51 protein-coding genes (1 of these 51 only partly in view) are annotated in these 57369 nt (G+C 71.8%); 18 read left to right on the top strand and 33 right to left on the bottom strand.

Annotated elements, in window-relative coordinates; all coding sequences use genetic code 11:
* The 5 genes from ACZ6WH_RS29660 to ACZ6WH_RS29640 form a co-directional block, all read right to left on the bottom strand.
* A protein-coding gene (locus tag ACZ6WH_RS29660; protein ID WP_469732063.1) for an ABC transporter permease crosses the window boundary here: on the bottom strand, positions 1-242 show its 5' end (the start). The gene continues 829 nt to the left of window position 1, outside the view; 242 of the gene's 1071 nt are visible here — the first part of the coding sequence; it begins with the start codon at positions 240-242; its stop codon lies off the left edge, out of view.
* A complete protein-coding gene (locus ACZ6WH_RS29655) occupies positions 239-1252 on the bottom strand; it encodes a sugar ABC transporter substrate-binding protein (RefSeq protein WP_432859979.1) in 1014 nt (337 codons plus the stop codon). The genes ACZ6WH_RS29660 and ACZ6WH_RS29655 overlap by 4 nt, the downstream gene beginning before the upstream one ends.
* Before the next feature lie 122 nt (positions 1253-1374).
* On the bottom strand, positions 1375-2391 hold the full coding sequence (locus ACZ6WH_RS29650; RefSeq protein ID WP_469732060.1) for a sugar ABC transporter substrate-binding protein: 1017 nt from the start codon (positions 2389-2391) through the stop codon (positions 1375-1377).
* Between the two features lie 114 nt (positions 2392-2505).
* A complete protein-coding gene (locus tag ACZ6WH_RS29645; RefSeq protein WP_469732058.1) occupies positions 2506-3279 on the bottom strand; it encodes a GntR family transcriptional regulator in 774 nt (257 codons plus the stop codon).
* Between the two features lie 61 nt (positions 3280-3340).
* Positions 3341-3802: a PaaI family thioesterase gene (locus ACZ6WH_RS29640; protein ID WP_469732056.1), complete on the bottom strand. Its 462-nt coding sequence runs from the start codon at positions 3800-3802 to the stop codon at positions 3341-3343.
* Between the two features lie 245 nt (positions 3803-4047).
* Between ACZ6WH_RS29640 and ACZ6WH_RS29635 the strand changes: the two genes are divergently transcribed.
* The 4 genes from ACZ6WH_RS29635 to ACZ6WH_RS29620 all read left to right on the top strand — a co-directional run bounded on the left by ACZ6WH_RS29635 (position 4048) and on the right by ACZ6WH_RS29620 (position 11708).
* Positions 4048-4440 (top strand): CU044_2847 family protein, encoded by a 393-nt coding sequence (locus tag ACZ6WH_RS29635; RefSeq protein WP_469732054.1) that lies wholly within the window; start codon positions 4048-4050, stop codon positions 4438-4440.
* Positions 4441-4442: 2 nt separating this feature from the next.
* Positions 4443-6809: a VMAP-C domain-containing protein gene (locus ACZ6WH_RS29630; RefSeq protein ID WP_469732052.1), complete on the top strand. Its 2367-nt coding sequence runs from the start codon at positions 4443-4445 to the stop codon at positions 6807-6809.
* Positions 6810-6955: 146 nt separating this feature from the next.
* Positions 6956-7858 carry an AAA family ATPase gene (locus ACZ6WH_RS29625; RefSeq protein WP_469732683.1) on the top strand — a complete coding sequence of 301 codons (903 nt, stop codon included), beginning with the start codon at positions 6956-6958 and terminating at the stop codon, positions 7856-7858.
* Positions 7859-7862: 4 nt separating this feature from the next.
* Positions 7863-11708 (top strand): SAV_2336 N-terminal domain-related protein, encoded by a 3846-nt coding sequence (locus ACZ6WH_RS29620; RefSeq protein WP_469732050.1) that lies wholly within the window; start codon positions 7863-7865, stop codon positions 11706-11708.
* 31 nt (positions 11709-11739) lie between these two features.
* Here ACZ6WH_RS29620 and ACZ6WH_RS29615 read toward each other — a convergent pair whose 3' ends face one another.
* Positions 11740-12612: a transporter substrate-binding domain-containing protein gene (locus tag ACZ6WH_RS29615; protein WP_469732048.1), complete on the bottom strand. Its 873-nt coding sequence runs from the start codon at positions 12610-12612 to the stop codon at positions 11740-11742.
* A gap of 195 nt (positions 12613-12807) precedes the next feature.
* Positions 12808-14004, bottom strand: coding sequence for a cytochrome P450 family protein (locus ACZ6WH_RS29610; RefSeq protein ID WP_469732046.1), 1197 nt, complete (start codon positions 14002-14004; stop codon positions 12808-12810).
* Positions 14005-14218: 214 nt separating this feature from the next.
* Here ACZ6WH_RS29610 and ACZ6WH_RS29605 point away from each other — a divergent pair, with 214 nt between their 5' ends.
* Entirely contained in the window at positions 14219-15415 is a 1197-nt protein-coding gene (locus ACZ6WH_RS29605; RefSeq protein WP_469732044.1) for a macrolide family glycosyltransferase, read from the top strand.
* A gap of 46 nt (positions 15416-15461) precedes the next feature.
* Here ACZ6WH_RS29605 and dmpG read toward each other — a convergent pair whose 3' ends face one another.
* From dmpG to ACZ6WH_RS29590, 3 genes are read right to left on the bottom strand one after another with little or no spacing between them, the layout of a single operon-like run.
* Positions 15462-16493, bottom strand: a complete 1032-nt coding sequence (dmpG, locus tag ACZ6WH_RS29600; protein WP_469732042.1) for a 4-hydroxy-2-oxovalerate aldolase — start codon at positions 16491-16493, stop codon at positions 15462-15464.
* Positions 16490-17467, bottom strand: coding sequence for an acetaldehyde dehydrogenase (acetylating) (locus ACZ6WH_RS29595; protein ID WP_469732040.1), 978 nt, complete (start codon positions 17465-17467; stop codon positions 16490-16492). Before ACZ6WH_RS29595 ends, dmpG begins: the two co-directional genes overlap by 4 nt.
* Positions 17464-18312 (bottom strand): 2-keto-4-pentenoate hydratase, encoded by an 849-nt coding sequence (locus tag ACZ6WH_RS29590; RefSeq protein ID WP_469732038.1) that lies wholly within the window; start codon positions 18310-18312, stop codon positions 17464-17466. Before ACZ6WH_RS29590 ends, ACZ6WH_RS29595 begins: the two co-directional genes overlap by 4 nt.
* Positions 18313-18449: 137 nt before the next feature.
* Between ACZ6WH_RS29590 and ACZ6WH_RS29585 the strand changes: the two genes are divergently transcribed.
* Positions 18450-19175: an IclR family transcriptional regulator gene (locus ACZ6WH_RS29585; protein ID WP_469732681.1), complete on the top strand. Its 726-nt coding sequence runs from the start codon at positions 18450-18452 to the stop codon at positions 19173-19175.
* Positions 19176-19257: 82 nt separating this feature from the next.
* Here the strand turns inward: ACZ6WH_RS29585 and ACZ6WH_RS29580 are convergent, their stop codons facing one another.
* Together ACZ6WH_RS29580 and ACZ6WH_RS29575 are read right to left on the bottom strand one after the other, a co-directional pair.
* Positions 19258-19929, bottom strand: coding sequence for a bifunctional 4-hydroxy-2-oxoglutarate aldolase/2-dehydro-3-deoxy-phosphogluconate aldolase (locus ACZ6WH_RS29580; protein ID WP_469732036.1), 672 nt, complete (start codon positions 19927-19929; stop codon positions 19258-19260).
* Positions 19930-20260: 331 nt separating this feature from the next.
* Positions 20261-20692, bottom strand: coding sequence for a guanyl-specific ribonuclease (locus ACZ6WH_RS29575; protein WP_432859947.1), 432 nt, complete (start codon positions 20690-20692; stop codon positions 20261-20263).
* A gap of 171 nt (positions 20693-20863) precedes the next feature.
* Between ACZ6WH_RS29575 and ACZ6WH_RS29570 the strand changes: the two genes are divergently transcribed.
* The gene (locus ACZ6WH_RS29570; RefSeq protein ID WP_469732034.1) at positions 20864-21493 is read left to right on the top strand and encodes a helix-turn-helix domain-containing protein; all 630 of its coding nucleotides are present in this window, start codon (positions 20864-20866) and stop codon (positions 21491-21493) included.
* 41 nt (positions 21494-21534) lie between these two features.
* A complete protein-coding gene (locus ACZ6WH_RS29565) occupies positions 21535-21705 on the top strand; it encodes a DUF6126 family protein (protein ID WP_469732032.1) in 171 nt (56 codons plus the stop codon).
* A gap of 9 nt (positions 21706-21714) precedes the next feature.
* On the opposite strand, the gene ACZ6WH_RS29560 is transcribed toward ACZ6WH_RS29565, so the two are convergent.
* The 7 genes from ACZ6WH_RS29560 to ACZ6WH_RS29530 form a co-directional block, all read right to left on the bottom strand.
* Positions 21715-22926, bottom strand: a complete 1212-nt coding sequence (locus ACZ6WH_RS29560; RefSeq protein WP_469732030.1) for an acyltransferase family protein — start codon at positions 22924-22926, stop codon at positions 21715-21717.
* A complete protein-coding gene (locus ACZ6WH_RS29555; RefSeq protein ID WP_469732028.1) occupies positions 22923-25301 on the bottom strand; it encodes a glycosyltransferase in 2379 nt (792 codons plus the stop codon). The genes ACZ6WH_RS29560 and ACZ6WH_RS29555 overlap by 4 nt, the downstream gene beginning before the upstream one ends.
* A 358-nt stretch (positions 25302-25659) precedes the next feature.
* Positions 25660-26742 carry an aminotransferase class I/II-fold pyridoxal phosphate-dependent enzyme gene (locus ACZ6WH_RS29550; RefSeq protein WP_469732026.1) on the bottom strand — a complete coding sequence of 361 codons (1083 nt, stop codon included), beginning with the start codon at positions 26740-26742 and terminating at the stop codon, positions 25660-25662.
* A gap of 84 nt (positions 26743-26826) precedes the next feature.
* Positions 26827-27567 (bottom strand): alanyl-tRNA editing protein, encoded by a 741-nt coding sequence (locus ACZ6WH_RS29545; protein ID WP_469732024.1) that lies wholly within the window; start codon positions 27565-27567, stop codon positions 26827-26829.
* A complete protein-coding gene (locus ACZ6WH_RS29540; RefSeq protein WP_469732023.1) occupies positions 27564-28532 on the bottom strand; it encodes a pyridoxal-phosphate dependent enzyme in 969 nt (322 codons plus the stop codon). Before ACZ6WH_RS29540 ends, ACZ6WH_RS29545 begins: the two co-directional genes overlap by 4 nt.
* Entirely contained in the window at positions 28529-29539 is a 1011-nt protein-coding gene (locus tag ACZ6WH_RS29535; RefSeq protein ID WP_469732021.1) for a DMT family transporter, read from the bottom strand. Before ACZ6WH_RS29535 ends, ACZ6WH_RS29540 begins: the two co-directional genes overlap by 4 nt.
* Positions 29536-30333 carry a GHMP family kinase ATP-binding protein gene (locus ACZ6WH_RS29530; RefSeq protein WP_469732019.1) on the bottom strand — a complete coding sequence of 266 codons (798 nt, stop codon included), beginning with the start codon at positions 30331-30333 and terminating at the stop codon, positions 29536-29538. The genes ACZ6WH_RS29535 and ACZ6WH_RS29530 overlap by 4 nt, the downstream gene beginning before the upstream one ends.
* Before the next feature lie 339 nt (positions 30334-30672).
* Here ACZ6WH_RS29530 and ACZ6WH_RS29525 point away from each other — a divergent pair, with 339 nt between their 5' ends.
* On the top strand, positions 30673-31653 hold the full coding sequence (locus ACZ6WH_RS29525) for a LysR family transcriptional regulator (RefSeq protein WP_469732017.1): 981 nt from the start codon (positions 30673-30675) through the stop codon (positions 31651-31653).
* A gap of 123 nt (positions 31654-31776) precedes the next feature.
* Positions 31777-32436 carry a thiaminase II/PqqC family protein gene (locus ACZ6WH_RS29520; protein ID WP_469732015.1) on the top strand — a complete coding sequence of 220 codons (660 nt, stop codon included), beginning with the start codon at positions 31777-31779 and terminating at the stop codon, positions 32434-32436.
* Positions 32437-32458: 22 nt separating this feature from the next.
* On the opposite strand, the gene ACZ6WH_RS29515 is transcribed toward ACZ6WH_RS29520, so the two are convergent.
* The 4 genes from ACZ6WH_RS29515 to ACZ6WH_RS29500 form a co-directional block, all read right to left on the bottom strand.
* Entirely contained in the window at positions 32459-33385 is a 927-nt protein-coding gene (locus tag ACZ6WH_RS29515) for a hypothetical protein (protein ID WP_469732013.1), read from the bottom strand.
* A gap of 148 nt (positions 33386-33533) precedes the next feature.
* Complete coding sequence (gene allB, locus ACZ6WH_RS29510; RefSeq protein ID WP_469732011.1) at positions 33534-34868, bottom strand: allantoinase AllB; 1335 nt, start codon at positions 34866-34868, stop codon at positions 33534-33536.
* Between the two features lie 118 nt (positions 34869-34986).
* Positions 34987-36594: an NCS1 family nucleobase:cation symporter-1 gene (locus ACZ6WH_RS29505; RefSeq protein ID WP_469732009.1), complete on the bottom strand. Its 1608-nt coding sequence runs from the start codon at positions 36592-36594 to the stop codon at positions 34987-34989.
* A gap of 34 nt (positions 36595-36628) precedes the next feature.
* Positions 36629-37441, bottom strand: a complete 813-nt coding sequence (locus tag ACZ6WH_RS29500; protein ID WP_469732007.1) for an aspartate/glutamate racemase family protein — start codon at positions 37439-37441, stop codon at positions 36629-36631.
* A gap of 362 nt (positions 37442-37803) precedes the next feature.
* Between ACZ6WH_RS29500 and ACZ6WH_RS29495 the strand changes: the two genes are divergently transcribed.
* On the top strand, positions 37804-38604 hold the full coding sequence (locus ACZ6WH_RS29495; RefSeq protein ID WP_432859913.1) for an IclR family transcriptional regulator: 801 nt from the start codon (positions 37804-37806) through the stop codon (positions 38602-38604).
* A 159-nt stretch (positions 38605-38763) separates the two neighbouring features.
* On the opposite strand, the gene ACZ6WH_RS29490 is transcribed toward ACZ6WH_RS29495, so the two are convergent.
* Entirely contained in the window at positions 38764-39084 is a 321-nt protein-coding gene (locus ACZ6WH_RS29490; protein WP_432859911.1) for a DUF5955 family protein, read from the bottom strand.
* 396 nt (positions 39085-39480) lie between these two features.
* Between ACZ6WH_RS29490 and ACZ6WH_RS29485 the strand changes: the two genes are divergently transcribed.
* The 6 genes from ACZ6WH_RS29485 to ACZ6WH_RS29460 all read left to right on the top strand — a co-directional run bounded on the left by ACZ6WH_RS29485 (position 39481) and on the right by ACZ6WH_RS29460 (position 47596).
* On the top strand, positions 39481-40167 hold the full coding sequence (locus ACZ6WH_RS29485) for a nucleotidyltransferase family protein (RefSeq protein WP_469732004.1): 687 nt from the start codon (positions 39481-39483) through the stop codon (positions 40165-40167).
* Positions 40168-40393: 226 nt separating this feature from the next.
* Positions 40394-42013 (top strand): malate synthase A, encoded by a 1620-nt coding sequence (gene aceB, locus ACZ6WH_RS29480; RefSeq protein ID WP_469732002.1) that lies wholly within the window; start codon positions 40394-40396, stop codon positions 42011-42013.
* A gap of 268 nt (positions 42014-42281) precedes the next feature.
* Entirely contained in the window at positions 42282-42410 is a 129-nt protein-coding gene (locus ACZ6WH_RS29475; protein ID WP_469732000.1) for a DUF6408 family protein, read from the top strand.
* A 309-nt stretch (positions 42411-42719) separates the two neighbouring features.
* Positions 42720-44621, top strand: a complete 1902-nt coding sequence (locus ACZ6WH_RS29470; RefSeq protein ID WP_469731998.1) for a DNA/RNA helicase domain-containing protein — start codon at positions 42720-42722, stop codon at positions 44619-44621.
* A 100-nt stretch (positions 44622-44721) separates the two neighbouring features.
* Complete coding sequence (locus tag ACZ6WH_RS29465) at positions 44722-46593, top strand: DNA/RNA helicase domain-containing protein (protein ID WP_469731996.1); 1872 nt, start codon at positions 44722-44724, stop codon at positions 46591-46593.
* 145 nt (positions 46594-46738) lie between these two features.
* Complete coding sequence (locus ACZ6WH_RS29460) at positions 46739-47596, top strand: chitosanase (RefSeq protein WP_432859905.1); 858 nt, start codon at positions 46739-46741, stop codon at positions 47594-47596.
* A gap of 107 nt (positions 47597-47703) precedes the next feature.
* Here the strand turns inward: ACZ6WH_RS29460 and ACZ6WH_RS29455 are convergent, their stop codons facing one another.
* The 9 genes from ACZ6WH_RS29455 to ACZ6WH_RS29415 form a co-directional block, all read right to left on the bottom strand.
* Positions 47704-49098 carry a nucleobase:cation symporter-2 family protein gene (locus tag ACZ6WH_RS29455; RefSeq protein WP_469731993.1) on the bottom strand — a complete coding sequence of 465 codons (1395 nt, stop codon included), beginning with the start codon at positions 49096-49098 and terminating at the stop codon, positions 47704-47706.
* Between the two features lie 148 nt (positions 49099-49246).
* A complete protein-coding gene (locus tag ACZ6WH_RS29450; RefSeq protein WP_469731991.1) occupies positions 49247-50677 on the bottom strand; it encodes a nucleobase:cation symporter-2 family protein in 1431 nt (476 codons plus the stop codon).
* A 352-nt stretch (positions 50678-51029) separates the two neighbouring features.
* Entirely contained in the window at positions 51030-52430 is a 1401-nt protein-coding gene (locus tag ACZ6WH_RS29445) for an 8-oxoguanine deaminase (RefSeq protein WP_469731989.1), read from the bottom strand.
* A 43-nt stretch (positions 52431-52473) separates the two neighbouring features.
* Positions 52474-53883 (bottom strand): nucleobase:cation symporter-2 family protein, encoded by a 1410-nt coding sequence (locus tag ACZ6WH_RS29440; RefSeq protein WP_469731987.1) that lies wholly within the window; start codon positions 53881-53883, stop codon positions 52474-52476.
* 89 nt (positions 53884-53972) lie between these two features.
* The gene (gene pucL, locus ACZ6WH_RS29435) at positions 53973-54905 is read right to left on the bottom strand and encodes a factor-independent urate hydroxylase (RefSeq protein WP_469731985.1); all 933 of its coding nucleotides are present in this window, start codon (positions 54903-54905) and stop codon (positions 53973-53975) included.
* Between the two features lie 7 nt (positions 54906-54912).
* Complete coding sequence (uraH, locus tag ACZ6WH_RS29430; RefSeq protein ID WP_432859893.1) at positions 54913-55326, bottom strand: hydroxyisourate hydrolase; 414 nt, start codon at positions 55324-55326, stop codon at positions 54913-54915.
* Positions 55323-55835: a 2-oxo-4-hydroxy-4-carboxy-5-ureidoimidazoline decarboxylase gene (gene uraD, locus ACZ6WH_RS29425; RefSeq protein ID WP_361568202.1), complete on the bottom strand. Its 513-nt coding sequence runs from the start codon at positions 55833-55835 to the stop codon at positions 55323-55325. The genes uraH and uraD overlap by 4 nt, the downstream gene beginning before the upstream one ends.
* A 177-nt stretch (positions 55836-56012) precedes the next feature.
* Positions 56013-56393 carry a helix-turn-helix domain-containing protein gene (locus tag ACZ6WH_RS29420; RefSeq protein ID WP_432859891.1) on the bottom strand — a complete coding sequence of 127 codons (381 nt, stop codon included), beginning with the start codon at positions 56391-56393 and terminating at the stop codon, positions 56013-56015.
* The gene (locus tag ACZ6WH_RS29415) at positions 56390-56659 is read right to left on the bottom strand and encodes a YkoF family thiamine-binding protein (RefSeq protein WP_432859889.1); all 270 of its coding nucleotides are present in this window, start codon (positions 56657-56659) and stop codon (positions 56390-56392) included. The genes ACZ6WH_RS29420 and ACZ6WH_RS29415 overlap by 4 nt, the downstream gene beginning before the upstream one ends.
* 135 nt (positions 56660-56794) lie before the next feature.
* On the opposite strand from ACZ6WH_RS29415, the gene ACZ6WH_RS29410 reads away from it, so the two are divergent.
* Positions 56795-57369 (top strand): TIM barrel protein (locus ACZ6WH_RS29410; RefSeq protein ID WP_469731982.1); only part of this gene is annotated, 575 nt, incomplete at its 3' end.

Below are 57369 nucleotides of genomic sequence, written 5' to 3'. Positions count from 1 at the left end.
ACCGGCACGGCCATGATGCCGATCGTCGAGGACGCGTACAGCACCGTCGAGAGGCTGTCGGCCTGCAGGAAGGTGTTCGCCGCGAAGGAGAAGAACACGAAGACGGCGATCGCGCCGACCACCGCGCCCAGCTCGGGGCGGCCCATCAGACGGCGGGCGAGCGACCGGTGCACGAGGCGCTCGTCCGGGCCGCCGGCCGGCTTCGTGTCGTGCGGTTCAGCGGGTGGCGCTGCGGTGCTCATCGGGTCCCCCGCTTCGTGTATTCGGCCAGCGCGGCGGCGTCCTTCTTGGTGACCACCTGGGGTCCGGTGAGGACGGGACGGCCGCCGCCGAGGACGTCGGAGTTGTACTTGTACAGCCAGAGCAGGTCCACCGCCTGATAGCCCTGGAGGTAGGGCTGCTGGTCGACGGCGAAGCCCAGGGAGCCGTCCTTCAGACCGTCGGCGACCTGCGCGTTCAGGTCGAAGGTGTCGATCTCGGCCTTGCTGTTCGCCTGTTCCTTGGCCTTCACGGCGGTGGGCGCGAAGGGCGCGCCCAGCGTGACCACGGAGTCGATCTTCGGGTCGGCCTGGAGCTGGGACTCGATGGAGGACTGCACGTCGGGCATGTTGGTGCCCTCGACGTACAGCCGCTTCAGCTTGCCGTCGAAGGTCTTCTCGGCGCCGTCGCAGCGCTGCTCGTGGCCGACGTTGCCCTGCTCGTGCAGGACGCACAGCGCCTTCTTCCGGTGGCGCTTGTTCAGCTCCTCGCCGACCGCCTCGCCGGCGATCGACTCGTCCTGGCCGATGTGGGACAGCGCGCCGTACTTCTCGGAGACCTCGGAGCCGGAGTTCACAGTGATCACCGGGATGCCGGCCTTCTCGGCCTTGGCGAGCGCGCCCTTCATGGCGTCCGGCTTGGCGAGCGTGACGATCAGCCCGTCGACCTTCTGGTCGATGTAGGACTGCACGAGCTGCGCCTGACGGCTGCCCTCCTCGTCGTGCCCGTAGACGAACTTGATGTTGTCCTTGGCGGCCGCCTGCTTGGCGCCGTTCTGCACGATGTCCCAGAAGGTGTCGCCGTCGCCCGAGTGGCTGACCATCGCGAAGGTCCACTTCGGGGTGTTCACGGCCGCCCGGCCGCCGGCCACCTGCGCCTCGCGCGCCTCCTCGGCCCGCTTGCCGCCGGTGGCGCTGCAGCCCGCCAGGGCCAGGCCGAGCACCCCTGCCAGCACCGCGCCGAGCGCGCGTGCCCCTGTCCGAACCCTTGCCACGAGGTCGTGCCCTTCTCGTTGGATCGCTGGATCCCTGTGGATCTCACTGTCCGTAGTCATTTCCCGGGTCCGACGGGTCGGACCCAACCGCCAAGTATCCGTTATGCCTGTTCGTCCCGGGGTCAGCGGGTCCCGCGAGCGGTGTACTTCTCCAGCGCCGGTACGTCCGTGCCGGTGACGACGGCGGGACCGGTCAGCACCGGACGGCCGCCGCCCAGTACGTTCGCATTGGTCCGGTTCAGCCAGAGCAGATCGACCGCTTCGTACCCCTGGAGGTAGGGCTGCTGGTCGACGGCGAAGGCGATGTCCTTCGCCTTGAGGCTCTTCACCACGGCGGCGTTCAGGTCGAAGGTCGCGATCCGCGCGGCGCTGCCGGCCTGCTCCCCGGCCTTGACCGAGATCGCGGCCATGGGGGCGCCGAGCGTGACGATCGCGTCGATGCCCTTGTCCGACTGGAGCTTGGCCTCGATCGACGACTGGGAGGACGGTGCGTTCGTCCCGTCGACGTTCAGATTCTCGACCGTACCGCGGAATGCTTTCTTCACCCCGGCGCAACGGTCCTCCAGGGAGACGTTCCCCTGCTCGTGGATCACGCACAGGGCCTTCTTCCGGTGCCGCTCGTTCAGCTCGTCACCGACCGCCCGGCCCGCGACGGACTCGTCCTGGCCGATGTGCGTGAGCGCGCCGTACGCCTTCGAGAACTCGCCGCCGGAGTTGATGGTGATCACCGGAATGCCGGCCCGGACGGCGGACCGCACCGCCGCCTTCAGGGCCTGCGGCTTGGCGAGCGTCACGATCAGCCCGTCGACCTTCTGGTCGGTCATGCTGCGGACCAGCTCGGCCTGGCGCGACCCTTCCTTGTCGTTGGCGTAGAGAAATTTCACATTGTCCTTCTTCGCCGCCTGCTCGGCGCCGGTCTGGACGATGTCCCAGAAGGTGTCGCCCTCCCCCGAGTGGCTGACCATCCCGATGGTCATGCGGGGCGTGCCGGCGGCCTTCCCGGAGACACCGGAAGCGGCGCCCTCGGACCGCTTGCCACCGGAGTCGCTGCAGCCGGCGGCGAACAGGAGCGCCGCGAGCGCGCCCGCCGCGGCGCGTGCCCCGGCATGGGCCGTACGGGTCCTGCGCACGGTACGCATCGTGAACCGCCTCCGTTCCCCCGCCGCCCGAGTGCGGCAGGAGGAGTTCTAGCGGCGCACGACACACCACGTCAATGGTTTGTCAGAACATCCTTACCCGACGAAGCGTCACGCTCAGGGGCGGACGAGGAGCTGGAACTCGAAGGCGTACCGCGAGGCCCGGTAGACGTGGGAGCCGAATTCGACGGGCCGGCCGGTGTCGTCGAAGGTCGTGCGCTGCATGGTGAGCAGCGGAGCGCCCTCCTCCTCGGCCAGCCGCGCGGCCTCGGCCGCGTCGGCGACCCGGGCGCCGACCGCCTGACGGGCGCTGTGCAGGGTGATCCCGGCGTTGCGCATCAGGCGGTACAGGCCGGTGCTCTCCAGCTGCTCGGTCTCCAGGTCGATCAGCCCGAGGGGGAGGTGGTTGCGCAGGTGGGCCATGGGCTCGCCGTGGGTGAGCCGGAGCCGTTCGACGAGCGCGACCTCCGCGCCCTCGGCGACGCCGAGGGCGGCGGCGACCTCGGCGGTGGCCTCGGTGGTGGTGTTCAGCAGCACCTTCGTGGCGGGCTTCTGGCCGGCCGCCTCCAGGTCGTCGTAGAGGCTGCTCAGCTCCAGCGGACGCTTGACCTGGCTGTGCACGACCTGGGTGCCGATGCCACGGCGGCGGACGAGCAGCCCCTTGTCCACCAGCGACTGGATGGCCTGCCGGACGGTCGGCCGGGACAGGCCCAGCCGGCCCGCCAGCTCGATCTCGTTGCCGAGCAGACTGCCCGGGGCCAGCTTGCCGGTCTCGACCGCGGCCTCCAGCTGCTGGGACAGCTGGAAGTACAGCGGGACCGGGCTGCTCCGGTCGACGCTGAACTGGACAGGGCCCTCGGCGCCCTCGGTGACTGCTTCTTGTTTCCCCACGCTGGTGAGGGTATCCGCCCGCGCCCATGACGGGAAGTCCAGAGGTCACATTGTCAGGACATTAGGTGGTGAGCTCGCCCCGGCCTCGCTCGTTCAGGGACATCACCGTTCCCTGCGCCACCGCACACAGCGTCTCCGTGCCGTCCTCGCCGGTCACCGTGAGGTCGCAGCGGCAGACGGCCTGCCGACGCCCCGCGTGCACCACCTCGGCCCGCGCCCGGAGCACCCGCCCGCGCGCCGGGCGCAGGTACTGGATCGAGAAGCCACCGGTCACGATCGCCGGGCCGAGCACCGCGCCGGCCGCGAAGGTGAGCGCGTTGTCGGCCGCGTACGAGAGCACCCCGCCGTGCACGAAGCCGTGCTGCTGCTCCAGCTCGGCGCGGATGTCCAGCTCCAGCGTCGCGCCACCGGCCCCGAACTCCGTGATCCGCGCGCCCAGCAGGCCGCTGAACGGCTGTGCCGCGAGCGCCTGCCGGGCGGCGTCCAAAGAGAGCCCGCCCGCGGTGGTGCCGTCCTCGGTCATGGTGTGCGCCTCCCGTTCCCTGCCCCCGGCGGCCCGTCGCCGCCGGTCCGGTGCCCGGCTCGCCGGCGGCCCAACAGTACGTTCCCGTAAGTCCGTTCGGCAGCGACGGTCGGGCCCGGTAACAGGGCGTCGCAGGTGCCGCCCGCGTCCGGCCCTCGCCCGACACCTGGTCATGTACGCGTCCGGACGCGCCCGGATCGTGAGAAACGGGTGGCCACAGGGGTGGCTGACGGCACAATGGACGGATGCCGGAGTACGCCGAACTGCAATTGTCCGACCGCACGTTGGTCCGCCTCGCCCTCTCCCCCGTCGGGGCACCGGCGCCCACCGTGCCCGCCGCACGCCCGGATCTGCCCGACGGTGCCGGCACCGTCGAGCCGGTGGGCCGGGGCCGGGAGCGGGTCGCCGCGCTCGCCGGGGACGGGCTGCGCGCGGTGCTCAGTCCGCTCGGCCCGCTCCTCCAGGAAGTGCACGACTCCGTCGCCCACTCGGAGAATCCCCCGCAGGAACTCTCCGTGGAGTTCGGCGTGCAGATCGGGCAGGACCTCAAGCTCGGCATCGCCGGGGGCAGCGCACAGGCCGCCATGAAGATCACCGCCAGCTGGCAGCTGCCGGGCGCGGCCCCCCGGGACGGCTGAGAGTGCGGTGGTTCGGCGCGGGCCCGGACGGGACCGGGGACGACGCGGCGCCGGACGAGCGGGCCGGGCTGGTGACGGTGTACGGCACGGACGACGGCCCGGCCGCCGGCGCGCAGGGGCCCGCGCGGCCCCCGTCAGCGGCCACGGCGTACGCGTCGGCCCCGCTCGGCGGCGCCGCGCTCGGCACCCACCCCGCCGCCTCCCGTACGGCGCCCCGCAGCGCCCCCCGCACGGTCGGCGCCGGCGTCTGCCTCACCCCGCGGCACGTCCTCACCTGCGCGCACGTCATCAACCTCGCGGTCGGCCGGGACAAGCTGGAGTACGCCCACCCGGGCGCCGTGGAGCTGGCGGTCGGCTTCCCCGGCGCCGACCGGGACACCCGCGGCACCGCCCGGCTCACGCACTGGATACCGCCGCGTGACGAGCAGTCGCCCGAGCGGCACCTCGCCGTGCCGCCCGGCGCCCGGCGCTGGCGCGGCGACCTCGCCGTACTGGAACTGACCTGCGACCCGCCGTCCGGCCTCGCGCCGCTCCGCTGGGCCCCGATGACCGGCTCCCAGACCGTGCGCGCCCGCTACGGCACCGGCGACCCCGAACACACCGCGTACGGCCGCGTCGCCACCTTCGAGGACGGCATCGGCTACGTGCACGGACGGCCCACCGGCGCGGCGATCCGCGGCGGTTACAGCGGCGGCCCGGTCTGGTCGGTGGCCGACCAGCGCGCCGTCGGCCTGGTCGCCGCCATGGTCACGCAGGGCGCAGGACCCTACGACCCCACCATGACCACCCGGCTGAGCTGGTCGTTCTCCTGGCAGGCCGTCAAGGCGGAGCTGACCGCTGCGGGCGCCGACGGCCTGCTGCCGGGCTGCGCGGACCAGGTACCGCAACAGCGCACCCCCGACCGGCTCCGCGAGGACCTGCGCCTCCTGCTGGACCGCGCGCTGCCCGACGAGGCACACGTCCGCAAGCACGCGTCCCGCTTCGCCGAGCGGTGCCTCCTGCCGCACCCCGAGGACGGCTCGCTGCCGTCCCTGGAGGAGTGGACGGAGGTGCTGGTCACCGTCGACCGTGCGGTGCCCGCGCTCGCCGAGGTGCTCGCCCCCTACGATCCCGCGCACGCCCGCACGCTGCGCGACCTGGCCCGGCTCACCCCGCGGCTGACCGACCACTGGATGTCGCCGTGGGAGGAGCGGGCCCTGCTGCATCTGCTCGGCACGCTCCCCGACGACGTCCGCCGGCGCGTCCCCGAGGCCACCCGCAGCGCGTTCCCGTATCCGCTGCCCGACGAGGTGGTGGACGGCACGGGCCTCAGCGACCCGAAGGTCTTCGCCGCCTACGCGCGGCGCTGGGTGGCCGCGCTGGAGAGCCGTGCCGGCGACGGACGGCAGGTGCCGGCCGGCACCCCGGGCGTACCGGCGCTGCTGCGCGCGGTGGAGTTCGTCGCCGCCCTCGGCAGCCCGCTCGACCGGCGCACCGAACTGCGCCAGTGGAACGAGCGGATGGCGGGCCACCTCGGCATCGACACCGCCACGCTGGCCGACCGGCGCGCCGACGCCGACCAGTGGGCCCAGGCCGCGGTGAGCGCGCCGCCCCGGCTGGTGGTCGAGCTGACCGGCGGTACGGGCCACGGCCGCACCCGCCGGTACGACGTGGGGTTCTGGACGGACGTGGGCGACGGGCGGCTCCAGCCGGCGGCGGGCGCGGGCGCCGACCCGCTGGCCCCGGCCGAGATCGTCAAGATCCTGCACAAGCACCTCGACCGGCTGGCCGGCGCCTCCGTCGGGCAGGCCTGGCCCACCGTCGAACTGATCGTGGAACACGGCGACCTGGAGATCGACCTGGACTCCCTGGGCGCCGCGGACGCGGGCCCGCTGCCCCCCAAGGTCGTCGGCACCCGCTACCCGATGGTGCTGCGCTGCCCCAGCATCCGGCGGCTGGCCGACAGCGACGGGGTGTGGCGGCGGCGCTGGCGGGCGCTGGGCAGGAAGAGCGCGATGCGGCTGGACGCCACGCACGACGACCCCGGCCGGGTGGCCGGCCTGCTGGACGAGGACCTGGACGCGTCCGTCGTGGTGGTCGGCACCCCGCCCGGCACTCGCGCCAGGACCGCCACGTGGTGCCTGGCCTGCGGGGTTCCGGTGCTGCTGTGGGACCGCGCCGAGCACGCGGCCGACGGCCTCGGCGGCTTCCGCCTCGACCCGCCCTCGCGGGTGCACCAACTGCCGGACGCGGTACGGGAATACCGCGCCAAGGCCCGCAGCTCCCCCGACGAGCACCGGGCCCGGCCGGTCCTGGTGTGGGACGACCCGGGCCGCCCGCTGCCGCTGACCGCCCATCTGACCGACCCCTCCGAGCGAGCGGAACTGTAGGAACCATGGCCACCGAGAACGCATCCGCCGATCCCCACCGGACCCCGGACGCCACCGTCCCCGGCCCCGCCCGGCCGGCCGACGGCTCCGGCGCGGCGGACGGCTGGCGGCTGTTCCGCGGCGACGGCGTGGCCCGCCGGCCCGCCATGCCCGAGGCACCGCCCTGGCGCCGCTTCGGGCACACCCGTACGACGGCGCCCGGCGGCGCGGGCCCGGGCGGCGGCCCGTACCTGATCGGCCCGGACCAGGCCGACGTGGTCAGCGCCGCACTGCACCTGCGCCGCCCGCTGCTGGTCACCGGCCACCCCGGCACGGGCAAGTCCTCGCTCGCGCAGGCCATCGCGCACGAGCTGTCGCTCGGCCGGGTGCTGCACTGGCCGGTCAACAGCCGCGCCACGCTGCAGGACGCGCTCTACCGCTACGACGCGGTGGGGCGGCTGCGCGAGGCGTCGCTCCGCCGGGACCGGGACGAACCGGAGCCGGGCATCGGCACGTTCGTCCGGCTCGGCCCGCTCGGTACGGCCCTGGCGCCCCGCGACCGGCCGCGCGTACTGCTCGTCGACGAGCTGGACAAGGGGGACGTGGACCTGCCCAACGACCTGCTCGCGGTCTTCGAGAGCGGCGAGTTCGAGATCCCGGAACTGGCCCGGCTGCCCGAGGACCAGGCCGACGTGGACGTGCTCACCGCCGACCCCGGCGTCACCGAGCCGGTGCACCGCGGCCGGGTCCGCTGCCGGGAGTTCCCGGCCGTGGTGATCACCAGCAACGGCGAGCGGGACTTCCCGCCCGCCTTCCTGCGCCGCTGCGTCCGGCTGGACCTGCCCGACCCGGACGAGACCCGGCTGCGCGAGATCATCGCCGCCCACCTCGGCCCGGGCATCCTGCCCGAGGTCGACGACCTGCTCACCGCGTTCCTCAACCGCCGCGCGCTCGGCGAACTCGCCACCGACCAGCTCCTCAACGCCGTCTTCCTGCGCGCGGGCGGCGTGGACATCGACGCCGAGGCGGTACGCAAGGCCGTGCTGCACCGGCTCGGCGGGACGGTCTGAGGCCGTGCCGGAGCGTGCCCGCCGCATCCTGGGCGACAGCGGAGTGCCGCTGTCGCCGCAGGAGTTGCTGGACGCGCTCTGGCTGGCCACCCGGCTGCCCGCGGCCGAGGAGGACACCGCTCCCCCGGAGCCGCCGCCCGCCGACGGCAGCACGCCACCGGAGACGGCGGACACCGGGCGGCCGGCGGATCCCGCCGGCCCGGCGTCCGGGCTGCCGAGCCGCGCACCGGGCCGCACCGCCCACCCCTCGCCGCCCGCCCGCGCGCCCCGCCGTGCGGACGCCGGGCACGGCCTGCACGGCGGCTCGCAGCGCGGCGCCCCGCGCGGCAAGGACGGCGGCCGCCCGGCCGTGTCCGTACGCGCCCCCGAAGGCAAGGCCGTCACCGACGCGCTCGCCCTCTCCCGGGCGCTGCGCCCACTCCAGCAGCAGCGCCCCAGCCCGGTCCGTACGGAGGTCGACGAGGCCGCGACGGTGGACGCGATGGCGGAGACCGGGCTCCCGGACGTGGCGATCCTGCCGGCCCGCGAACGCTGGCTGGACCTGGCCCTGGTCATCGACGACGGCACGTCCATGCTGCTGTGGCAGCGGCTCTGCGGCGAACTGCGCGGCGTACTGGAACGCCTCGGCGCCTTCCGGGACGTACGGGTCCACGGGCTGCACACCCGCGGCGGCGGGCGCCCGGCGCTGCGCGGCAGCCCCTTCGGGGACGGCCCGGCCAACGGCGACCCGGCGGTGCTCGCCGACCCCTCCGGCAGCACGATGGTGCTCGTCGTCACCGACGGCATCGGCTCGGCCTGGCGCAGCGGTTCGGCGCAGGAGGTCCTGGCGGACTGGGGCCGGTGCGGCCCGACGGCCGTGCTCCAGGTGCTGCCGCCGCAGATGTGGAAGGGCTCGGGGGTACGCGCCGACCGCTGGGAGGTGACCTCGCGCGGCCGGGCCTCGGCCAACGCCACCTGGCAGGTGACCGCCTCCGGGCTGCCGCCGGAGCTGGCGTCCTTCCACGGGGTGCCGATCCCCGTGCTGGCGCCGCGCCCGGCCTCGGTCGCGGAGTGGGCCCGGCTGGTCGCCTCGCCCGGCGGCACGGCCGTACTGCCCCTGCTGCGCACCGCGCCGGCCGCGGACGACGGGCTGAGCGAGGTCGCCGCGGCCGCGCCCGCCCCGCCGCCGGGAGCCGACGCCGCCACCTCGGCCGTGCTGCGGTTCCGGGACACCGTCTCGCCCGAGGCGTACCGGCTCGCCGCCCATCTCGCGGCGCTCGCGCCGGTGTCGGTACCGGCCATGCGGCTGGTCCAGGAGTCGGTGGCCTGGCCCGCCGAGACCGCGCACCTCGCGGAGGTGTTCTCCGGCGGGCTGCTGCGCGCGGTGCCGCACCCGGCGGAGTACGACGTGCCCGAGCGGCTGCGGCAGTTCGACTTCCCCGCCGCGACGAAGGCCATACTCTTCGACACCGTGCCCACGGCCGAGCTGCTGGAGACCGGGCTGGCGGTGGGCCGCCGGATGGACGAACTGGTCGGCCGCTCCCCGGACTTCCCCGCCTGGCTGGCCCACCCGGACGGCCCGGACCGGCTGCCGGACCACGCCAGGGCGTTCGCCTGGGTGAACGACGCGCTGCTGGTGCGGCTGGGCATCGGCCGCACCGACACCCCGCTGCCGCGGCGGCCCGCCGGCCACTGGCGGGAGACCCCGGAGGACGCCGCCCGGCCCGGAACCGCTTCCCCGCCGACCGGGCGCGCCCCCCGCGCCGCCGGCCGCCGGCCCACGCGCGGAATCCTCGCCGGCCCCCGCGTCCCCGACGGTGACGCCTCCGCGCCGTGGCCCGGCGCGGCCCCGCGGGACGGGGCGCGGGGCGAGCGGCTGCTGAAGGCGGCGGTGCTGGAGTCGCTCGACCGCGGCCCGCACACGCACAGCGAGCTGCCGTCCTACCTCTTCCTCGGGCCGCCCGGCGGGGGCAAGACGACGCTGCTGCGGGAGCTGGCGGCGCGGGCCCAGGAGCTGACGGCGCCGCTGGCCTGGCTGGACCTGGACGGCCCCGACGGCACATACGCGTCGGTCACCGAAGTGGCGCTGGAGACCGCCCGCCAGCTCCACCTGCCCGTGCCGGGGAAGCCCGCGCTGACCTTCCCGTGCTTCACCGGGCTGCTCATCGCCTTCGCGCTGGCGCCCGCGCCGCGTGCCGTACGGGAGCTGGGCGAGGCGGCGCGCGGCGCACTCGGCCGCTTCCCGCTCGGCGACGTCACCGGCACCGTGCGCAAGGGCCTGCAGACCGGCCTGGACACGCTCGGCGACGGCCGGCCGCCCCCCGGCATCGGCACACTGCTGCCGCTCATCGGCGAGCCACGGCTGCGGCTGCGGTCCCTGGAGCGGGCGCTGGCCGGCGTCGCCCGGCGCAGCGGCGGCACCAGCCGCGACCTGCTGCGCCACTTGCAGCGACAGCTCGCGGGCCGCCCGGGCGACGCGGGCATCGTGGACGAGGTGCTGCTGCGGGCGCTGCTGTCGGACCTGCGGTCCGCCTACCGCGACGGCTCCCCGCGCCACCGCGCCACGCACTGCCTCCTGCTGCTGGACAACGCCGACTGCCCGGTGGGCGAGGGGTTCCTCCAGTCGCTGGCCGAGGCGCGGGCGCTGGACAGCGGCGTCACCCCGGCCTGGGACCCGCTGCTGGCCGTGGCCACCGCCGGTACGGTGCCCCGGCAGGTGGACCCGGAGCAGCTGACCGGTCCCGACCTGCGCTACCAGCTGACCCACTGGCGACTGACGCATCGTCAGGAAACCCGGACCGCGGACGATCTCATGGTCGCGCAGCTGGGCGGGCTGTCCCTGGCGGAGGTCACCGAGCTGGCCACCGACACGCTCTTCGGCACCCGCGGGCTGCCCCGGCCGCCCGTGCGGCGGCCGGCCGCCTGGCTCGGCCGCCTCGTGCACGACCTGACGCGCGGCCACCCCGGCGCGGTGGCCGCGCTGCTGGCCGCGCTGCCCCTCTTCCCCGAGGACACCGACTGGGCGTACCGGCTGCGCCGCCTGCTCACACCGGCCGGGCAGCGGCCCGACGGCGACGGCTGGGACCTCGCCGGGGACCTGCTCGACACACTGCTGCGGGACGTGCCCCCGGAGGTGCGGGAGCTGCTGCCGCGGGCCGCCGCCGCGGTCGATCTGGACCACGCCTTCACCGCCTGGGGGCTGTGGGGCGACACCGGCGCGGACGCCCAGGGCGCACTGGCGCACTTCCGCTCGCACGGCCTGCTCACCCCGCCGGTGCAGGACAGCCAGTCCGACCAGCTGCACCCCCTGCTGCGCCATCTGCTCCTGCGCGACCTGGCGGGCCGGCCGGACAACGACGGGTTCACCTGGCGGCACGCGCACGACGCGCTGCGGCTGCGGGCCCGCGACCACGGCCAGGGCGCGGTGGCCGCGTACCACGCGCTGGCGCTGGGCGATCTGCCGGCGGCCGCTGCGTTCCTCTGCCGGGTCTTCGAGCAGACGGCCGACCCGGCCGCCAGGAACGAGGCGTTCCACCTGGTCCGGCGCGCGCCCGTGCGCGACTACGTCCTCTTCTCCGAGGACTCACCGGTCCGCCGGTACCACCGTCTCGTCCGGCCGCTCGCCCAGTCCGACCCGTCGGCGGCGATGGCGCGGGCACTGGGCGCCGCCTGGCTCGCCCCGGAACCGACCCGCCGTTCGGCGACCGGCGAGCGCCCCGGCGCCCTCCCCGGCCACCCCTACTTCGACCCCCTGACCGACCCGTACGGCACCCTGCTCCCCGCCCTCACCACCGCCCTCACCGCACTCGACAACCACTACCCGGGCAACTGGGGAGCGACATGCACGACGCTGTACGACACGGACGGCTGACGCCGCGCCGGAGCGGCGGCGGACGACGGGGTCACTTCATCCACTCGTCCTCGTACTCCTCATACGTGCCGTCGTGCTTCGCCAGGTGGACGAACTGGTCGACGTACTGCTTGAACTGGGTGTCCCTGCGGGGCAGTGCGTAGGCCTTTTCGGCGAAGGTGAAGGGGTCGTCGGGGTGTACGGAGCACAGCTCGGGGTGGAGCTTGGACTGGTAGAGCGTCTCGCTGGCGTCGGTCATCATCACGTCGGCGCGGCCCTCGACGATCTCGTCGAAGATCGTGTTGTTGTCCTTGTGGACCTTGATCTTCGCCTCCTTGATGTGCGCCCTGGCGAACTCCTCGTTGGTGCCGCCCGGGTTGACGACGACGGTCGTCTCCGGCTCGTCGATGTCCTTCAGCGTGCGGTACTTCTTCTTGTCCTCGCAGCGCACGATCGGCGTCTTGCCGTCGGTGCGGGTCGGCTCGCTGAAGGCGAGCTTGCGGGCGCGCGGCAGGGTGACGGAGACGCCGCCCACCGCTATGTCGCAGCGCCCGCCGTCGAGGTCGGCGACCAGGCTCGCCCAGGTGGTGGGGACGAACTTCGCCTTGGCGTCCAGGCTCTTCGCCAGGTCCCGCGCCATGTCGATGTCGATGCCGCTGTACTTCTCGGTCTTGCGGTCCCGGGACGTGAAGGGGCGGTAGTCGCCGGTGGTGCAGACCCGCAGGGTGCCGCGGCGCGGCACGGTGTCCAGAAGGGTGGGCGCGGTGCGGTACACGACCTTCTTCTTGGCCTTCTTCGCCTGGGTGGCCTTGGCGGCCGGCGCGGCGGACGGGTCCGGTGTGGCGCCGTCGGCGAACACGGTGGGGGCCGCCGCGGTGGCGGCGAGAAGGCAGGCGAGGGCGGACAGCGTGACGGCACGCTTCATGGCGACTCCTGTACGCGGCGGGGGCGCGGCGTGATCGGGACCGGGCAAGATCAAGAGCTTAAGGCTGGCAGATGCGGCCCGGTCGGTGAAGGGGTGGCCCAGTGGCTGGAACGCGGCGCCCGGATACGGAGACGGGCCGCGCGGCGCGCGCGGCCCGTCGTCGGTCCCGGTGGCGGTGGCGTACGGGGTGCCGGTTCAGCTCACCCGGACCGGGAGGCGGACGGGGCCGCGCATCAGGATGCCGGGGCGCCAGGTGAGCGTGGCGGGGTCGGCGTCCAGGGCCAGGTCCGGGCAGCGCTCCAGGAGGGTGCGGATGGCGATGCGGCCCTCCATGCGGGCCAGCGGTGCGCCGAGGCAGTAGTGGATGCCGTGGCCGAAGGCCAGGTGGCCGCGGGTGTCGCGGGTGATGTCGAAGCTGTCGGGAGCCGCGAACCGGCCGGTCTCGCGGGCGGCCGAGCCCAGCGCCACGATCACGGGCACCCCGGCCGGCACCCGCGTGCCGCCGATCTCCACCGGTTCGCCGGTGTACCGCCAGGTGCTGGTCTCCACGGGCCCGTCGTACCGCAGCATCTCCTCGACGGCGTTGTCCAGCAGCCCGAAGTCGGCGCGGAGCGCGGCGAGCTGGTCCGGGTGGCGGAGCAGCGCGAGGGTGCCGTTGGCGATGAGGCCCACTGTGGTCTCGTGACCGGCGACGAGCAGGAGGAAGGCCATGCCGACCAGTTCGTCGCCGGAGAGCCGGTCGCCGTCCTCGTCGGTGGTGCGGATGAGCGTGCTGAACAGGTCGGGGCCCGGGGTGTGCCGCTTGTCCTCGATGAGCTGGTCGAGGTAGCGGGCCATCTCGATCTCGGAGCCGTCCCTGCCGGTCGGCCCGTCGCTGGTGACGAACGCGTCCGACCAGCGCCGGAACCGCTCCCGGTCCAGGTCGGGCACGCCGAGCAGCTCGCAGATCACCGTCATGGGCAGCGGGTGGGCCAGCGACTCGACGAGGTCGGCGCGGCCGTCGGCCGCCTTCGCGAGCATGGCGTCGATCAGGTCGTCGGTGATGCGCTGCACGGCCGGGCGCAGCGCCTCCATGGCGCGGGCCGTGAAAGCCCGGGTGACCAGCTTCCGCAGCCGGGTGTGGCGCGGCGGGTCGCTCTGCAGCATGTTGGCGAGGAGCTGCCCGGTGCCCTTCACGGGCTGCCAGTCGGGGTGCGCGGACCAGTCCTTCTTCAGGCGCGGGTCGACGAGCGCGGCTCTGGCCTCGTCGTGGCCGACGACCATCCAGACGTCCCGGCCGTCGGGCAGCCGGACCTGGTGCACCGGGCCCTTGGCGCGCAGCTCGGCGTAGTGCGGATAGGGGTTGGCGTTGAAGTCCGGTTCAAGTGCGCTGAGTTCGACGATGTCCGTCACTGTGGTCCCCCTCGGCCGCCGGGCTGCCGGTAATTCGGTTGGTCACGTCCGCCACACGAGGCTACGGTGGGCACATGTACTTCCACCAGATCTACGGCTGACACGGCCCCGCCGGCGGTTCCGTCCCGCCGCGCCGCCCGCCTGCACGTCCGCATCGCCGGACGCCGGGCCGCTGTGTCCTGCTCTTCCGTAGACCTGAAGTGAGTGATCTTTCATGCCTTCCCGTACCTCCGGTACGTCGCCGCGCCGCGCCCACATCGCGATGATCGGCAATCCCGTCGTCAGCCACACCCTGCCCGGTATCGAGATCATCCGGGAGCTGGTGGCCCGCGGCCACCGCGTCACGTACGCCAATGACCCGTTCCTGGCCGACCTGGTCACCTCGGCCGGCGCCGAGCTGCGCCCGTACCGCTCCACCCTGCCCCCGGTGACCGGCGGCGACTGGCCCGGGGACCCGGTCGAGGCGATGACCGTCTTCCTCGACGACGCCGTGCAGATGCTGCCGCAGCTGCACGAGCTGTACGACGACGACCCCGCCGACCTGTACCTCTACGACATCGGCGGGTACGCGGGCCGTGCGCTCGCCGAGGCCCAGGGGCGGCCCACGCTCCAGATCTCGCCGACGTACGTGGCGTGGGACGGTCCGGAGGCCATCACCGCGCAGATCCGGGCGCTGCCCGGGGCCGACGCGTACTTCGCGAAGTTCGCCGGCTGGCTGGCCGGCAACGGGGCGACGACGCCGGACCCGATGGAGTTCTCCGGGCGCCCGGCGCGGGCGGTGGCGACGATCCCGCGGGCCATGCAGCCGCACGCGGACAGGGTGGACACCGAAGCGGTGACGTTCGTCGGGCCCTGTCTCGGCGACCGGAGCGACCAGGGCGGCTGGAGCCGCCCGGCCGGCGCGCGGAACGTCCTGCTGGTCTCGCTGGGCTCGGCCTTCACCCGGCAGCCGGAGTTCTACCGGCAGTGTCTGTCCGCATTCGGTGACCTGCCGGACTGGCACATGGTGCTCCAGGTCGGCAAGCACACCGACACGGCGGAGCTGGGCACCGTGCCGCGGAACGTGGAAGTGCACTCCTGGGTACCGCAGTTGGCGATTCTGGAGCAGGCCGACGCGTTCGTCACGCACGCCGGGATGGGCGGCTGCAACGAGGGGCTGTACACGGGCGTGCCGATGATCGCGGTACCGCAGGCGGCCGAGCAGTTCGACAACGCCGACCGGTTGGTGTCGCTGGGCGTGGCCCGGCGGCTCGACACCGCCGACGCCACCTCCGAGGCGCTGCGGGCCGCCCTGCTGGAGCTGACCTCCGACCCGGAGGTGGCCCGGCGCTCGGCCGCGCTGCGCGCCGAACTCCGTGCCGAGGGCGGCACGATGCGCGCCGCCGACGTGGCGGAGTCGCTGCTGCCGTGACCGCAGGGGGCCGGTGTCCGTTGAGGCGCCGGCCCCCGCGTGCGACTCAGCCCCGTGCCGCCACCATGTCCAGCGCGACGTCGGTGATCATGTCTTCCTGACCGCCGACCAGGCCCCGGCGGCCCACCTCGACGAGTACGGCGCGGGTGTCCAGGCCGTACCGCTCGGCGGCCGTCTCGGCGTGCCGCAGGAAGCTGGAGTAGACGCCCGCGTAGCCCAGGCTCAGCGTCTCCCGGTCCACCCGCACCTCACGGTCCTGGAGCGGGCGGACGAGGTCGTCGGCCGCGTCCATCAGCGGGAAGAGGTCGCAGCCGTGCTGCCGGCCCATCAGGTCGGCGACGGCGACGAAGGCCTCCAGCGGGCAGTTGCCCGCGCCCGCGCCCTGGCCGGCCAGCGAGGCGTCCACGCGGGTCACGCCGTTCTCCACGGCGACGACGGTGTTGGCGACGCCGAGCGCGAGGTTGTGGTGGGCGTGGATGCCCAGTTCGGTGGCCGGGTCGAGGACGTCGCGGTAGGCGCGGAAGCGGTCCCGTACGCCGTCCATGGTGAGCCGGCCGCCGGAGTCGGTGACGTACACGCAGTGCGCGCCGTAGGACTCCATCAGCCGTGCCTGGCGGGCGAGTTCGGCGGGCTCGGCCATGTGGGACATCATCAGGAACCCGGCCACGTCCATGTCCAGCTCGCGGGCCGCCGCGATGTGCTGCGCCGAGATGTCGGCCTCGGTGCAGTGGGTGGCGATGCGGACGGAGCGGATGCCGAGCGCGTGCGCCTGCTTGAGGTCCTGGACGGTGGCGATGCCGGGGAGTACGAGCGTGGTCGGTACGGCGGTGCGTGCCGCGTCCGTGACGGCCTCGATCCACTCCCAGTCGGTGTGCGCGCCGACGCCGTAGGTGATGCTGGAGCCGGACAGGCCGTCGCCGTGGGCGATTTCGATGGCGGCGACGCCTGCCGCGTCCAGTGCCGCGGCGATGGCGCGGGCCTGGTCGACGGTGTAGCGGTGCCGGATGGCGTGCATGCCGTCCCGGAGTGTGACGTCCTGGACGTACAGGGGGCGGGCTTCGGCCCGGTGCGTGGTCATCGTGCTGCCACCTCGCTGGAGCGGTGTGCGGCGATGCGCTCGGCGGTGCGCAGCGCGGCCGAGGTCATGATGTCGAGGTTCCCGGCGTAGGCGGGGAGGTAGTGGGCCGCGCCCTCCACTTCGAGGAAGACGGAGACCTTGGTGGCCTCGCCGGCCGCTGCCGCCGGGGGCAGCAGTGCGCGCAGCGGGTCGCCGGTGGCCACGGTCTCGAACTGGACGCGCTGCTTGAGCCGGTAGCCGGGTACGTACGCCTGGACGCGGGCGACCATCTCCTCGACGGACGCGTTGACGGCGTCCCGGTCGCACGCCGAGACCAGGCAGTGCACGGTGTCGCGCATGATGAGCGGCGGCTCGGCGGGGTTGAGGACGATCACCGCCTTGCCGCGTGCGGCGCCGCCGACCTGTTCGATGGCGGCGGCGGTGGTCTCGGTGAACTCGTCGATGTTGGCGCGGGTGCCGGGGCCGGCGGAGCGCGAGGAGATCGAGGCGACGATCTCGCCGTAGTGGACGGGGGTGACGGCGGCGACCGCGGCGACGACGGGGATGGTGGCCTGGCCGCCGCAGGTGACCATGTTGACGTTGGGCGCGTCGAGATGGGTGTCGAGGTTGACGGGCGGCACGACGTACGGGCCGAGCGCGGCGGGGGTCAGGTCCACGACCGTGCGGCCGAGGGCGCGCAGCGTCTCGTCGTGGCGGCGGTGGGCGCCGGCGGAGGTCGCGTCGAAGACGATCTCCACGTCGGCGAACTCGGGGAGCTTCACCAGGCCGTCCACACCGTCGTGGGTGGTGGCGACCTTGAGGCGGCGGGCCCGGGCGAGGCCGTCGGAGTCCGGGTCGATGCCGGCCAGGGCGACGATCTCCAGGCTCGTGGAGAGCCGCAGCACCTTGATCATCAGGTCGGTGCCGATATTGCCGGAGCCGATGATCGCGACCTTGGTGCGGGCGCCGGAGCCGGCCGGGTTTGTGGTGGTCACCGTCGCTCTCCTTCCGTGCCTTCGGTCTCCGCCGCGAATCGCGCCTGTACGGAGCCCAGGTCCGAGATGTGCGCCTCGAACAGGTCGCCGGGCGCGGCGGGCACCATCGGGCCCAGCGCACCGGTCAGCACGAGGTCGCCGGCGCGCAGCGGGTCGCCCGCTTCGGCGAGCGAAGAGGCCAGCCACGCGGCCGCGTTGAGGGGGCTGCCGAGGCAGTCGGCGCCGGTGCCGGCGGAGACCTGTGCGCCGTTGCGGGTCATGGTCATCCGTACGCAGCGCAGGTCCAGCCGGGTCACCGGCACGGGCGCGCTGCCCAGGACGTAGCGGCCGGAGGAGGCGTTGTCCGCGATGGTGTCGACGATGGAGATGTCCCAGCCGGCCACCCGGCTGTCCACGATCTCCAGTGCGGCCAGTGCGAAGTCCGTCGCGCGCAGCACGTCGGCGACCGTGCAGTCCCGGTACGGCAGGTCCTCGGCCAGGACGAGCGCGACCTCGGCCTCCACCTTGGGCTGGAGCAGCAGGCCGGCCGGTACGGGGGTGCCCTCGGGCACCGCCATGTCCGCGAAGAGCGCACCGAAGTCCGGGCGGTCGACGCCGAGCTGAGCCTGTACGGCGGGTGAGGTCAGTCCGGTCTTGCGGCCGACGATCCGGCCGCCGGCGGCGAGCCCGCGCCGCACGGTGAGCCGCTGGACGGCGTACGCGGCAGCCAGGTCGCCCTCGGGCAGCAGGCCGCGTACGGGCGGGCAGGGGACGCCGGTACGGGCGGCCTCCGCCAGGATGTCGGCGGCCTTGACGACGGCGGGCGGCACGTCGTCGAGGCGTACGGGATCGGGCGGGGTCGGCATGGCGCGGTCTCCTGGTCGGGCGGGCGGAGGAGGCGGGGCTCCCGAACGCGGGCCCCACGGCGATGGCTCCGGTATAGACGCGGCGTCTCGGAGGGGACAATGTTTGTTCCGTGACACGGAACGAGACGGGCACCAGCATGCTCGACAAGGCCGCGCTGATCGTGGAGTCCTTCCGCCCGACCGGCGGTCCGTACCGGCTGGCGGAACTGGCCCAGCGGTCGGGGCTGCCCAAGCCGACCGTGCACCGGCTGGCGGCCGGCCTCGTGCGGCTGGGCTGGCTGGAGCGCACCGACGACGGCCGCTACCGGCTCGGCGGCCGGCTGTTCGAGCTGGGGTCGCTGGTGCCGCGGCGGCGGGACCTGCGCGAGGCGGCGCTGCCGTTCCTCCAGGACCTCTTCGAGGCCACCCGCGAGACCGTGCACCTCGGGGTGCGCGAGGGCATGGAGGTGGTCTACCTGGAGCGCATCCACGGGCACGACGCGCTCCAACTGCCCTCGCACATCGGCCACAGCCTGCCGCTGAGCTGCACGGGGGTGGGCAAGGCGCTGCTGGCCTTCTGCGGTACCGAGCTGACCGAGGAGGTGCTGTCGCGGCCGCTGCCGCGCCTGACGGCGCACTCGATCACCGATCCGGCGCGCATGCGGATGGCGCTGGAGAAGACGCAGGTGTCCGGGCTGGCCTACGAGGAGCAGGAGGCGGTGCTCGGGGTCAGCTGCATCGCGGCCCCGGTCTTCGCGGGCGGCGACGCGGTGGCCTCGCTCTCGGTCGCCGTGCCGCGCGCCCGCTTCCGCCCGGCCCAACTCGCCCCGGCGGTCCGCACGGCGGCCCTGGGGCTGTCGCGGATGCTGCGCGGGGGAATCTGAGCCGGGCGCCGCGTACGGGCCTCAGGCGGGCGTACGGGCGCTCCGGAGGGCCGCGGCGCCGGCGGGTGCGGCGGGCCGGGGATCAGACCTCGTACAGGTCCAGGGAGCCGAGGCCCGGCGTCATGGACGGCGGGGCGGCGTCGGCGAGGAGCGGGAGGAGGGCGGCGGCGCGCTTGGTGACCGTGTCGCGGTCGCCGGCGGAGAGCGCGGTGCCCATGCCGACCGCGACCGCACCGGCGGCGATCCACTCCGGGGCGTTCTCGACCGTCACGCCGCCCGTCGGCACCAGCGGCGCCTGGGGCAGCGCCGCGCGGACGTCCCGGAGCCAGCCGGGGCTGTGGCCGGAGGCCGGGAAGAGCTTCAGGGCGTCGGCGCCCAGCTCCAGGCCGCGCACCATCTCCGTGGGCGTGGCGACGCCGGCGAAGACCGGGACGCCGTAGCGGTGGCCGGTGCCGATCACCTCGGCATCCAGATGCGGTGAGACCAGGAAGCGGGCGCCGGCGTCCACGGCCATCCGTGCGGAGGCCGCGTCCAGGACCGTGCCCGCGCCTATGATCGCGTCGTCGCCCAGCTCACGGGTGAGCGTGGTGACCGCCTCCAGCGCGAACGGCGTGGTCAGGGAGATCTCCAGGCTGGTGATGCCGGCCGACAGCAGTGTGTCGGCCGTGGCGCTGGCCTCGTCGTAGGTCTCACTGCGGACGATGGCGAAAACGCGCTGAGCCAGTGCGGCCCGGGTGATCTCCCAGCGGTACACGACAGCTCGCCGCCCTTTCCTGATCCGTCCCGCACACGGCGTCGCCGCCGTGCCCCCGGGGAACTGTTCCGGTGCGCCGGTGGTCGGGCTCCGCCGCAGGTGGCCGCCTTGAGGCCACTTTCGCCGCCGATGCCCGCCCGGTCGCTGTTTCCACCGAAACGCTACCGGCAACGGCTGACAATCCCTCAGTGGGGGGTGCGACCCGGTTGTCGGGCGACCCCGCGCGGCCCGGCGCGCCGGAGTACGCGGCGCCGTACGGGACATGGGAAGCGCCGGAAAAAACGGCGGCGGCCGGGGCATCGCCCCGGCCGCCGCGCTGTTCCCCGGCCGCTCAGCAGCCGCGGTCCACCAGGTCGAAGCTCTCGTAGTGGTCGGCGGTGTAGTAGTCCTCGTCGTTCTGCTCGCCGGTGACGATGCGGCGGGCGCCGCGGTCCGGGGAGCCCGGGGTCTCGACGGTGTACTCGTGGTAGTAGCCGCTGGGCTGCTGCGGCAGGACGCCCTCCCGGTTGGAGAAGACGCCGTCGTCCTGCGGGTAGGGGTAGGGGCCGCCCTTTTCGATGAGGTCCAGCGTCTCGTGGGCCTCGGCGGGCAGCTTGGAGTAGCAGATGTCGCCGACGGCGGCCGCGTGCACGGGCGCGGCGTGCGCCACCGCCGCGGGTGCGGCGGCAGTGGGCGTGGCGGCGACGGCGGGGCCCGCGAGGAACAGGGCCGAGGCGAGGGCGCCGAGCGCGCCGATCCGGGTGATCCGTGGGGGGATTCTCATGCCGTACAGCATGACGCGCGTAGACATGCCCCTGTCAATGCAAGTGCCGGAAGTTTCCCGGGAGTTCACAGGAGCCGGACGAACAGCGCAGGTGACCGTCGGGGATCGCGAGGCTTTTGCCTCTGAGGCAAAACTTTTGCCCCTCGGGCCGGGTCTGGCTATACCAGAGACATGACCGCACCTCTGGACGACCACGCGTCCGACGGCCCCTCCGAGGAGCTGCCCGTCGTCGCGCCTCGCCTGCGTGACCTGCGACGACGCGCCGGCCTCACGCTGGAGACCGCGGCCGGACGGGTCGGTCTGTCCCCCGCGCACCTCTCGCGCCTGGAGACCGGGCGCCGCCAGCCGTCGCTGCCGATGCTGCTCTCCCTGGCGCGGACGTACGCCACCACGGTATCCGACCTGCTCGGCGAGACAGCACCGGAGCGGGAGCCGGTGTTCCGGGGCGCCGAGGCCGCGCCCTCGGAGACCGGCGGCTGGACGTACTGGCCGATGGGCGGCGCCGGGCGGGCGATGCAGGCGCTGCGCGTGTTCGTCCCTCCGCACGACGGCCAGGCCGGTCTGGTGCGGGTGCATCCCGGCGAGGAGTGGCTGTACGTCCTCAAGGGACGGCTGCGGCTGGCCCTCGGCGAGACGGTGCAGCTCCTGGACCCGGGCGACGCGGCGCACTTCGACTCGCTCACCCCGCACCGCATCGCCGCGGCCTCCCCCGGCGGCACGGAGCTCCTCTTCGTCCACACCCTCATGCAGAGCGGCACGGCCGGGCTGTGCCTGGGCGACGGTGCCCGCCGCGGGCTGTGACCCGCTCCCCGGCCTTGCCGATCCCAGGAAGGACCACCCCCGTGACCGAGCAGCCCGCCGCCCCGCCGGCGTCCGCCGGGGCCCGTAGGAACGATGTCGAGGACCGGGCCCCGCGCGGACTGACCGTACGCGTCTTCCTCTACGTCGTCGGCACGCACGTCCTCCTGGCGTTCCTGAGCTTCATCGTGGTCATGCTCAGGTCCGCCACCTGAGGCAGCGCGCTACCGGGTCACCACCCCCGCGTAGAAGTCCCGCTGCCGGCCGCTGCCGTCCCTGAGCCGGTACAGCAGGCTCGACGGGTACTCCACGACCCAGTAGCTCGCCGTCGCGAACGGCACCGCCACCAGCAGGACGACCGCGACCGCCGCCCAGAAGCCGTCCGGCCGGCCGGGCAGCAGGCCCCACTGGAACAGCTGCAGCATGACCGGCTCGTGCCAGATGAAGAGGCTGTAGCTGACCAGGCCGAGGTGGGTGAGCCAGCGGGCCCGCAGCAGCGCGTGCCAGCGCACCGTGCCGCGCACGTGCAGGACACCGAAGAGCAGCGCCGCCCACAGCAGCGAGGCGAGCGGGTGGTAGAAGGTGAACGTGGCGTTCTCCGGCCGGGAGTCCCAGGACAGCCAGTAGACCCCGGCCACCGCCAGGACGGCCGGCGCCGTCGCCGGTACGGGCCGCAGCCGGCCCCGCCCGCCGAGCGCGACCATCAGCACGGCGAGCCCCATGCCGGCCGCGAAGCCCCCGAAGCGGGCCTGCGGGCCGAAGTACACCGTCCAGTCGGTGTGCGGGACGCCGTACCCGTACCGCGCGACGGCCACCCACACCACCGGCAGCACGAACAGCAGCAGGCAGCCGCCCGCGCACACCGCGACGCGCGCGCCGCGGCGGCGCAGCGGACGGCAGGCCCGTACGGCGAGCGGCCCCAGCGCGACGAGCACGAGGTAGAAGGCGACCTCCAGGGAGAGCGACCAGGCCGGGCCGAGCGTGTAGAAGATCTGCTCGCGGTCGAAGACGTGGGTGAAGGTGAGGTGCTCCACCAGGTCCCGCCAGTTGCCGGCCAGTTGCGGGTTCCGGGTCGACCAGACGACCAGCACCGCCAGGAAGTACAGCGGCACGATGCGCACCGCGCGCCGGAAGAGGAACAGCCGCCCTGGGCGGGTCGAGCCACCGTCGATGGCGGCCCGCGCGTACGAGAGCGTGAGCAGGTAAGCGGAGACCACGAAGAAGAAGTCGATGACTTCGAGGGAGAGCAGCGAGGCGACGTACGGGCTGTCCACCGGCGGGTGGGAGCCGTCCCCGTCGTACACGTGGTACTGCTGCCAGACATGGAAGACGACCGTGCTCAGCGCGGCGATGCCGCGGAAGCCCTGGAGTTCCTCCGCCTTGCTCCGGGCGGCGGCCGACTCCTCGCTGCGTGCACCGGTCCCGGTGGCCGTCACGGGCGCTCACCCGCCGCCACGGCCGGTGCGGCGGCCGTCACCGCGCGCGGGGTGACCCGCCAGCGCCGGTCCCCCAGCGCCTCCTTCATGCAGGCCTGGCGCGCGAGCGTGTTCTTGAAGTGCGTGTAGAAGAACGTCGAGAGGACCGCGTAGCTCCAGAACCAGCCGCGGCGGCGGCGCAGTTCGGGGGCGGCGAGCCGCCATGCGAACGCCGCCTGCAGCAGCCCCGCCGAGAGCGTGCAGACCATCGCCAGCAGGCACACCGGCACGGTCCAGTCCAGCCCGGCCGGGCCGCCGGCCTTCCACACCGAGTACAGCAGGATCGGCCACATCTGGAGCGTCAGCCAGGGCTGCACCTCGCGCCAGCCCAGCAGGACCAGCAGCCCGGCCTTCTGCCGCGGCGTGAAGGCGGGCGAACGCAAGCTGCGCCACAGGTGGGTGAGGGAGACCTGGAGCCAGCCCTGAGCCCAGCGCGAGCGCTGGTTCCACAGCGGCCTGAGCATGGTCGGCGCGAGCTCGCGGGAGATCAGGGTGCGGTCGACGGTGAAGCGGGCCCCCTCGCCCAGCGCGCGCATCGTGGAGTCGATGTCCTCGGTGAGCATCGAGCCGTGCATACGGGTGCGCGCGAGCAGATCGGTGCGCCAGAAGCCGTTGGAGCCGCCGAAGACGCCGAAGCCGTACAGCCGGGTGCGGCCGGGGTGGCTGACCGCGTAGATCGCCTCGAACTCCACGGCCACCAGCTTCGCCACCCAGGAGCTGTCGCCGTTGCGGACCACGCAGTGGCCCTGGACCACGTCGTAGCCGTGCGAGAGCCAGTGCCAGGCGTGCTGGAAGGCGTTGCGGGCCGGGTGGTGGTCCGCGTCGAAGATCCCGACGATGTCGCCACGCACCCGGGTCACCGCCGCGTTGACGTTCTGCGCCTTGGAGGTGGAGCCCGCGACCGGCAGCAGCACCAGCCGGGGGGCGCGCGCGGCCATCTCGCGCAGGGTGTCCTCGATCGGCAGCGGGTGCGGTGTGTTGTACGCGAGCACCACCTCGAAGTCGTTCGGGTAGTCCAGCCGGAGGAAGGACTCCACGGTGTCGACGATGGTGGCCGCCTCGTTGGGGAGATACGCGGCGATGATCGCGCTGGCGGGCGGGTACGGCTCGGCGGGCTCCGCCGGGCGGCGCGGCGCGTCCAGCGAGAACAGGCACTCCACGACGATCAGCGCGGCGGAGACCAGCAGCCCGGCCACCACCACCCAGTACATCACCGAGCCGACGTCCCAGCCCCGGCCGTAGGCCTGCTGGTAGACGAGGAACGGCAGGCCCACGCCCAGCGGCAGGACGATCAGCGAGGAGAGAGCGGTCAGCCGGGCGCGCAGGGCGGCGCCGAAGGGGTTGCGGCGCCGGTGCGAGGCGCGCATCCAGGGCGCGTACGCCATCGGGCGCAGATCCCGGTGGCTGGTGGACTCCGCGACCGCCGCGAGCGCCTTCTCGACGGCCTCTTCGGGCCCGGTGCGGTCGGCCAGCGGGACGAAGCCGATGGCCGGGGTGAGCCGGACGTTCTCGTCGGCGACGACGAAGCGGGTGGAGGCGACGGCGTGCGCGAACTTCTCCAGGCCGCGCCGGGCGGTCTCCTCGTCCACGCCGGGCAGCAGCATCAGCAGGTGCCCGGCCTCGTCCCAGCCGAACCGGTCGCAGGTACTGCCCAGCCGCTCGGCGACGCCCGCCAGCCGCTCGGCGACCTCCCGGCGGACGCGGTGGCCCAACCGGTGCTCCAGCGCGCTCATTTCGGCGACGGCGACGATCGCCATGACCCCTGAGGGGCCGGCGCGCCGCCCCGTCCCCGGGCGCCGGCACTCCCGCTCCAGCTCGTCCAGGAAGTGCCGGCGGGAGTAGAGCCCGGTACGCGGGTCCAGCAGCAGCTGCTCGACCGGCACGGGGACGCGGTGCAGCTTCGCCTCGATACGGGCGGCGAGTTCGACCGGGTCGGAGGCGTCGAGGACGCAGTCGTCGGCCCCGTTCCGCAGCAGGTCGGCGACCTCGGCGGGGGCGGGCCCCGCGGTGACCATGACGAGCGGCAGCGCGCGGCCGGCGGGCGCCGCCCGGACTTCGCGGATCACCTCCAGCCCGCTCCGCTCGTCGTTCAGGGCGACCACGGCATCCGGCGTGGCCTTCCGGACGTGTGTGCCCACCCGGCCGGGTGGCACCTGCCGCACTTCGTGGCCGGTGGCCCGCAGGGTGTGGGTGAGCCGGTCGAGCCGGGGTCCCGGCATGCCGACGGCGAGGACCCGGCCGGCGCCGGTCCCCTCCGCGGCCGGGGGCGGGCCGAGTTGCCCGGCCGAGGAGTCGGCGGGCAGGTCGGCCGGGTGGTCGGGGTGCGATATGAGCACCGTGGTGGTTCCTTCCTTGCGTGAGGGCGCGCGAAGAACCGGGCCGGGCCGCGACACGGGCGGCCCGGACCCGGGCAGCGGGTGGTTGCTCAGCCGGCGTGACCGGTTCTTCGGCGGGACGCACGCGGGCCGGCGCGGTGGGCACCGGCGCGGGAAGGGCGTTCCAGCGGAGTACGCATCTGTGTGGTCCCATCCTGTTCGGATCGTGGGGGGAGGACCGGTTGTCCGAGTGGTGCGTCGTGTGCTCCGACGCCCGCCGTGGGGGGGGCGACCGTCGGCTTCACCAGCCTCACTCGCCACTGTGACACCACACCTACGGACGCGTAACGCGCTGATTAAGGCCCCGTTGGCCGGGCCTTCACAGTGCGGCGCGGATCCGGGCGAAGGCCTCGCCCAGGACCGCCGGATGAGCGGCGGCGTTGATCCTGAAGCAGTGCGCGAACCGCTCCCCGCCGAACACACCGCCCGGCAGTACGTGCACGGACGCGGCGCGCAGTGCCTCGGCGAACCGCTCGGCCTCGCCCGCGCGGGGGAACTCCGCCCAGACCAAGTACGTGGCCTCCGGCACCCACACCTCGACCGTCAAAGGGAGTTCACACAGCTCGGTGCGGACCTGCGCGACACGTGCGGCGAGTTCGGCACGCAGGCCCGTCAGCCACGGCACTCCGTGCTCGTAGCAGGCGACCGTGGCGATGGAGCCGAGGCTCCCGGGGCGGCCGAGCAGGCCCTGCGGCATCCCCGTGAGCGTCTCCGCGGTGCGTTCCGAGGCGTAGAGCGTGGCGCTCTTCAGCCCTGCCACGTTGAACGCCTTGGAGGCGGAGGTGAATCCGAAGGCCCGCGCCCGGTCGATGCCGGCGTCCGCGTACGCGGAGAGCGGCTGGTGGTCCAGGCCCAGCGGGAGGTGCACCTCGTTGGCGAGGAGCAGCAGGTCGTGCCGGAGCACGAGCGACACCGCCGCCGCCTGCTCGTCCCCGGTCCAGGCCCGCCCCACGGGGTTGTGGGGCTGGCACAGTATCCAGGCGCGGGCACCGTCGGCGGCCGCCGCTTCGAGGGCCGCCCAGTCGTGCCGGTAGCCGTCGGCCTCGCGCGCCAGCGGGACGGCCAGCGGGGTGAGGCCGGCCTCCCGTACGACGGTGAACAGGTCGCCGTACACGGGCGTTTCGACGACGACCGGGGAGCCGGGCGGCAGCTCCAGCCCCAGCACGGTGCGCAGGCCGGCCAGCACGTCCGTGGTGCAGCGGGCGGCCGCCACCGCGGCGCCGTGGTGCTCACGCAGATAGCGGCGGCAGGCCGCCTCCTGCTCCGCGCAGAGCCCGTAGCCCGTCTCCCCCAGCGCGACCGCCCGGGTCAGCGCGTCCCGCAGGAACGGGGGCGTGGCGGTGTCCATCTCGGCCACGCCCAGGCACAGCCGGTCCGGCTCGTCCCCGACCCGCCACTTCAAGGTGCGCCTCCCCCTCAGCACGGCGGGGTCGGCTATGAAGGGCGACCCGTCCGGCGTCGCCCCGGTCCCCGTTGTCGCCACGGTTCACCCGGTCCCGGCACGGTCGAGGTCGATGTAGAGGCGGGTGCCGTGGCGGCCCTTGGTACGGCGGCGCACCCGGACGGAGCCCTGGATCTCCTTGGGGTGGTGCACGTGGGTGCCGCCGCAGGGGATGACGATGTCCCCCGAGCGCCAGACGAACACGTCGTGGGTGTCCGGCAGCGGGGTGACGGTGGCCTCCGGGGAGGTGGCCAGCAGCTCCCGTACGCGGGCCTCGATGACGGCCGTCGCCTCGCCGGGGATGGCGGAGTTGAAGTCGAAGCGGGCGGAGTCGTCGCTGATGTGGCAGCCGCGGGTGGAGCGGGTCTCGCCCTGCGCCTCCAGGTACTCGCCGGTGGCGTGGAAGAGGAAGTGGGCCAGGGTGTGCATCTGCATGTTGCGGAAGCGCCGGTCCCAGTCGATCTCCATGGTGACCTCGTCGCCGACGCCGAGCGCGCACGGCTCGGCGAACTCGTGGCAGAACACGGACTCGACGGTGGCGACCTCCCCGTTGGGGAGCTGGAAGGGCCGGCCGCCCGCCTTCTGCACGTCCACCACCCGCGCGCCGTCGACGGTGCCCCGGTCGGCCACCTGTCCGCCGGACTCGGCGTAGAAGAGGGACCGGTCGAAGACGGCGTGGTGGCCGCTGACCGACAGGACGGTCGCGGTGGCCGTGGTCGCGTACGGATCGTCGTGGTAGAGCTGCTGCGTGGGCGCGCAGGAGCTCCACAGGGCGGCTTGGATCACTTGCTACTCCCGTGGCTCAAAAGGGTCATACCGTAAAGTTCGCCGCGGTCGGCGAAGAAGGTGAGGATCTCCCCGTCGGCGTCGGGCCCCAGTTCGGCGGCGAGCCGGCGGGCGCCCTCGAAGCAGACGCCGGACGAGCCCCCGACGCTGATCCCGCGCGCGACGAGTTCGCGTACGGCCCGGCAGGCCTCGTCGTCGCTGACGCGGTGGACGCCGGCCACCCGTCTTCGGGCCGCGTCGATGACCGCGGGTATGCGGTTCTGGTTGCCCGTACCGCGCAGGATGGTGGGCCCGGGCTCGCCGCCGAAGGTGATCGAGCCGACCCGGTCGGCGACGTACGAGGGAATGCCCTTGTCGCTGAGCATCCGCGACAGCGCGGAGAAGTGCCCGCCGCTGCCCACGCAGAAGATGCCGGCGGTGATCCGGGAGAAGTCCAGGGTGCCGGCCAGGTGGGGCACCACCCAGCGGGTGTACACCTCCGGGTTGAGCGGGCTGTCGTTCTGGTTGGTCCAGTAGAACTCCGGGTGTTCGGCGCGCAGCGCCTGGAGGAGGTCGTCCCTGGCCTGCTGGAAGCCGAGCACCGGGTGCGGCGCTTCGACGAGGTGCAGGGTGGCCCCGGCCAGCTCGGTCTTCACCCGGGTGACGTCGGGGATGCCGGGGTCGGAGACCAGGTGGACGGGGTGGCCCAGGAGCCGTCCCGCGACGGCCAGGCCGAGGCCCAGCGAGCCGGAGGTGGACTCGATGACCGGCTGCCCCTCGGCCAGCAGGCCGCGCTCCCGTGCCAGGAGCAGCAGGCCGAGCCCGAGGATGGACTTGAAGCTGGTCTCGGTGGTCGGGCTGCCGTGTACGGCGCGCAGCCGTAACCGGCCCGCCAGCACCCCGCAGTCGATGGTGGTGAGCCGGGCCAGCTCCTCGATGACCTCGTACGGGTCTCTTCGCAGGGCGAGGGGGTCGGCGGTGTTCACTTCGAGCCCTCCAGGAGGTTCTTCGCCCAGTAGATGGAGATCAGCAGGAGGACGATCCCGCCGATCTGGACCAGGCTCAGACGCTGATCGAACAGGAAGAATCCGTAGACGGCGGCGGCGACGGGCTGCAGGAGCACGAAGAGCGCGGCCAGTTGCAGCGGCAGGAACTTCACCGCGTGCGCCATGAGGGTCTGGCCGAACACCTGCGAGGTGATCGCCAGGCCGATGAGGAGCAGCCACCCCTGCGCGCTGGTGGGCCAGATCTTCTCCCCGAGGAAGCCCGCGACGGCGAAGCACGCCACCGCGCAGACCAGGCTGAGGGTGGCCATGATGCGGGTGGCCTCGTGGCGGTCGCGCAGGCCCTTGGCCACCACCAGGAACAGGGCGTAGAACACCGCCGTGGCCAGGGCGAGGAGGTCGCCGCGCAGGTGCCTGGGGTCCAGGCCGGTGCCGAGGATGACCAGGACGTACAGGCCGCCGAGGGCGAGGACCGCGGGGAGGACGAGCTTCCAGGGCAGCCGGTCGCCCCAGAGGAAGAAGGCGAGCGGCGCGATGATGAACGGCACCAGGTTGGCCAGCAGGTTCGCCTCCGCCAGCGAGGTGTAGAGGAAGGATATGTTCCACAGGCACAGGTCGCCCGCGAGGAACAGTCCGCCCAGCGCGATGAGCGCCCGGTCCCGGCCGGTCATGCGCGTGCCCCGCCGGGCGCCCGCGGCCTTCTTCCCATCCGCCGCACGCGCCTCCGGCGAACGGCGCGCCATGGCCACGGAGACGGCGAGCAGCATCGGTGTGGCGAACAGCGAGCGGTACGCGCCGGTGGCGACGGGGCCGACCTCGCTGACCCTGACGAACACCCCGCCCAGGGCCAGGCAGCACACGGCGATCAGGACCATGCCCTGGTAGCGGGCCCGGCCGCCCTTCCGGGACGTGGGGGGCGCGCCGGGCGCGGGGCGGCCGGTCTCGGCCGTCTGCCGGTCGTGGTCGGGGGTGGTGGTCGCGCCGCTCATGGACGCCTCGCCTCCTTGAGGGTGAACGTGGCACCGGTGTAGCCGCGTTCGTCCAGCGCGGCGCGGCATCCCGCGACCCGCTCGTCGTGGTCGGACTGGTACCGGGAGAAGATCAGGCCGGCCAGCGTGCCGCTGTGCGCGACACAGATGCCGTGCGCGCCGAAGTCCCGCTGGAGTGCGGTCAGATCGCTCAGCGACTTCTTGGGCAGCCGGTCGTTGTGCAGCTCCGCGCTGCGGGTGGCGATCCGCGCGGCCGCCGGTCCGTCGTCGGCGCGCAGCGCCGCGTCCAGCTCGTCGAAGAGCCGCGCGTACTCCTCGGCCTTGCCCGGGTCCTCGGGGAGTTCACGGTGGAAGTCCTCGGTGTGCACGTAACCGCCCTCGTCCACACCGACGATGGTCCAGCGCAGGTCGGTGTGGTACGCGGTGATCAGCCGCTGGGCGCGCTGGGCGCACGCGGCTATGCCGGGGTGCAACAGGTAGTCGCCGTACTCCAGTCGGCGCGCGACGGACAGCGCGAGCGCGTGCGCGGCCGCCTCCGGGATGTCGGGGCAGGCCTCGGACACGCACAGGAGCGCGCTGGCCAGTATGTCGCTGGTGGAGCTGGCGTGCCCTTTCGCCACCGGGATATTGGAGTCGATCTCCAGAACACCGCCGTGGCCGCGCTGCCGCAGATCGGCACGGAGCGAGGTATAGGCACGCAGTGCCTTGACCCGGTCGGCGGGTCTGACGGTGAGCGGAGCCGCCTCGGATCGATTTTCCTGTCTGATGCGGGCCTGGCAGCGGAGTTCTTCCACCGGGGCCGTGAAAAGGAAATGTTCGTATCCGGCCGCTCCGCGCGTATAGCCCTGAAGCAATTCCCCGAAGGTGCCGTGGACTGTACGAGCAATCTTGGTCCGCATGGCAGGAAGTTGTACTCGAAAGCCGGGTACCTCGGCAATCCAACAATTGCTTTGCACAGCCAGAAAGAACCCTTTGAGGTCCCCGAATGTCGCATATATCCGGATTATTATGACCGGCGTTGATGTGGTGTGCCCGTTTTTGCGCCGGGCACCCCGCTCACCACTCCGCCGGGCGGAGGGCGGGAATCCGCACCCCACCTTGCCCTACCAGGATCAACTCCCTACTGTGCGCCTATGCTTGAGCCACGCCAACTCCGCGTCCTGCGCGCCGTCGCACAGACCGGATCGTTCGCGGCGGCCGCGCGCGCTCTGGACTGCACCCAGCCGGCCGTGCGCCGGCAGATAGCGGCACTGGAGAATTCCGCACGGACACCGCTCGTCGTACGCAATCCGCACACCGGTAATACCGGAACGGAAATCCGGCTCACCGAGGCCGGGGAAATCCTGAACGGTTATTCCGGGCGTATTCTGACCCGGCTGCACGCCGCCGAGGAGGAGATGGCGTACATCAAGGGCGCACGCCTCGGCCGGGTCCGGCTCGTGTCCTTCCTCAGCGGCATGTCGGCGCTGGTGCCGACGGCGCTGGCGGGGCTGCGTGCCGGCCACCCGGACACCGACGTGACCTTCGCCGAGGCCGCGCCGCCGCGCGCCGTGGAGATGCTGCGCGGCGGCGACTGCGACATCGCGCTCGCCTTCCGGTACCCGAAGCTCACCGGGGCCGGTCCGGGCGCCGACGACTGGGCCGGCCTGATCACCCGCCTCCTGCTGACCGACCGGCTGCTCGTCGTCGCCCCCCCGGGGCACCGCCTCGCCGCGACCGCGGACACCGGGGAGATCACCCTCGCGGAGCTGGCCGACGAGGCGTGGATAGCGGGCTGCACGCAGTGCCACAGCCACCTCGCGGACCTCTGCGCGGCGGAGGGCTTCGCCCCGCGCATCGACATGGTGACGGACGACCACCTGACCGCCATCGCCCTGGTCCGCGCGGGGCTGGGCGTGGCCGTCCTCCCGGAGATCGCCCTGACAGCCGAGACCGGCGCCGTCCGGCTGCTCCGGCTCGAACCGGCGGTGCACCGCGAGATCGTCGCGCTGACGCTGCCGGAGTACGAAGCGCTGCCGGCCGTCCGGGCCCTGCTCGCGCAACTGACCACCGCCGCCGACGCGCAGGCCGCCGGTCTCCCGGCGCTTTCCACCGCGCCGCACCGGGGCGGCTGATCCGGGCGGGCCCCACCCGCGCGGGTGGCCGGTCCGTGTCTCCGCCCCTCCGGCGGGCGCCGGCGCCACACTGGAGGGGACCACGCGGGGCGCCGCCCCGCCCGCCGTCCGAGGAGGCCGCCCATGGCCGGTTCCGCGTCCGACGTCCTCGACTCCGCCGTACGGGACCTGACCCCCGGGCCCGGCGCCAACACCCTCGTCCCGGCCATCGCCGCCGGCGAGGCCCCGCGCGAGGTCTTCGCCGCGCTCGCCCTGGAACAGCACCACGTCATCGCCTCGGACCGGCGCAGCTTCCGCCATCTCGCCGGGCGGGCCGCGGCCGAGCCGCCGGTCGCGGCGTTCTTCACCTTCCTCGCCGACGGCGAGCGCGTCGCGCTGGAGCACGTCCGCACCCTCGCGGCCGCCTGCGGTCTGACGGAGCGGGAGACCGCGGAGTACGAGCCGCGGCCCGGCTGCCAGGCGTACCCGGCGTACGCGGCCTGGCTCGCCCTCGGCGCCGAACCGGCCGACGCGGTACTGGCCTTCGCCGCCAACTTCACCGCCTGGGGCGGCTACTGCCGCGCCGTCGGCCAGGCCATGCGCCACCGCTACGGCTTCACCGACGAGGCCTGCGCCTTCTTCGACTTCTTCGCCGCCCCCGCCCCGGAACTCGCCGACCGCACCCTCACCGCCCTCCAGCACGCCCTGGACACGGCCACCCTGGACCACCCCCGCGCCCTCCGCTACGGCCGCCTCCTCCAGGCCTACGAGCTGATGTTCTGGGAGGGACTTCGGGAGGGGTGAGCGTCGCCGGGCAGGCCGCTCCTCACGCCAGCCAGTGCCGGCCGTAGAGCGTCCTGGCCTCGCCGATGTTCTCGGCGACGTTCCGCGCCACGTCCGCCGGCCGGGGGCTGTACGCATGCCCGCCCCGGGACCACAGGAGGAGCACGAGGGCGTAGGTGGCGAGGAAGAGGTAATGCGGGTGGGTGTAGGTCTTCAGGGTGGCCGCGCTGCTGTAGAACGGCGAGAAGGATTCACCGTGGTACCGCTCGTTCCTGGCGGTGTAGAGCAGGCCGCCGAGGAGGATCCGCAGCCGGGCCGTGGCACTCAGCCGCACCTCCTCCGTCCCGATCCGCAGCAGTTCGCCGGCCAGCGCGCGGCGCAGGAGCATCGCGCCGCGGCGGGCGGCGTCCAGCTCCTCGCCCTGTGCCGCCCCGTCCTCCATGAGGTCCAGGAGCGCCTCGATCGCGGTGCCGTCCGCGCCGCCCGCCAACCGCAGCCCGACGCCTCTGCCCTTCGCGGCCCTTCGTTCCCGGACGATCCTCTTGAAGAGGTATTCGCACGTCTGGCTCGGCAGCGCGGCGACCACGGTCTCGAACGTCCCGGCGTCCAGGGCCACATGATCACTCACGTACCGCAGCGAGTCCGTGATGTTGCGGGGCTTCCCCGTCCGGGCCACCACGGTCAGGCCGACGGTCGACTCCCACACCTTCCACACCGAGTCGAAGGCGAGGTCGGGCCGGGCGGGCAGCGCGTCGTACGCCTCCAGCAGATAGGAGATCTGCGTGTGGTACCAGATGTCGTCCGAGTGGGCGAGGGCGAGCGGGACGAAGAGCCGGGAGCCGGTGCGCGCGACCCGCTCCCTGAACTGCTGCTCGATGGGGAGGGTGCGGCGCTCCGCCAGCACTCCCGTACGGCTCCACTCCTCGATGATGTGCAGTCTCTCGCGCCGGTGATGCGTCCTGTCGCCCATTGACCGTCCCCCCGTGACCTTTCCCGACCGCTTCGCGGAGTTCATCATGCGGCATGGCGGCGCGCCGCGGACGGGACAAGGGAAGAAGAGCCGTTCCCCGTGCGGGGAACGGCTCTTCGCTGCGGTGTGCCCGACGGCCCGGTATGCCCTACGACCGAACGAGCAGCTCCCCCGTCGGTTCCGTCAGGTCGCCGGCGTCGTTGATCTTCCGGCCGCGGAGCCAGGTGGAGCGGACCACGCCGTGCAGGGTCTTGCCGGCGTAGGCCGTGATCTTGTTGCGGTGCTGGAGATGGGCCGGGTCGACCGTGAAGGTCGCTTCCGGGTCCAGGACCGCGAAGTCGGCGTCGCGGCCCGGGGCGATGGCGCCCTTGCGGTCCAGGCCGACCAGGGCCGCGGGGGCCGCGGCCATCCAGCGGACGACGTCCTCCAGGGAGTGGCCGCGGGCGCGCGCCGCCGTCCAGATCGCCGGGAGGCCGAGCTGGAGGGAGGAGATGCCGCCCCAGGCGTTGCCGAAGTCCGGCGTCTTCAGGTCGGTGGTGGACGGCGAGTGGTCGGAGACGATGCAGTCGATCGTGCCGTCGGCCAGCCCCTGCCACAGCGCGTCCTGATTCGCGGACTCACGGATCGGCGGGCAGCACTTGAACTCCGTCGCGCCGTCCGGGATCTCCTCGGCGGTCAGGGTGAGGAAGTGCGGGCAGGTCTCGACCGTGACCTTGACGCCCTCCGCCTTGGCGGCCGCGATCAGCGGCAGCGCGTCGGAGGAGGAGAGGTGCAGGACGTGGACGCGCGCGTCGAGCCGCTTGGCCAGCGCGATCAGGCCGGCGATCGCCTCGTCCTCGGAGACGCGGGGGCGGGAGGCGAGGAAGTCGGCATACTTCGGACCGCTGACCGGCGGCGCGCTCTCCAGATGGCCCGGGTCCTCCGCGTGCACGATCAGCAGGCCGTCGAAGCCGGCGATCTCCCCCAGCGCGGCGGCCAGCTGCTCCTGGTCCAGCTGCGGGAACTCGTCCACGCCGGAGGGCGAGAGGAAGCACTTGAAGCCGAAGACGCCGGCGTCGTACAGCGGACGCAGGTCCTTGACGTTGCCGGGGATGGCACCGCCCCAGAAGCCGACGTCGATGTGCGCCTTGGACCGGGCGACCTCGCGCTTGATGTCGAGGTTCTCGGCCGTGGTGGTCGGCGGGAGGCTGTTGAGCGGCATGTCCACGAGCGTGGTGATGCCGCCGGCCGCGGCCGCGCGGGTGGCGGTCCAGAAGCCCTCCCACTCGGTACGGCCGGGGTCGTTGACGTGCACGTGGGTGTCGACGAGCCCGGGGAGGAGGACGTCGTCGCCGAAGTCCTCGACCCGCGCCCCGGCGGGGGGCTCGGCGTCGTGCGGCAGCACCTCGGCGATCCTGCCGTCCCTGACCGTGACGGACGCCGCGCGCGTCCCCTCCGGTGTGATGACTCGCGTGGAGCGGAGCATCAGCTCTGCGTCGGACACCCGGTCCCCTTCCTTGTTGCGTCACCCCCGCAGCGCGCTTCCGCACTGCGGAATTCAACTTTCTGTTGAAGAGTTTTCATGCCGGGCCGCGGCCCGTCAAGACCCCTCTTCGCGGCCTTCAGGCCCCCTCGGCGGCCGTGACCCGCACCTGTTCCAGGCCCTGCGCCGGGTTCTCGACGGGGGCCCCGACCTGCGAGGGAATGATCTCGTCAGGAATCTCGCCGGTCGTCCGGGCGCGCCGCGAGACGAGGAAGTACAGCGCCCCCGCGACGCCCATGCCGAATACCCAGGAGAACGGGGCGAGTACGTCGAAGGCCGGCACCAGCGCGATCACCGCGGAGACCACGGCGGACGGCACGAAAGCGAGCACGGCCTTCGGGTTGTAGCCCTTGCGGTAGTGGTACTGGCCCGCCGCGTCGGCCGCGAACAGCGCGTCCACGTCGATCCGGCCGCGGCGGATGAAGTAGTAGTCGACGAGCAGGATCGCCACCAGCGGGCCGAGGAACGCGCCGAGGGCGCCGAGGAAGTACTGGATCACCAGCGCCGAGGAGTACAGCTTCCAGGGCATGACGACGATCGCGAGCACCGCGGTGATCATGCCGCCGCGCTTGAAGTTCAGGTACTTCGGCGCGAGGTTGGCGAAGTCGTAGGCGGGCGAGACGAAGTTGGCGACAACGTTGATGCCGATGGTGGCGACGATGAAGGAGAGGGCGCCGACGATCGTCACGACCGGGTTGTCGATCTTCTGGATGACCTTCACCGGGTCGTAGATCGCCTCGCCGAACACGGAGATCGTGCCGGCCGTGACCAGCACGGCGACGACCGCGAAGGCGGTGAAATTGACCGGAAGTCCGATCAGGTTGCCGCGCTTGTAGGCCCGGTGATCAGGGGTGAAGCGCGCGAAGTCGGCGTAGTTGAGCACCAGCGTGAGGAACGTGGCGACCGTCAGGCTGACCGCGATCAGGCTCTGCCGTGCCTGCTCGCCACCGCTCAGCCCGGTGAGGCTGTCGGTGAGCGAGATGTCCCCGCCCGCCTTGACGACGAGATAGACGGCGAGCGCGAGGACGACCAGCCAGACGACCGGCCCGGTCGCGAAGTCCTGCACCTTGCGGATGAACTCCATGCCACGGGTCAGCAGCACCGCCTGGAGTCCCCACATGAGCATGAAGGAGATCCAGCCGAGGGTGGAGAGCCCGAGGACGGAGTTGTGGTTGTACTGGTCCAGGCCGGGCGCGACCTGGAGCACGAGCAGCACGACGGCCGTGGAGGCGAGCCAGGTCTGGATGCCGTACCAGGCGACCGCCATCACTGCCCGCAGGAGCGCCGGGATGTTCGCGCCGTAGACGCCCCAGCTGGCGCGGGCGAGCACGGGATACGGGACGCCGGTGCGGTGGCCGGCGTGCCCCATGCGGTTCATCAGCCAGTACACGATCGTGATGCCGGCCAGCAGCGCGAGGAAGACCTCCCAGGCCGGCAGGCCGAGCACGAAGAGGCTGGAGGCGAAGGCGTAGTTGCTGATCGCGTGGGTGTCGGACATCCACAGCGCGAAGACGCTGTAGGTGCCCCATTTGCGTTCCGGGGCCGGAGCCAGGTCCTCGTTGTAGAGGCGGGGGTCCGGTTGCAGCGGGGGTGGTGCAGAGGGTGCCACGTGATCCTCCCGGGCGGATGGGGACGGAACCTCGACTGCTGTGCGTGGGGTGCGTGCGGGCCTTGCGGGCAAAGACATCAGATGCCTGATGTCCAGGGATAGACCTCAGACATCAGATGCCTGATGTCTGTGACGAAAATTCGGCGTTACGCGGGGACGAGGCGGCCGAAAGGGACAGATGGGTACTCAGCGGCCAGGAGCCGATCCGCTTGGGGCGCGGCGCGGCGAAGCTCCGTACGGCGCTGGTCGCGAGCCCCAGCCCGGCCACCGCCTCGGCGAACTTCACGGCGGCGGCGACGCCGTCCACGACCGGCACGCCCAGCTCGGCGGAGACCCGCTCCTGGAGCCCGGCCATGCCGCCGCAGCCCAGGCAGATCACCTCGGCGCCGTCGCGTACGACCTCGCGGGCCGTCTCGACGATGACCTCGAAGGGGGTCCGGTCGCCCGCGCCGGCAGCCGCCGATGTCGCCGCCTCCTCCAGCTCCAGGACGCCGAGGCCGGTGCCGCGGACGCCGGCGCAGCGCTGCAGCAGCCCGGCGGTCAGCAGCCGGTCCCGGATCTGCGGCACGGCGCGGTCCAGGGTGGTGACGACGCCGTAGGAGTGGCCGAGCATCATCGCCATCTGGGCGGCGCTCTCGGTGATGTCCAGGACGGGCACGTCCAGCAGCTCCTGGGCGCCTTCCCGGCCCGGCTCCCCGAACCCGGCCATGACCAGGGCGTCGAAGGGGAAGTCCAGGGTGGTGAGGCGGTCCAGGACGGCCGCGGCGCTGAGATAGCCCTCGAAGTGGCCCTCGATCGACTCCGGGCCCCAGAGCGGCTCGGTGGCGATGATCTCGGTGTCGGGGGACGCGACAGCGGTGGCGGTGGCGCGGATCGACGCGGTCATGGAAGCAGTGGTGTTGGGGTTCATGACGAGAATGCGCATGACACTCCAGGAAGCCGGAGGCTCCAACGCGGGAAGCGGTACGGGAGGCCCGGTACGGCCGGCCGGACGGGGCGGCGGGAGCGGACGGCCCGGCGCTTCGGTGAATTGGAGGATTCCACAGAATGGGCAGTAGCTTTCGAGTTGCAGAACGTAGCTTCGCCCACTAGCACCGTCAAGGGATCCTGGCGAGTAACCCAGGTCGCACCTCCGGCCGGTCACCAAACGGCGGCTGACCGGCAGGAACGACTGTGCGATAGACAGTGTGTCGACAGAAGGGGAACGGTAGGCTGCTCCCGGTCGGACGCGGAATCCCCCTCTGCACGCGCCGGGCCCGACACCACCTGATCCGAAAGGAACGCGACGTGCCGCCGTCCAGCGCCAGCCCTTCCGACGCAGCCAAGCCCGCAGCCGCGAGCGGGGGCGTCCAGTCCCTTGAGCGCGCCTTCGACCTGCTGGAACGGATGGCAGATGCCGGCGGCGAGGTCGGCCTCAGCGAGCTGTCGGCCAGCAGCGGACTGCCGCTGCCCACCATCCACCGCCTGATGCGCACGCTGGTGGCCTGCGGCTACGTCCGGCAGCAGCCCAACCGCCGGTACGCGCTCGGCCCCCGCCTGATCCGCCTCGGCGAGAGCGCTTCTCGGCTGCTGGGCACCTGGGCCCGCCCGTACCTGGCCCGCCTGGTCGAGGAGACCGGCGAGACGGCGAACATGGCGCTGCTCGACGGCGACGAGATCGTGTACGTCGCGCAGGTGCCGTCCCGGCACGCGGTACGCATGTTCACCGAGGTCGGCCGGCGGGTGCTGCCGCACACCACGGGCGTGGGCAAGGCGCTGCTGGCGGGCCACGCGCCGGAGGAGGTCCGCGCGCTGCTCGGACGGACCGGTATGCCGGCCTCGACCGAGAAGACGATCACCGAGCCGGACGCGTTCCTGAGCGCCCTCGAAGAGGTGCGCGGGCAGGGCTTCGCCGTGGACGACAACGAGCAGGAGATCGGCGTCCGCTGCATCGCGGTGCCGGTCCCGGACTCGCCCACCGCGGCGGCCATCTCGATCTCCGGCCCGACCGGCCGGGTCACCGAGGCCGCCACGGACAAGATCGTGCCGGTCCTCCAGGAGGTCGCCCGCGAGCTGTCGGTGGCACTGGCGAACCAGACGCCGGCGTAGCGGAGCCGGGGCGGCGGCTCGCCGCGGAGACGAAGCGGACGCACGCAACAGACGTACGAGGCGGGGCGCGGGACATCAGGCCCCGCGCCCCGCCTCGTACTCACGTCGGCAGCTTCGCGCGCGCGTCGGCACTTCGTCCGTGCGTCGCCGGGAGGGCCGTCAGCTCCGCGGCATGTCGCCGAAGAGGTCGATGACCTTGCGGACCTCGGAGAGCGTCGGCGACAGCGCGCTGACCGAACCGACGGCGCCCGCGATCAGCAGCAGGCAGCGGCGGAGCCGCGGTACTTCCGGCGTGCCGCCGCTCACCATGGCGTCCAGCGCGGCCAGTTCCTCCTCGGCGACGCCCCGGTCGGGCAGCTCCGCGGGGTAGGCGGCCAGTTCACGGCGGAGCCGGGCGACGGCCACGCGCAGCGCTTCGACGCGCGGGTCGTCCGCGACCCCGGTCTCCTGCTTCGGCCGCTGCCTCTGCCATTGCTCCACAACGACGGCATCCTCCACGGCCGTTGGTTCGCATCGCACTTCATCGCCCCCTCACCCGGCCCCGCTCCATCGGGAAGCCGCGGATCAGTTAACGCCACGGTGCGCTATTCGCGCCATACGGAGAGCGAAATTCAGTTGGACCTTTCCCCGGCCGCCACATGACGCCCGACCGGCACCTCCGGCGCACGGCCCGGGCTCCGCGCCCCCGCGGCCGAGTGCGTCACGACCGTGACCGGCGCTGTTCCCGTCGCCCCCACGGGCAAATCTGTCGCAGAATCGCCGTCGCTCCCTCCGCGACTTGACTTCCGGCGGCGCGCCCGTGGTGCGCGGGGCGCGCCGGCAGGTTGCGCGCGACGCCGCGTGCTGCGATGCGCTGGGATGCGGTAAGCAGGCCCCATGACTTCCTCCGGCGCGGACGCGCACCCCACCACTCCCCCGCCCACCCCGTCCGCGGGAGCCGGCCGGCCCGCCGTCGCCGGGCTGCTGCTCGCGGCCGGGGGCGGCCGGCGGCTGGGCGGGCGGCCCAAGGCGCTGCTGGACTTCCGCGGCCGGCCGCTGGTCGAGAACGCCGCGCGGGTGCTGCGGGACGGCGGCTGCGGGCCCGTGCACATCGTGCTGGGCGCGGCGGCCGAGGAGGTCCGTGCGCGGGCCGAGCTGTCCGCGTACGCCGTCACCGAGAACCCCGACTGGGCGACGGGCATGGGCGCGTCCCTCCGCGCCGGCCTCGCCGCGCTGGCCGGTACGGGCGCGGACGCCGTCGTGGTCTCGCTGGTCGACCAGCCGGGCATCGGTTCCGCCGCGGTGGCACGGCTGGTGGCGGCGTACGAGGCGGGCGCCGACCTGGCGGCGGCGGCGTACGAGGGGCGGCGCGGGCACCCCGTGCTGTTCGGCGCGGAGCGCTGGGCGGTGGTGGCGGCGGGCGCGGCGGGCGACCGCGGCGCACGGGATTACCTCGCGGCGCACGCCGACGCCCTCACGCTCGTCGAATGCGGGGACGTGGCCGAGCCGTACGACATCGACACGCCTGCCGACCTGCCCCGACTCACCGCGGGGCACGCCGCGCACGACGGTGATGGAGCGTGACCGTGATGGCACTCAGCGCCATTCGATCACGGCATCTGTCGATCAAAAGAATCTCGACGTCAACAAACCATTGAACTTCCGCTATAAGGAAACTACTCTCCACTGGTCAGAAGCGCCCTGAACCCCAGACGGCGCCCGCGACCGTATCTCGGAGCCCTCGGCACCCAGTGCCGCCAGGGCGGCCCGGCGGCCGCAAGGCACCGCCGCTGAATTGGAGTGACAGCCCATGTCCGCACCAGCGCCGTCCCCGCTGGCCATCGTCGACGCCGAGCCCCTGGAGCGCCAGGACGAGGTCCTCACCGAGGCCGCCCTGGCCTTCGTGGCTGAGCTGCACCGCCGGTTCACCCCCCGCCGCGACGAGCTTCTGAAGCGCCGCGACGAGCGCCGCGCGGAGATCGCCCGGACCAGCACGCTGGACTTCCTCCCCGAGACCGCGCACATCCGCGCGGACGACTCCTGGAAGGTCGCCGAGGCCCCCGCGGCCCTCAACGACCGCCGCGTGGAGATCACCGGTCCCACCGACCGCAAGATGACCATCAACGCGCTCAACTCGGGCGCGAAGGTCTGGCTCGCCGACTTCGAGGACGCCTCCGCTCCCACCTGGGAGAACGTCGTCCTTGGCCAGCTCAACCTGACCGACGCCTACGAGCGCCGGATCGACTTCACCGACGCGCGCAGCGGCAAGTCGTACGCGCTGAAGCCCGCCGAGGAGCTCGCGACCGTCGTGATGCGGCCGCGCGGCTGGCACCTCGACGAGCGCCACCTCCAGCTCGACGGCAAGGCCGTGCCCGGCGCCCTCGTCGACTTCGGCCTGTACTTCTTCCACAACGCGAAGCGCCTGCTCGACCTCGGCAAGGGCCCGTACTTCTACCTGCCGAAGACCGAGTCGCACCTGGAGGCCCGCCTCTGGAACGAGATCTTCGTCTTCGCGCAGGACTACGTCGGCGTCCCGCAGGGCACCATCCGCGCCACCGTCCTCATCGAGACGATCACCGCGGCGTACGAGATGGAGGAGATCCTCTACGAGCTGCGCGACCACGCCTCCGGGCTGAACGCCGGCCGCTGGGACTACCTCTTCTCGATCGTGAAGAACTTCCGTGACGGCGGCGCCAAGTTCGTCCTGCCGGACCGCAACGCGGTGACCATGACGGCCCCGTTCATGCGCGCGTACACCGAACTCCTCGTCCGTACGTGCCACAAGCGCGGCGCGCACGCCATCGGCGGCATGGCGGCCTTCATCCCGTCCCGCCGGGACGCGGAGGTCAACAAGGTCGCCTTCGAGAAGGTCCGCGCCGACAAGGACCGCGAGGCCGGCGACGGCTTCGACGGCTCGTGGGTGGCCCACCCCGACCTGGTCCCGATCGCCATGGAGTCCTTCGACAAGGTCCTCGGCGAGAAGCCGAACCAGAAGGACCGCCTGCGCGAGGACGTCAGCGTCGCCCCCGGCGACCTGATCGCCATCGACTCCCTCGACGCGAGCCCCACCTACGACGGCCTCGTCAACGCCGTCCAGGTCGGCATCCGTTACATCGAGGCGTGGCTGCGCGGCCTCGGCGCCGTGGCCATCTTCAACCTCATGGAGGACGCGGCCACCGCCGAGATCTCCCGCTCGCAGATCTGGCAGTGGATCAACGCGGGCGTGGAGTTCGAGAACGGCCAGAAGGCCACGGCCGAGCTCGCCCGCGAGGTCGCCGCGGCCGAACTCGACGCGATCCGCAAGGAGATCGGCGAGGAGGCCTTCGCCGCCGGCAAGTGGCAGCAGGCCCACGACCTCCTCCTCCAGGTCTCCCTGGACAGCGACTACGCCGCCTTCCTCACCCTCCCGGCCTACGACCAGCTGGTCTGAAACTCGGCAGTTCCGAGCAGGCAGGCCCCGGTCCGCAATAGACCGGGGCCTGTCGGCGTGCGCCGCTCTTCCGGCGGGACAAACGGTTTGCTGTTCCCGGCCGTTCATCGGATAGGCTCCCTTTGCGCCGCGCGTCCTCCCCGGAGGTGTACGGTCGCGGACTTTCGGAGTGGTGGTCCATGAAGTCACATGGCAGTCCTCACCTCTTGAGGGCGGACTCCCGGTAGGGACCTCCCTGCCGCTCCGACTCCCTTAGGAGATGCCTGGCATGAGTCCTGTCGAGTGCACGCCCTCGCACCGCAAGTGGATCTGGGAGATCACCGTCGGCGTAGCCGCCGGGGTCGGCACGGATGCGATGCGGTACTTGGTGCACGCGGTGGCGCACGCCTTCGGCTGACGTCGAGGCGGTGGCGGGTCCCGGGGGCCCGCCACCATTCCACAGCGCAAACCGGGAAACTGTCGGCCGACGATGATCCTTTTTCGCTGCGCATATCACGACGCCGAGATACTGTAACTACCAGTCATCGCGGCCCGACGGGCTTCCCGGCCAGGACATGCCCCCACCCGCACGCAATCCGTCGTGCCTGTGGGGACCCTCTTGCTGCTCCGGAAGTCGGCTGCCGAACTCCGCCCGCTCATCGCGCCCGCGGGCCGGGAACATCTACCGCTCACGGAGCGGCTGATCACTGAGTACAAGAACTCTCACGTGCACAAGAAGGAGCCCGGCAACGGCCTGGTTGCCTCCTGGGAGAATAGCCTCCCCGATGTCATCGAAGCGCTGCTCGCCCGCAACCTCGACGGCGTCGAAGTGCTGATCGAGTACTCCACCCCGGGCATGGCGGGCGAAGCGGACGTCATCCTGGCCGGAGAACACCCGCAGACCGGGGACCTTTCCTATGTCGTCCTGGAACTCAAACAGTGGCGCAAGGCGGTGGTCTCACCGAGCAACCCGATCTCGGTGGACGCGGGGTACGACAAGCCGAAGCTCCACCCCGTGCGGCAGGTACAGCGCTACTGCGAGTACCTCGTTCAGCATCTCGCTCCTCTGCACGGAAAGCCGGAGCGGATCGCCGGCGCCGCGCTACTGCACAACGCCCGTCATGAAGTGGCCTCCCTCTTCGACCTGCCGACCAACGATCACGGGCGCCTGTACACACGGGACCGATTGGAGATGTTCGAGGCATTCCTCGCGGCCCGACTGGCGGCGGGCGTCTCCGGAAGCCGCGCCGCGGACGTCCTGTGCCAGGCGCAGGAGTACGAAGCCCCGTCGTCGAGCGAGGCATTCAGTCGCGTGGGAGGCCCGCACCCGGTCTTCGCCCTGCAGAAGGAGCAGGAGCTCGCCTTCCAGGAGGTGTATCAACGCGTTCAGGCCCGTGATACCCGGCCGGCGCACAAGAAAGTCGTCGTGATTCAGGGCGGCCCCGGGAGCGGTAAGACGGCCGTCGCGGTCGAGTTGCTCCGCGTGCTGAAACAAGAGGGCCGTCATGTTCTGCACGCCAGTGGCTCACGGTCGTTCACCTACAACCTGCGCAGCGCCGCGGTGGCCGCACGGCGGGGCATGACCAAGGCGGCTGCAGAGACACAGGCCCGCAGGGACTACCGGTTCTTCCAGCAGTTCGGTGAGTTCGAGGAGAACCAGGTCGAGGTGCTGATCTGTGACGAGGCCCATCGCGTGCGTCTCAAGTCGAGCGGCCGGGACGTCAAGCGATGGGTCAAAGAACGCGGGCTCCCCCAAGCGGACGAGCTGATACGCGCGGCGGAGGTTCCCGTCTTCCTCCTCGACGACTGGCAGTCCTTGCGGCCGGACGAGGTCGGCACGGTCAGCTACCTCAGGGAGCGGGCAGAGGCGTGTGGGTGTGACGTCGAGGTCATCGAGCTCCCCGGGATGTTCCGCGCGGAGGGCAGTGCCGCGTTCCGCGAGTGGGTGACCAAGTTGCTCAGCCTCCAGCCCACCACGGCGCCGGCATGGGTACCCGACGGCCGCATCGACGTGCGGCTGGCGGACAGCCCCGAGGAGATGGAGGAATTTCTCGCCGAACGCATCCGAGCCGACGGCGTACAGGCCCGTATGACCGCGGGATTCTGCTGGGAATGGAAAACGCCCGAGAACGGCGAGCTGCTCAAGGAAGTACGCATCGGCGATTGGCACCGCCCCTGGAACGCCAAGGAGGGCGTGAAGCTCGACGACGTCCCCGAAACCAGTCAGTGGGCGACCGACCCACGGGGCTTCGGGCAGATCGGCTGCATCTACACGGCGCAGAACTTCGAGTTCGACTGGAGTGGCGTCATCATCGGGCCGGACTTGACGTGGCACGAAGGCCGACCCGTCGTGGACCGTACGCAGACCCACGACAGCAAGCTCAGGGAGAAGAAGGTCACCGTTGACCAGGTGGACCGCTTGATCCGGCACGCCTATCACGTGTTGTTGACCCGTGCTCGCCAGGGCATCGTCATCTATTCGACGGACGAGCAGACACGTAATGCTCTCCGCAAGCTGATCACCGGAACGGTTTCCTCGCCGTCGAACCGGCGCAAGCGAAAGCGGAAGCCGCCACCCGCGACGGACGAACGAGAGTCCCCACAACAGCTCGCGATACAGTTCGACTGATCGTTACTGCGGCCCGCCGGGCTTCCGCTCCGCTCCGGCGGAATCGATGCGAACACGCCCCCACCCGCAGGCGCTGTTTCGTGCTGCCTGGGGGCTTGTTTTGCTGTTCCGTGACTCCGCTGCCGGGGTTGCCGCCGAGATCCTCGCCGGTTCCCTCGTCCCGCGTCTGACCGAGCAGTTCGTGCACGTGCACGGCTACCGGCCCGGCCCCGCCGAGTCGCGTTCCTGGGAGCGGAGCCTCCCTGTACTCACCCAGGCGCTCAATGACGCCGGCCTCGGCCAGGTGGAAATGCTGCTCGAGTTCGGTCTGCCGCTGAACAGCAAGCGGGCCGATGCACTGCTGGCCGGCGTGCACCCGACGACCGGTGAGCCGTCCTATGTCGTGGTGGAACTGAAACAGTGGAGCCAGGCACAGCCGGACGAGGAGGACCCAAGTCTGTGCTGGATCGACGCGTATGCACGCCCCGTCCTCAATCCCATTGAGCAGGTGCGCGGATACTGCTCGTACCTCGTCAATTTCAATGGGACGCTCGCCCGGAACCCCGATCGCGTGCGGGGCGTGGCCTATCTCCACAACGCGACTGATTTTGGTGCGAGCGGACTGTACGAGGCGGGCGAGGACGCCTATGGCCGGCTCTTCACGAGCGCACGCCGGGGTGAGTTCCTCGATTACCTCAGAGAGCACCTTGCTCCGCTCCCCGGAGCAGGCGCCGCCGATGAACTGCTGAGTGGAAAGGTCGGGCCTTCGCGGCAGCTCATGGCGGTCGCCGCCCAGGAAGTCCGGGAACGCGAGCAGTTCGTTCTGCTCGACGAGCAGAAAGTCGCCTACCGTTCCGTACTCGACGCCGTCCGGCGCGCCAAGGAGGCCGACCACAAGGAAGTCGTGGTCATCACGGGCGGCCCGGGCACCGGCAAGAGCGTCATCGCACTGTCCCTCCTCGGCGAGCTCTACCGGCAGGGCGTGCCGGCCCTGCACGCCACGGGTTCGAGTTCCTTCACAACGACGATGCGCAGGGTCGCGGGTGCCCGCAAGCGCGAGGTGAAGGACCTCTTCAAGTACTTCAACAGCTTCATGACCGCCGAGAAGAACGGACTCGACGTACTCATCTGCGACGAGGCGCACCGCATCCGGGAGACTTCGGCCAACCGATACACCCGTGCGGCCCTGCGTACCGGCAAGCCGCAGATCGAGGAACTGGTCGACGCGGCGCGGGTCCCGGTCTTCCTCCTCGACCAGCATCAGGTGGTACGCCCGGGAGAGATGGGCACGGTCGAGGAGATCCGGGATGCGGCCGCGGCCAAGGGGCTGCGCTGCCAGGTCGTCCCGCTGGACAGCCAGTTCCGCTGCGGAGGCAGCGACGCCTATCTGCAGTGGGTGGTTTGCCTACTCGGCCTCGAGGGCGGAGAGCCGGTCGCCTGGGAGCCGGATGGCAAGATGCGGCTGCTGGTCGCGGACACCCCGCAGGAGATGGAGGCGTTCCTCGAAGCGCAGCGTTCCCGGGGGTACGGCGCACGGATGTCCGCCGGATACTGCTGGCCCTGGACGAAGAAGATCCCCGCCGGTCAGGCTCTCCCCGCCGATGTGGTCATCGGTGAGTGGGCACGGCCGTGGAACGTGTACGGCGACCGGTCGGTGGCCGGTGCTCCCCCTGCCGCCCTCTGGGCGACCGACCCGGCGGGCTTTGAACAGGTGGGATGCGTGTACACGGCGCAGGGCTTCGAGTACGACTGGAGCGGCGTCATCATCGGCCCGGACCTGGTGTGGCGCGACGACCGCTGGATCGTCGACCGTAGCGCCTCCAAGGATCCCGCCCTCAAGCGTGCTTCGGACCAGGACATCGACCGGCTGGTCCGGAACACTTACAAAGTGTTACTGACCCGCGGCATGGTCGGGACGGTGATCCACTCGACCGACCCCGAGACGCGGGAGAAGCTGCGTTCGCTGATCTGGGACAGCGTCGGGGAGTTCTAGGCCGGCCCGCACTTCGCCTCTCCCGCACGAGCGCCCGAACTCCCCCGCTCCTGACGGGTATACGTCAACTCTCGTGTCTGGTAGGAAAGCTTCCTAACGATTGGGGAACCCCCCACGGAACTCTCCTGACTGGAGGCGATCCACCATGCGCACCCGATCGAGGACCATGGCGTTCGGCAGGCCTGCCGTCCGTGTTGCGCTCGGGCTGGCACTGCTCGCCGTGCCGGCGACGGCCGTCGCGGCGACCGGCAGCCAACCCGCCGCCCGCCACGCGGCAGCCGGGCACCGCGCCGCGGCCGGGCTCGACGACCCGGCGAAGAAGGAGATCGCCATGCAGCTGGTGTCCAGCGCGGAGAACTCCTCGCTGGACTGGAAGGCGCAGTACGGCTACATCGAGGACATCGGGGACGGCCGCGGGTACACCGGCGGCATCATCGGCTTCTGCTCCGGTACGCACGACATGCTGGAGCTGGTGGAGCTCTACACGGAGCGCAAGCCGGGGAACGTGCTCGCCGAGTATCTGCCCGCGCTGCGGGAGGTGGACGGCAGCGACTCGCACGAGGGGCTGGACCCCGGCTTCACCGATGCCTGGAAGAAGGCCGCGAAGGACGCGGACTTCCAGAAGGCGCAGAACGACGAGCGGGACCGGGTGTACTTCAACCCGGCGGTGAAGCAGGGGAAGGCCGACGGGATCGGTGTGCTCGGGCAGTTCGCGTACTACGACGCCATCGTGATGCACGGGGGCGGGGACGACGCGACCAGCTTCGGGAGCATACGGAAGAAGGCGCTGGCCAAGGCCAAGCCGCCGGCCCAGGGCGGGGACGAGAAGAAGTACCTCGGCGCCTTCCTGGACGCGCGGGTGTGGGCCATGAAGCAGGAGGAGGCGCACAGTGACACCAGCCGGGTGGACACCGCGCAGCGCGTCTTCCTGAACAAGGGGAACCTGAACCTGGACCCGCCGCTGGACTGGAAGGTGTACGGGGACCCGTTCCACATCGGGTGATCACCGGCCCGTACGGCAGCGGCCGGTGCGGCATACCGCGCACCAGCGGGCGGGGGCACCCCACGCACCCCCGCCCGCCGGAGACCTGGTGCCGGCGGTGCGGTCCGTCAGTGCGCTGCGGCCGGCTCCTCCGCCGTCGCGCGGGCGCGCTTCCCCAGGTGGTTGAAGACCAGGTTCAGGCTGACGGCCAGCAGGCAGCCGGTGGAGATGCCCGAGCCGAGGACGATCTGCGCCCAGGACGGGAACGCGTCGTAGAAGCCCTTGGAGAGGGCGGGCGCGAGGCCGGCGCCGAGGGTGACGACGACGATGAGGGCGTTGTCGCCGCGGTGCAGGTCGGCCTGGAGCAGGGTCTGGATGCCGCTGACGGCGATGGAGCCGAAGAGGAAGAGGCTGACGGCGGCCAGTACCGGCATGGGGACGACCGAGATCAGCGCGGCGGCGGCCGGGCTGAGGCCGATGAGGACGAGCAGGCCGCCGCTCAGGGCCACCACGAAGCGGCTGCGGACATTGGAGATCACGACCAGGCCGATGTTCTGCGCGAAGGCGCTCGCGTGGAAGGCGTTGAAGAGCGGGCTGAGCGCGGAGCCGAGGCTGTCGGCGCGCAGGCCGCGGGCGATGGTCTTCTCGTCGACCTCCTTGTCCACGATCCTGCCCAGGGCGATCATGTCGGCGGTCGACTCGGTGAGGATCACCAGCATGACCACGCACATCGAGACGATCGCGGGCAGCGAGAACTGCGGGGCTCCGAAGTGCAGCGGGGCCGGGACGCCGAACAGTGCGGCGTCACCCAGCTTCGAGAAGTCGGCGAGACCCATCGGGATCGCCAGCAGGGTGCCGAAGAGCATCGCGAAGAGCATGCTGATCTGCTTGAGGAAGCCGCGCGTGAAGCGCTGGAGGAGCAGCATCATCACGATCGTCGCCGCCGCCAGGGCGATGTTCTTCGGGTCCGGGGTGCCGGACGGCGCGCCGTCCACGATCCACTCGTAGGCCACCGGGATCAGCGAGACGCCGATGAGGAGGATCACCGAGCCGGTGACGACCGGCGGGAAGAAGCGTACGAGGCGGGAGAAGTACGAGCTGACCAGGAAGCCGAAGAGGCTGGAGACGATGATCGCGCCGAAGACGACGGGCATCCCCGCCCGCACCCCGCCCTGGGTGGTCAGGATCGTCAGCATGACGCCGACGCCCGCGAAGGAGACACCGTTGACGAACGGCAGGCGGGAGCCGATGAAGTTGCCGATGCCGAGCGTCTGCAGGAGCGTCGCGATGCCCGCCATCAGGAGGCTGCCGCCCATGAGGACGGCGGTGTCGGCGGCGGACATCTTGGCTGCGACCGCGACGACGAGCGGTACGGAGACGGCGCCGGCGTACATCGAGGCGACGTGCTGGAGGCTCGCGACGAGCATGCGGCCCGCCGGCAGCACCTCGTCGACGGGGTGAACCGCGGCGGTGCCGCTCGCGGGTGGTGCGGGGGCGTCGGACGGGACGCGGGCAGAACTCATGGGTGGCGCTTCTTCCGTCTCGTACGGGATGCGGCCGGCGCCGCCCCTGGTCTCCATGGGCGTACGGCAGGCGTACGGGGAGCCCAGGGCGGGCCGGCCTCAAGACTGGAAAGTAACTTCCGTCTGCGCTGGGCGGGACGACGTTACGTCAGTGCACCCCGGCAGCGGAAGACCCTTCTGCCGGTCGCTGCGACGGAATTCCATCTTCCAGAAGTCCCGCCGATGCCTCCTGTTCACCTTCACGGCCTGCGCGAAGGTGGTTGAAGAGCAGATTGAGGATGATCGCGACAAGACAGCCGGTGGAGATCCCGGAGTCCAGCACCACCAGCAGGTCCTTCGGGAAGTTGTGGTAGAAGTCGGGCGCCGCGATCGGTATCAGGCCGATCCCGACGGCCGCCGCCACTATCAGCGCGTTCTCGCCCTTCTCCAGGGCCGCCGTGGACAGGGTCTGGATGCCGCTGGCGGCGACCGAGCCGAAGAGCACGATGCCCGCGCCGCCCAGCACCGGCAGCGGCACGAGGGAGATGACGGACGCCGCGATCGGACAGAGGCCGAGGACGATCAGGATCAGGCCGCCGGTGGCGACGACGAAGCGGCTCCGTACCTTGGTCATCGCGACCAGCCCGATGTTCTGCGCGAACGCGCTGTTGGCGAAGCCGTTGAAGAGCGGGCTGATCGCCGTGCCGAGGGTGTCGGCGCGCAGGCCGCCCTCGATGGTGCGCTCGTCGGCGGGCCGCCCGACGATCTTCCCGAGCGCCAGCATGTCGGCGGTCGACTCGGTCATGCAGACCAGCATCACGATGCACATCGAGATGATCGCGGCGATGTCGAACTGCGGGGCGCCGAAGTGGAAGGGCGTCGGGAAGCCGATGACGTCGGCCTTGGTGATCACACTGAAGTCGGTGATGCCGACGGGTATCGCGATCAGGGTGCCGGCGATCAGGCCGAGCAGGATGGATATCTGCTGGAGGAAGCCGCGCAGGGTGCGCCGCAGTACCAGCACGATCACGAACGTCAGCGCCGCCATGCCGATATTGGTCAGCGAACCGTAGTCCGGCGCGGCCGCGTCGCCGCCCTGGGACCAGTTGAAGGCCACCGGGAGGAGCGAGACACCGATCAGGGTGATGACGGTGCCGGTGACGACCGGCGGGAAGAAGCGGACCAGCTTGGAGAAGTACGGGGCGAGGACGAAGCCCAGTACACCGGCGACGATCACCGCGCCGAAGATGATCGGCAGGGCGTTCTCGGGGCTCTGCGCCTTGCCGATGGCGACCATCGGGGTGACGCCGGCGAACGAGACGCCGTTGACGAACGGGAGCTTGGCGCCGACCTTCCAGAAGCCGAGCGTCTGCAACAGGGTCGCGATGCCGGCGGTGAAGAGGCTGGCGCCCATGAGGAACGCCGTCTCGGTCGCGCTCAGCCCGCAGGCCGGCCCGACGATCATCGGCGGGGCCACCACACCCGCGTACATAGCGGCCACGTGCTGCAGACCACTGGTGAACATTCTGAAGGGCGGAAGGGTTTCGTCGACCGGGTGTTTCCGGTCCCCCTCCACGTGCTGCCCGGGAGTTGCGGCCACTGCGGGCCTCCTTCGATTTCTGTACCACCGGGCCGGTGGTACGAGCCTGTCACGGAGGGCTTGCCAGGTGATGCCGTGCGAATGCGGGTGCAGGTGCGGCTGCGAGTGGGCGCTCTTGGCGCGCGAGGGGGGTTGTGCGTGGTGACACGGGCGGTGCGGGGCGGGAAGTGCGTGGGTGACGCGATGTGGGGGTGGAACCGGCCCGGGGACGCGGGTGGTGCCCGCGTCCCCGGGTACGGCGCTTGTGGATCCCGCTCGGATCCACAAGCTCAGCCGGGGGCCGTCCCCCCCGGCCGAGTCTTCAGGTGTGCCGTACGGGCCGTGCCGTACGGGTTCTTCGTGCCGCCGGGGGTCAGCCCCCGGCGGCGATGCGGGCCAGCCGCTGCGACTCGCTCCGCGCGCTGCGCGCGACGGCGTCCTCGTCGACGGTGGTGAGGCGGTTGTCCTCCACCACCGGCTTGCCGTTGACGAGCGAGAGGGTCACCGGGGCCGCCGCGCCGAAGACCAGCGCGGTGACCGGGTCGGCGATGGTGGAGTGGCCGATGCCGTCCAGCTTCCACAGCACCAGGTCGGCGAGCTTGCCCGCCTCGACCGAGCCGATCTGCGCCGCCCGGCCGAGCACCCGCGCGCCGCCGAACGTGCCCAGGCGCAGCGCCTGACGGGCGTTCAGGGCGGCCTCGCGGTGCGGGCCGAGGCGGTTGATCAGCAGGGCGTTGCGCAGTTCGGTGTGCAGCTCACCGGACTCGTTGGAGGCGGTGCCGTCCACGCCGAGGCCGACCGGGACGCCGGCCGCGAGCATGTCCGGTACGCGGGCGATGCCGGCCGCGAGCCGGGCGTTGGACGACGGGCAGTGGGCGACGCCGGTGCCGGTGCGGGCGAAGGCGTCGATGTCGGAGTCGTTCATGTGGACGCAGTGCGCCATCCACACGTCCTCGCCGAGCCAGCCGGTGGACTCGAAGTAGTCGGTCGGGCCCATGCCGAACAGCTCGTGGCAGAACTTCTCCTCCTCCACGGTCTCGCTGCCGTGGGTGTGGAGGCGTACGCCCTTGCGGCGGGCCAGCTCCGCGCCCTGCCGCAGCAGGTCGGTGGAGACGGAGAACGGCGAGCAGGGCGCGACGGCTACCTGCGTCATCGCGTCGAAGGAAGCGTCGTGGTGCCGGTCGATGGTCTCCTCGGTGGCCGTGAGCGCGCCCTCCAGGGACTCCACCGCGAAGTCCGGCGGCAGCCCGCCGTCGGACTCGCCGCGGTCCATCGAGCCGCGCGCGAGCGTGAACCGTACGCCCATGTCGGACGCGGCCTTGATGATGGCGCCCGACAGGTCGCCGGAGCCGCGCGGGTAGACGTAGTGGTGGTCCATGGCGGTGGTGACGCCGCCGCGGGCCATCATGGCCAGCGAGCCCTGTGCGGCCGCGGCCGCCATCGGCTCGTCGATACGGGCCCAGGTCGGGTACAGCGCAACCAGCCAGTTGAACAGGTTGTGATCGGTCGCGAGACCCCGGGTGATCCACTGGTAGAAGTGGTGATGGGTGTTGACCAGGCCCGGGGTGAGCAGGTGGCCGGTGCCGTCGATGCGGCGGACGACACCGTCCAGGCCCTCGGGCGCGGGTCCCGCGCCCACCGACTCGATCCGGTTGCCGGCGACGACGACATGCCCCGAGGCGTACTCGGTGTCGTCGGCGTCGACGGTCGCGATCGCGCAGTTCTCGATGATGATGCGCGCGACCGCGCTGTCAGGGGATGCCGATGCTGCCATGGCGGTTCCTTCGTTCTCTGGCGGTTTTGGGCACGGCATGGCCCTACGGGATTTGAGTGCCGGAGCCGGGCGATGCAGCTGACAGTACTGCCGCCCGTGTGGTGCTCCGGGTGCCGAGATGATGGAAGAACAGGTTGAGCAGGACCGCGACGAGCGCGCCGGCGCTGATGCCGGAGCCGAGGACGGTCTGTGCCCAGGCGGGGAAGTCCGCGTAGAAGGTCGGCGCGGCGAGCGGGATGATTCCGGCGCCGAGCGACACGGCCACGAGGATGATGTTGGAGCTGTCGTCCAGGCCGGCCTCGGAGAGCGTACGGATGCCGCTGACCGCTATGGAGCCGAAGAGGACGATGCCGGCACCGCCGAGGACGGGCATCGGTACGAGGCTGACGACCGCGCCGAGGACGGGGAAGGCACCGAGGACGATGAGGGCGCCGCCCGCGACGGCGACGACGTAGCGGCTGCGTACCTTCGTGAGCGACACGACGCCGACGTTCTGGGCGAAGGCGCTGGTGGGGAAGCCGCCGAAGATCGGTCCGATGAGCGTGGCGATGCCGTCCGTGCGCAGGCCGCGGGTGATGGTCCGGCCGGTGCACTCGCGGTCGCAGATCTCGCCGAGGGCCAGCATGCCGGCCGAGGACTCGGTCATCAGGACGAGCATGACGATGCACAGCGAGAGGATCGCGGCGGGCTGGAACTCCGGCGGGCCGAAGGCGAAGGGCGTGGGCAGCGCGGCGACGGGCGCCTCGCGGATCGAGGAGAAGTCCGCCAGGCCGAAGGGGATCGCGGCGAGGGTGCCGATGACCAGGCCGAGGAGGAGCGCGATCTGCTTGATGAAGCCCTGGAAGAAGCGCTGGATGAGCAGGATGACGACGAGCGTGAAGCCGGCCAGGGCCAGGTACTTCATGTCGCCGTGGTCGGCGGCGTGGGCGTCGCCGCCCTGGGCCCAGCCGACCGGTACGGGCATCAGCGTCACGCCGATGAGTGTGATCACGACACCGGTCACCAGCGGCGGGAAGAACCTCAGCAGCTTGCCGAAGAAGGGACCCACTGCCAGGCAGAAGACGCCTGCGACCATGACAGCGCCGTAGATCGCGGGCAGTTGGTGCCCTTTGGCGCTGGTCTCGGCGATGGCGAGCATGGGGGTGATGCCGGCCGAGGAGGCGGCGTTCACGAACGGCAGCCGGTTTCCGGCGAACCGGCCGAGGCCGATGGTCTGCAGGAGCGTGGCGAGACCGGCGATGAGGAGACTCGCGGCGATCAGCCGGGTCTGCTGGGCCGAGTCCAGGTGGGCTGCCTGGCCGATGATGAGCGGAGGGGTGACCACGCCGGCGTACATGGCGGCGATGTGCTGCAGAGCGGCGGGGACGAGCCGCTTGGGACCCAGCTTCTCGTCCACCGGGTGGACGGGAACGGGCGGTACGGGGTGTTTCTCTACGTGCGATTGCTGTGCCATGGGTCGTTCCCCTCAGGTTTCGCGGCCCCCTCCCGCCGTGCGGGTGAACGGGAGGGGGAAACGAGGCACTTCGCGGCGTGGGAGAGCCGTCAGAGGTTGGTCATGTCCACCGGGATGCGTGCGTCGACACCGTCGCGCAGGATGGTGGCTTCGATGAGCCCGTAGGGGCGGTCCGCCGCGTAGTAGACGGCCCCGTCCTTGGCCTCGTTGTCGAGACCGAAGGGGGACAGGTCCTGGCGGAAGTGGTGCTTGTTCGGGGCCGAGAAGCGGATCTCGTCTATCTCGCTGCGGTTGTTGATGACCCGCGAACCCATTTGGTACAGCGTCTGCTGCAGGGAGAGCGAGTAGGTCTCGACGAAGGCCTGGAGGATGTGCTTCTTGGCCTGGTCGTAGGACCGCTCCCAGTTGGGCATCCGCTCGTCGTCGGACGTCCAGTTGTGGCGCCACCAGGTGGACAGCGACGTCGCGAGGATACGGTCGTAGTCCTCCTTGAGCGTCGTGTACTCGTCCTTGATGTAGCCCCAGAACTCGGAGTTCGTGGAGTTCATGACCGTGAGGTCCTTGAGGCCCGAGAGGACCTCGAACTTCTCACCGTCGTACGTGACCTGCGCGAGGCGGGTCTCCTGGCCCTTGCGGACGAAGGAGTGCTTCACCTCGTCGGCGCCGATGAACTTGGAGTTGGCGTCGGAGCCGGCGATGCGCTCCCAGGCGTACTCCTCGACACGGATGCGCGCCCGGTGGATGGACGGCTGGCTGTCGACGAAGTGCCGGGCGAGGTGGATCGCGTACTGCTCGGCGGACTCGATGCCGTATTCCTTGGCGAACGCGAAGCAGGTGTTCTTCGTCGTGTCCGTCGGCAGGCAGTTGGCGTTGGACCCGGAGAGGTGGACCTCCTCCAGGTCGCCGGAGAGGGCGACGGAGACGTTGAGGTCCTTGATGTGGTGGGTGTCGCCGTCCCGGGTGATCTTGACGACCCGGTTTTCCGCCTTGCCGTACTGGTTCTGGCCGAGAATCGTGGGCATGTCGGTGCTAGCTCCCTCGGTATACGGAGTAGCCGAACGGGTTGAGCAGCAGCGGTACGTGGTAGTGCTCGCCCGGCTTGACGGCAAAGGTGATTGCCACCTCCGGGAAGAAGGCTCCGCTGTCCCGTAGCGCGGGGGCGTCCTGCTGTTCCTCGGCTTGCGATGTGGAACGGTGCTCATTGACGAAGTACGCCTCGGTCTCGAAGTCGAGGCGCACGTGGGTGGTGCCGCCCGGCAGCGCCGGCAGGTCCTTGCAGCGCCCGTCCGCATCGGTCTTGGACGCGCCGTGCGCGGTCCACGACCCGTCGCTGCCGGAGCGCACCGAGAGCGTGAGGGCCACGCCCTCTGCGGGGCGGCCGACGCTGGTGTCCAGGATGTGCGTGGACACCGACGTGTGAGCGGCAGCCGTGTCGCTGCTCATGCTGCGTCTCCTTCTGCGAGGCGGGTCAGGCGAATGCGGTTGATCTTGACGAGCTCCCCACGCACGATCTCTCGTTCGTGTTCCGGCGCGTTGTCGATCCGGTTACGGACGGCGTCCCGCATCTGCTCGGCGGTCAGGCCGGTGGCGCAGATGAGGAAGACGTGCCCGAAGCGGTCCTGGTAGGCCAGGTTCAGTTCGAGCATCTCGGCCTTGAGCTCTTCGGAAGCCCCCGCCATCCCGCGCTGTTCGCGGGATGAGGTGGGGTCCCCCGGCTTGGGGCGGCCGATCGGCGGGTGCCCCGCCATCGCCTCCGCCAGGTCCTCCGCGGTCAGCTCGGCCATGGCGGCGTCGCTGGCGGCGAAGAGGGCGTCGGTGTCGGCGTACGGGCGCTGCGCGAGGATCTTGCTCCCCCACGCCTCGCTGGCACACACCTCGTGCAGCGCGGCCTGGGCCTCGCTGACGTCGGCGGCATTGAACCGGGAAAGCCCCGGAGTCGGACTCGAAGACACGGGAAGCCTCCGTGGCTGCGTCGTGCTGTGCGTTGAACGGGCTGGCCATAGCTAAGTCCCCCGGCAACACCACGTCAACACTTTGTTGAAAACTCGGCGACACAAAAGCCGCCGCTCCGGAAACCCGGAGCGACGGCTTGTGACGGTTTGCAGTTTTGTAAGCGAGCGGTAACCCCGTCAGCTCTCGCTCTTCGCCGCGTTCTCCCTGTTCAGGTAGTTGTAGACGGTGAAGCGGCTGACGCCGAGCGCGCCCGCGACGGTCTCCACGCCGTGCCGCACGGAGAAGGCGCCGCGGGTCTCCAGGATGCGCACGACCGACTGCTTGGTCTTGCGGTCCAGCTCCGCGAGCGGGCAGCCGTGCCGGCGCTCCAGATCCGCGAGCAGGTGATCGAGGGAGTCGGAGAGGTGCGGCAGCCGCACGGCGACCCGGTCGGCGCCCTCCCAGTTCAGTACGACGTCGTCACCCTGCGCCAGCTCGGGCGCGACCATCTCCCCGCCCATCGCGTCCACCAGCGGCTTCACCGCCTGGACGAACGGGTGGTCGGCAGGCCCGGTCACCGCTCCGCCTCCCCGTGCCCATCGCCGTCGCGGACCACGTTGACCTGGAGCGAGACGCGGGTGGCACCGGCCGCCAGGGACTGCCGGAGCAGTGCGTCGACCGCGGTGAGCACCCGCTCCGCCTCACCCTCGGCGGTGTTGCCGAAGGGGCCCACGTCGACGGCGTCCAGCTCGGCGCCCGTGACCACCTCGCGGGCCACCACGGCGTGGTCCGGAGCCTCGTCGAGGTCGAACGGTTCCGTTGTGAACTCAACTCTCAATCGCACACCGTCAACCTACTGCCGACCTCGGGCCGGCCACCACAATCGGCCGCCGGGGACCCCTTGACAGCTTTCGGCCCCGCGGGCAGTCTTCCAATAAGCAGAAAGAAAGTTTCGCAATACGGAAGGCGCTTACCCCGCATGGGCTTCACCGACACGCGCTTCGACGTCAATCTGTCGATTCTCTTCACCGAGCTGCCGCTGCTGGAGCGGCCCGCCGCCGCGGCTGCCGCCGGGTTCACGGCGGTCGAGCTGTGGTGGCCGTGGGTCGACGCGCCGGTGCCCGCGCAGTACGAGCTGGACGCGCTGCGGGACGCGCTCAACGACGCCGGTACCCAGCTGGTCGGGCTGAACTTCTACGCCGGGCAGCTCCCCGGCCCCGACCGCGGCGCGCTCTCCCTGCCCGGCGAGGAGTCGGAGAAGTTCCGCGCCAACGTGCCCGTCGCGGTGGAGTTCGCCCGCACGATGGGCTGCACGGCGCTCAACGCGCTCTACGGCAACCGTATCGAGGGCGTCGACCCGGACCTCCAGGACGAGGTGGCCCTCGCCAACCTCACCCTGGCCGCCCGGGCCGCCGACTCCATCGGCGCGACGCTGCTGATCGAAGCGCTGAACCAGCCCGAGTCGCCGCTCTGCCCGATCGTCTCGGCGCCCAAGGCGATCGAGATCGTCGACAAGGTCAACGCGGCTACGGGCCTGGGCAACGCCAAGTTCCT

This window comes from Streptomyces sp. NPDC050806, from assembly GCF_055586425.1.
This window is presented reverse-complemented; position numbering and strand designations above follow the sequence as displayed.

Coding starts and splice junctions, on each gene's coding strand:
- ACZ6WH_RS29650 (WP_469732060.1), bottom strand. CDS start 2,391: ATGCGTACCGTGCGCAGGACCCGTACGGCCCATGCCGGGGCACGCGCC.
- ACZ6WH_RS29640 (WP_469732056.1), bottom strand. CDS start 3,802: ATGACCGAGGACGGCACCACCGCGGGCGGGCTCTCTTTGGACGCCGCC.
- ACZ6WH_RS29635 (WP_469732054.1), top strand. CDS start 4,048: ATGCCGGAGTACGCCGAACTGCAATTGTCCGACCGCACGTTGGTCCGC.
- ACZ6WH_RS29625 (WP_469732683.1), top strand. CDS start 6,956: ATGCCCGAGGCACCGCCCTGGCGCCGCTTCGGGCACACCCGTACGACG.
- ACZ6WH_RS29615 (WP_469732048.1), bottom strand. CDS start 12,612: ATGAAGCGTGCCGTCACGCTGTCCGCCCTCGCCTGCCTTCTCGCCGCC.
- ACZ6WH_RS29605 (WP_469732044.1), top strand. CDS start 14,219: ATGCCTTCCCGTACCTCCGGTACGTCGCCGCGCCGCGCCCACATCGCG.
- dmpG (WP_469732042.1), bottom strand. CDS start 16,493: ATGACCACGCACCGGGCCGAAGCCCGCCCCCTGTACGTCCAGGACGTC.
- ACZ6WH_RS29590 (WP_469732038.1), bottom strand. CDS start 18,312: ATGCCGACCCCGCCCGATCCCGTACGCCTCGACGACGTGCCGCCCGCC.
- ACZ6WH_RS29585 (WP_469732681.1), top strand. CDS start 18,450: ATGCTCGACAAGGCCGCGCTGATCGTGGAGTCCTTCCGCCCGACCGGC.
- ACZ6WH_RS29575 (WP_432859947.1), bottom strand. CDS start 20,692: ATGAGAATCCCCCCACGGATCACCCGGATCGGCGCGCTCGGCGCCCTC.
- ACZ6WH_RS29570 (WP_469732034.1), top strand. CDS start 20,864: ATGACCGCACCTCTGGACGACCACGCGTCCGACGGCCCCTCCGAGGAG.
- ACZ6WH_RS29535 (WP_469732021.1), bottom strand. CDS start 29,539: ATGAGCGGCGCGACCACCACCCCCGACCACGACCGGCAGACGGCCGAG.
- ACZ6WH_RS29525 (WP_469732017.1), top strand. CDS start 30,673: ATGCTTGAGCCACGCCAACTCCGCGTCCTGCGCGCCGTCGCACAGACC.
- ACZ6WH_RS29520 (WP_469732015.1), top strand. CDS start 31,777: ATGGCCGGTTCCGCGTCCGACGTCCTCGACTCCGCCGTACGGGACCTG.
- ACZ6WH_RS29515 (WP_469732013.1), bottom strand. CDS start 33,385: ATGGGCGACAGGACGCATCACCGGCGCGAGAGACTGCACATCATCGAG.
- ACZ6WH_RS29505 (WP_469732009.1), bottom strand. CDS start 36,594: ATGTCTTTGCCCGCAAGGCCCGCACGCACCCCACGCACAGCAGTCGAG.
- ACZ6WH_RS29500 (WP_469732007.1), bottom strand. CDS start 37,441: ATGCGCATTCTCGTCATGAACCCCAACACCACTGCTTCCATGACCGCG.
- ACZ6WH_RS29485 (WP_469732004.1), top strand. CDS start 39,481: ATGACTTCCTCCGGCGCGGACGCGCACCCCACCACTCCCCCGCCCACC.
- aceB (WP_469732002.1), top strand. CDS start 40,394: ATGTCCGCACCAGCGCCGTCCCCGCTGGCCATCGTCGACGCCGAGCCC.
- ACZ6WH_RS29475 (WP_469732000.1), top strand. CDS start 42,282: ATGAGTCCTGTCGAGTGCACGCCCTCGCACCGCAAGTGGATCTGGGAG.
- ACZ6WH_RS29460 (WP_432859905.1), top strand. CDS start 46,739: ATGCGCACCCGATCGAGGACCATGGCGTTCGGCAGGCCTGCCGTCCGT.
- ACZ6WH_RS29455 (WP_469731993.1), bottom strand. CDS start 49,098: ATGAGTTCTGCCCGCGTCCCGTCCGACGCCCCCGCACCACCCGCGAGC.
- ACZ6WH_RS29445 (WP_469731989.1), bottom strand. CDS start 52,430: ATGGCAGCATCGGCATCCCCTGACAGCGCGGTCGCGCGCATCATCATC.
- ACZ6WH_RS29440 (WP_469731987.1), bottom strand. CDS start 53,883: ATGGCACAGCAATCGCACGTAGAGAAACACCCCGTACCGCCCGTTCCC.
- pucL (WP_469731985.1), bottom strand. CDS start 54,905: ATGCCCACGATTCTCGGCCAGAACCAGTACGGCAAGGCGGAAAACCGG.
- uraH (WP_432859893.1), bottom strand. CDS start 55,326: ATGAGCAGCGACACGGCTGCCGCTCACACGTCGGTGTCCACGCACATC.